This window comes from Sphingopyxis sp., assembly GCF_035998905.1.
Classification (GTDB): domain Bacteria; phylum Pseudomonadota; class Alphaproteobacteria; order Sphingomonadales; family Sphingomonadaceae; genus Sphingopyxis.
This window is the reverse complement of record NZ_DASYHG010000006.1, coordinates 110518-152404: the sequence shown is the minus strand read 5'-3', so window position 1 is coordinate 152404 and position 41887 is coordinate 110518. Positions and strand designations below refer to the sequence as shown.

The 41887-nt window shown below is 64.9% G+C and carries 42 protein-coding genes and 2 pseudogenes (1 of these 44 cut by a window edge); 23 read left to right on the top strand and 21 right to left on the bottom strand.

Features of this window, described 5'->3' with window-relative positions:
• Nucleotides 1-197: 197 nt before the first annotated feature.
• Together VGN62_RS01490 and VGN62_RS01485 are read right to left on the bottom strand one after the other, a co-directional pair.
• Entirely contained in the window at nt 198-1187 is a 990-nt protein-coding gene (locus VGN62_RS01490; RefSeq protein ID WP_327450451.1) for a 3'-5' exonuclease, read from the bottom strand.
• 135 nt (nt 1188-1322) lie between these two features.
• The gene (locus tag VGN62_RS01485) at nt 1323-2327 is read right to left on the bottom strand and encodes a GSU2403 family nucleotidyltransferase fold protein (RefSeq protein WP_327450449.1); all 1005 of its coding nucleotides are present in this window, start codon (nt 2325-2327) and stop codon (nt 1323-1325) included.
• 449 nt (nt 2328-2776) lie between these two features.
• Here VGN62_RS01485 and VGN62_RS01480 point away from each other — a divergent pair.
• The 10 genes and pseudogenes from VGN62_RS01480 to VGN62_RS01435 all read left to right on the top strand — a co-directional run bounded on the left by VGN62_RS01480 (nt 2777) and on the right by VGN62_RS01435 (nt 12523).
• Nucleotides 2777-4781, top strand: a pseudogene (locus tag VGN62_RS01480) (conjugal transfer protein TraG).
• A 3-nt stretch (nt 4782-4784) separates the two neighbouring features.
• The gene (locus VGN62_RS01475) at nt 4785-5186 is read left to right on the top strand and encodes a ribbon-helix-helix protein, CopG family (RefSeq protein WP_327450447.1); all 402 of its coding nucleotides are present in this window, start codon (nt 4785-4787) and stop codon (nt 5184-5186) included.
• An 18-nt stretch (nt 5187-5204) separates the two neighbouring features.
• Nucleotides 5205-7085: pseudogene (gene trbE, locus VGN62_RS01470) on the top strand (conjugal transfer protein TrbE); the annotation flags it as partial.
• Nucleotides 7085-7810 carry a P-type conjugative transfer protein TrbJ gene (gene trbJ, locus VGN62_RS01465; protein WP_327450445.1) on the top strand — a complete coding sequence of 242 codons (726 nt, stop codon included), beginning with the start codon at nt 7085-7087 and terminating at the stop codon, nt 7808-7810. The pseudogene trbE and the gene trbJ, both read left to right, overlap by 1 nt.
• Before the next feature lie 128 nt (nt 7811-7938).
• Complete coding sequence (gene trbL, locus VGN62_RS01460; RefSeq protein ID WP_327450443.1) at nt 7939-9240, top strand: P-type conjugative transfer protein TrbL; 1302 nt, start codon at nt 7939-7941, stop codon at nt 9238-9240.
• A gap of 3 nt (nt 9241-9243) precedes the next feature.
• Nucleotides 9244-10059, top strand: a complete 816-nt coding sequence (gene trbF / locus VGN62_RS01455) for a conjugal transfer protein TrbF (RefSeq protein WP_327450441.1) — start codon at nt 9244-9246, stop codon at nt 10057-10059.
• On the top strand, nt 10056-10874 hold the full coding sequence (gene trbG / locus VGN62_RS01450; RefSeq protein ID WP_327450439.1) for a P-type conjugative transfer protein TrbG: 819 nt from the start codon (nt 10056-10058) through the stop codon (nt 10872-10874). Before trbF ends, trbG begins: the two co-directional genes overlap by 4 nt.
• Nucleotides 10871-12097: a TrbI/VirB10 family protein gene (locus VGN62_RS01445; protein ID WP_327450437.1), complete on the top strand. Its 1227-nt coding sequence runs from the start codon at nt 10871-10873 to the stop codon at nt 12095-12097. The genes trbG and VGN62_RS01445 overlap by 4 nt, the downstream gene beginning before the upstream one ends.
• On the top strand, nt 12090-12305 hold the full coding sequence (locus VGN62_RS01440; protein ID WP_327450435.1) for a DUF2274 domain-containing protein: 216 nt from the start codon (nt 12090-12092) through the stop codon (nt 12303-12305). Before VGN62_RS01445 ends, VGN62_RS01440 begins: the two co-directional genes overlap by 8 nt.
• Nucleotides 12302-12523 (top strand): helix-turn-helix domain-containing protein, encoded by a 222-nt coding sequence (locus VGN62_RS01435; protein ID WP_327450433.1) that lies wholly within the window; start codon nt 12302-12304, stop codon nt 12521-12523. Before VGN62_RS01440 ends, VGN62_RS01435 begins: the two co-directional genes overlap by 4 nt.
• Before the next feature lie 226 nt (nt 12524-12749).
• Here the strand turns inward: VGN62_RS01435 and VGN62_RS01430 are convergent, their stop codons facing one another.
• Nucleotides 12750-13256 (bottom strand): FKBP-type peptidyl-prolyl cis-trans isomerase, encoded by a 507-nt coding sequence (locus tag VGN62_RS01430; protein ID WP_327450431.1) that lies wholly within the window; start codon nt 13254-13256, stop codon nt 12750-12752.
• A gap of 220 nt (nt 13257-13476) precedes the next feature.
• On the opposite strand from VGN62_RS01430, the gene VGN62_RS01425 reads away from it, so the two are divergent.
• From VGN62_RS01425 to VGN62_RS01400, 6 genes are all read left to right on the top strand, one after another.
• Complete coding sequence (locus VGN62_RS01425) at nt 13477-13650, top strand: DUF1328 domain-containing protein (RefSeq protein WP_082521313.1); 174 nt, start codon at nt 13477-13479, stop codon at nt 13648-13650.
• 351 nt (nt 13651-14001) lie between these two features.
• Complete coding sequence (locus VGN62_RS01420; RefSeq protein ID WP_327450429.1) at nt 14002-14238, top strand: hypothetical protein; 237 nt, start codon at nt 14002-14004, stop codon at nt 14236-14238.
• Between the two features lie 175 nt (nt 14239-14413).
• Nucleotides 14414-15361, top strand: a complete 948-nt coding sequence (locus VGN62_RS01415; RefSeq protein WP_327450427.1) for an alpha/beta hydrolase — start codon at nt 14414-14416, stop codon at nt 15359-15361.
• Nucleotides 15362-15496: 135 nt separating this feature from the next.
• A complete protein-coding gene (locus tag VGN62_RS01410) occupies nt 15497-16090 on the top strand; it encodes a hypothetical protein (RefSeq protein WP_327450425.1) in 594 nt (197 codons plus the stop codon).
• Nucleotides 16091-16226: 136 nt separating this feature from the next.
• Complete coding sequence (locus VGN62_RS01405) at nt 16227-16961, top strand: response regulator (RefSeq protein WP_327450424.1); 735 nt, start codon at nt 16227-16229, stop codon at nt 16959-16961.
• Complete coding sequence (locus VGN62_RS01400; RefSeq protein WP_327450423.1) at nt 16958-18304, top strand: ATP-binding protein; 1347 nt, start codon at nt 16958-16960, stop codon at nt 18302-18304. Before VGN62_RS01405 ends, VGN62_RS01400 begins: the two co-directional genes overlap by 4 nt.
• Here VGN62_RS01400 and VGN62_RS01395 read toward each other — a convergent pair.
• The 8 genes from VGN62_RS01395 to VGN62_RS01360 all read right to left on the bottom strand — a co-directional run bounded on the left by VGN62_RS01395 (nt 18295) and on the right by VGN62_RS01360 (nt 25029).
• Nucleotides 18295-19095 carry a thioesterase family protein gene (locus VGN62_RS01395; protein ID WP_327450421.1) on the bottom strand — a complete coding sequence of 267 codons (801 nt, stop codon included), beginning with the start codon at nt 19093-19095 and terminating at the stop codon, nt 18295-18297. The genes VGN62_RS01400 and VGN62_RS01395 overlap by 10 nt on opposite strands.
• Before the next feature lie 7 nt (nt 19096-19102).
• Entirely contained in the window at nt 19103-20275 is a 1173-nt protein-coding gene (locus tag VGN62_RS01390; RefSeq protein ID WP_327450419.1) for a saccharopine dehydrogenase family protein, read from the bottom strand.
• A 71-nt stretch (nt 20276-20346) separates the two neighbouring features.
• A complete protein-coding gene (locus tag VGN62_RS01385; RefSeq protein WP_327450417.1) occupies nt 20347-20859 on the bottom strand; it encodes a DoxX family protein in 513 nt (170 codons plus the stop codon).
• Nucleotides 20860-20931: 72 nt separating this feature from the next.
• Entirely contained in the window at nt 20932-22653 is a 1722-nt protein-coding gene (locus tag VGN62_RS01380) for a cellulase family glycosylhydrolase (protein ID WP_327450415.1), read from the bottom strand.
• A gap of 81 nt (nt 22654-22734) precedes the next feature.
• Nucleotides 22735-23289, bottom strand: coding sequence for a dCTP deaminase (gene dcd, locus VGN62_RS01375; protein ID WP_093512738.1), 555 nt, complete (start codon nt 23287-23289; stop codon nt 22735-22737).
• A gap of 38 nt (nt 23290-23327) precedes the next feature.
• Entirely contained in the window at nt 23328-23777 is a 450-nt protein-coding gene (locus VGN62_RS01370) for a cytidine deaminase (RefSeq protein ID WP_327450412.1), read from the bottom strand.
• Nucleotides 23774-24529 (bottom strand): glycoside hydrolase family 25 protein, encoded by a 756-nt coding sequence (locus VGN62_RS01365; RefSeq protein WP_327450410.1) that lies wholly within the window; start codon nt 24527-24529, stop codon nt 23774-23776. The genes VGN62_RS01370 and VGN62_RS01365 overlap by 4 nt, the downstream gene beginning before the upstream one ends.
• 2 nt (nt 24530-24531) lie before the next feature.
• Entirely contained in the window at nt 24532-25029 is a 498-nt protein-coding gene (locus tag VGN62_RS01360) for a UPF0262 family protein (protein ID WP_327450408.1), read from the bottom strand.
• Nucleotides 25030-25156: 127 nt separating this feature from the next.
• On the opposite strand from VGN62_RS01360, the gene VGN62_RS01355 reads away from it, so the two are divergent.
• Complete coding sequence (locus VGN62_RS01355; RefSeq protein ID WP_327450406.1) at nt 25157-26668, top strand: replicative DNA helicase; 1512 nt, start codon at nt 25157-25159, stop codon at nt 26666-26668.
• Between the two features lie 33 nt (nt 26669-26701).
• Here the strand turns inward: VGN62_RS01355 and VGN62_RS01350 are convergent, their stop codons facing one another.
• From VGN62_RS01350 to astD, 6 genes are all read right to left on the bottom strand, one after another.
• Nucleotides 26702-27505 carry a phosphoadenylyl-sulfate reductase gene (locus tag VGN62_RS01350; RefSeq protein ID WP_327450404.1) on the bottom strand — a complete coding sequence of 268 codons (804 nt, stop codon included), beginning with the start codon at nt 27503-27505 and terminating at the stop codon, nt 26702-26704.
• Nucleotides 27498-27911 (bottom strand): DUF934 domain-containing protein, encoded by a 414-nt coding sequence (locus tag VGN62_RS01345; protein WP_327450402.1) that lies wholly within the window; start codon nt 27909-27911, stop codon nt 27498-27500. The genes VGN62_RS01350 and VGN62_RS01345 overlap by 8 nt, the downstream gene beginning before the upstream one ends.
• Entirely contained in the window at nt 27904-29535 is a 1632-nt protein-coding gene (locus VGN62_RS01340) for a nitrite/sulfite reductase (RefSeq protein WP_327450400.1), read from the bottom strand. Before VGN62_RS01340 ends, VGN62_RS01345 begins: the two co-directional genes overlap by 8 nt.
• 1 nt (nt 29536) lies before the next feature.
• Entirely contained in the window at nt 29537-29833 is a 297-nt protein-coding gene (locus VGN62_RS01335) for a DUF2849 domain-containing protein (RefSeq protein WP_327450398.1), read from the bottom strand.
• Nucleotides 29830-30618, bottom strand: coding sequence for a uroporphyrinogen-III C-methyltransferase (cobA, locus tag VGN62_RS01330; protein WP_327450396.1), 789 nt, complete (start codon nt 30616-30618; stop codon nt 29830-29832). The genes VGN62_RS01335 and cobA overlap by 4 nt, the downstream gene beginning before the upstream one ends.
• 166 nt (nt 30619-30784) lie before the next feature.
• Nucleotides 30785-32230, bottom strand: a complete 1446-nt coding sequence (astD, locus tag VGN62_RS01325) for a succinylglutamate-semialdehyde dehydrogenase (RefSeq protein WP_327450394.1) — start codon at nt 32228-32230, stop codon at nt 30785-30787.
• 155 nt (nt 32231-32385) lie between these two features.
• Between astD and VGN62_RS01320 the strand changes: the two genes are divergently transcribed.
• The 3 genes from VGN62_RS01320 to VGN62_RS01310 all read left to right on the top strand — a co-directional run bounded on the left by VGN62_RS01320 (nt 32386) and on the right by VGN62_RS01310 (nt 35942).
• Entirely contained in the window at nt 32386-33279 is an 894-nt protein-coding gene (locus VGN62_RS01320) for an alpha/beta hydrolase (RefSeq protein ID WP_327450457.1), read from the top strand.
• Entirely contained in the window at nt 33276-34454 is a 1179-nt protein-coding gene (locus VGN62_RS01315) for a glycosyltransferase family 4 protein (RefSeq protein WP_327450392.1), read from the top strand. Before VGN62_RS01320 ends, VGN62_RS01315 begins: the two co-directional genes overlap by 4 nt.
• 84 nt (nt 34455-34538) lie before the next feature.
• Entirely contained in the window at nt 34539-35942 is a 1404-nt protein-coding gene (locus VGN62_RS01310; RefSeq protein ID WP_327450390.1) for an NAD(P)H-dependent flavin oxidoreductase, read from the top strand.
• Nucleotides 35943-35960: 18 nt separating this feature from the next.
• Here the strand turns inward: VGN62_RS01310 and VGN62_RS01305 are convergent, their stop codons facing one another.
• The gene (locus VGN62_RS01305; protein ID WP_327450388.1) at nt 35961-36959 is read right to left on the bottom strand and encodes a D-glycerate dehydrogenase; all 999 of its coding nucleotides are present in this window, start codon (nt 36957-36959) and stop codon (nt 35961-35963) included.
• 136 nt (nt 36960-37095) lie between these two features.
• Between VGN62_RS01305 and VGN62_RS01300 the strand changes: the two genes are divergently transcribed.
• Nucleotides 37096-37554 (top strand): SH3 domain-containing protein, encoded by a 459-nt coding sequence (locus tag VGN62_RS01300; RefSeq protein WP_327450386.1) that lies wholly within the window; start codon nt 37096-37098, stop codon nt 37552-37554.
• Nucleotides 37555-37576: 22 nt separating this feature from the next.
• On the opposite strand, the gene VGN62_RS01295 is transcribed toward VGN62_RS01300, so the two are convergent.
• The 3 genes from VGN62_RS01295 to VGN62_RS01285 form a co-directional block, all read right to left on the bottom strand.
• Nucleotides 37577-37978 carry a hypothetical protein gene (locus VGN62_RS01295; protein ID WP_327450384.1) on the bottom strand — a complete coding sequence of 134 codons (402 nt, stop codon included), beginning with the start codon at nt 37976-37978 and terminating at the stop codon, nt 37577-37579.
• A gap of 121 nt (nt 37979-38099) precedes the next feature.
• Nucleotides 38100-38564 (bottom strand): hypothetical protein, encoded by a 465-nt coding sequence (locus tag VGN62_RS01290; RefSeq protein WP_327450383.1) that lies wholly within the window; start codon nt 38562-38564, stop codon nt 38100-38102.
• 191 nt (nt 38565-38755) lie between these two features.
• Complete coding sequence (locus VGN62_RS01285; RefSeq protein WP_327450381.1) at nt 38756-39943, bottom strand: acetyl-CoA C-acyltransferase; 1188 nt, start codon at nt 39941-39943, stop codon at nt 38756-38758.
• Between the two features lie 160 nt (nt 39944-40103).
• Here VGN62_RS01285 and VGN62_RS01280 point away from each other — a divergent pair, with 160 nt between their 5' ends.
• Nucleotides 40104-41555: a coniferyl aldehyde dehydrogenase gene (locus VGN62_RS01280; protein ID WP_327450379.1), complete on the top strand. Its 1452-nt coding sequence runs from the start codon at nt 40104-40106 to the stop codon at nt 41553-41555.
• Between the two features lie 77 nt (nt 41556-41632).
• Nucleotides 41633-41887, top strand: the 5' end (the start) of a protein-coding gene (locus VGN62_RS01275) for a helix-turn-helix transcriptional regulator (RefSeq protein ID WP_327450377.1). Its footprint extends 348 nt past the window's final position; the window shows 255 of its 603 coding nt (coding positions 1-255); it begins with the start codon at nt 41633-41635; its stop codon lies beyond the right edge, outside the window.

Genomic DNA, 41887 nt, shown 5'->3' with positions numbered 1-41887 from the left:
CGCTGCGCGCGCCTCCGGTCGGGCTACGCCCGCCCTCCGCCGCACGCAGCGCAAGGCCATCTTCAACAAACCAACATCATATCCGAAAAGGGGTCCCTCTTCGACGCCGATCGGGGGTCCCTTTTGAACGCCGTTTGACATTGCAGTTTCGAAATGTGCATCCATCCCCCCGAAATTGTTCTGCTGTGGCCAACCGGTTAGGTCCGATCGGAGAACCTGTTGTATGCGTTCAATTCGCGAACCAGCAGTTCGACATCGCGCAGGTAGATTTCCTTATGCAGGAAAGCGATTTCCGCGTCCTTCAAACCATCCTCGATGTCGATATACCAAGCCCGAGGATTGGGGTTGTCGTCGCCGTTCCAGCGATAGCCACGGGCCTTGAGCACATCCTTCAAATCGAAAGGTGAGTTCTCCGCCCAGATCCGCCAGCTTGGTCGCCGCGCGTTTTCGAGAAGACGGCGCATCGCAAGGTCTCCACTTGCCGGAAGCGGGGCCGCCAGAAGCTCAATGGCCGCTCGGCAATCGTGCACGGCACGGTGACGATCGTAAAAAAAGCCCGCGCCGGCGGCCAAGTAAGCGAGCTTGGTACCCTCATGACCTTCCTCGACCCAATCAACTTGCGACATCGAGCAAGCCCATGGCTTCATCACAAAAACGTCGCTCAGCCGCTCCAGAAAGCGGCGGTCGAAGTTCGCATTATGTGCGACGATCAATGCGGCACCATTTGCGAAGGCGTGCACGGCGCCCGCGTCAATTCGCTGTCCGGCAACCATGGCATCGGTGATCCCTGTAAGGCGCGTAATCGCAGCAGGGATAGGTTCAGACGGCTCCTGAAATTGTTCAAAAGGAGGATGTAGTTCGCAAATCCTGCCATCGGCAGTATAAGTGAACGGTAGCATCGCAAGCTCAATGATCTCATGCTTCTGGGGATCGAGCCCCGTTGTTTCAACATCGACAAATAGCCCCAGCTTTGTAGGATTTCCATCGGAGCTTGCGATAATATTACGCGGCAGAAGCTTACGCAGAACACGATAGTTTCCGCTCGCCGACAAGGCTTCGGCCATCTCTTCGAGGTCGTGCATGTTTTTATTCATCCGCGCGATCATAACCGATGTCGCGTGAACAGCTACTCCAATCGCACCCAATTCCGACTTCAAACAATGGCAGGTTTCGCGAACGCCGATCATTGTTGCCTACGTCTCAGATCGGGCGCGATGCAGCCACGCTGATGCCTATCGCGAAATCTGATCTGGCATCGAAATAGCGACGAAGCGAGCGCATAGGTGCGTCGCCTTGGCTGAGGCCCTTGAAGGAACCCTATGCTACCAAGGTGATGCCGGTTCTCCCTTCCACTGAGCCTTCCAGCGATCGAAATGTGGAAGAAGCGCGGGAGGGAGGCTGGAGACAAATGACTTGTCCATCGGGTAGTGAGGCATTGTTTCCGCAACGGCGTCGAGCAGCAGCATGCCCTGCTTTTCATCCTTCGGCCGCTTGAGCGGATTCCGGCCAGCTTTCTCGGCCATCCAGAGCTTGTGCAACGCGAAATAACGTGGGTCGGGGGCGACGATACGTGCAGGCGCGTTGTCACGGGCGATGACGACATGATCGACTTGGCGTCCCAGCAGCAGCCATTCCTGCTCGGGGAGCGGGATCGGCCTGGGTTGATCCTTGCGAAACATCCCGTCGATCGTGCTGGGGGCCGCCAGGATCTCGACCTCATACGCCTTGGCATTACGGGCCTGAAACTGGCGCTCGGAATTGACGGTGTAGGTCCGATCGACAGCCTTCAGCATCATCCAGATCGACGATATCTCGTCAGCGGGGGGCTCGGCGGTCCACGCGAGGTCAAAGTCGAGCGTTTCTTCGGGAACGTCGCGGATCGCGCCGCCCGCCTCGATATGATAGGCGTGCATTGCGTTCGTGCCGACCACCATGAGGTGGCTGCCGAGAAGGCGGCGTCGATCGGCCTCGCGCAGGATTTTTCCAGCTTCCGGATCGAGCATGGGTAAATGGAGCGAACGATAGATGCGCGCACGCTCGGCGAGCATCGTTCGGCTGGTCTCTATGCGCGCTTTCACCTCTTCCTTGTCGCGCTTGTAGGCATTGAATTGCACCTGCTTCTCGTCGTCCAGCCGACCGAGGCTCTTCATATTGCCTTCCCGATCGGTGAGTTCATAGAGATAGGCGTTTCCGGACACCTCCTTGATCCGCAGATTATACGGCATTTCGGCGAGTGCGCGCTCGGCATCGCACCACACCTCATATTGCTGGCGTATGTTGATCAGGTTTCGCGCCTGTTCGTCGCTGAATGGGGTGACGGCTCTCATATTACCCTGCTTTTTCCGATATTCTCTATATGCAGGGTAAACCGCCATTTCACAAGAAATTACCCTGCATCGGCAAATTCATATCAAAAGCAGGGTAAATGCTCATTCGGCTCTTCATTCCGAAGGGCATAACGGAATGATGGTGCCGAGTTTTGTGACGGGCACCGCGGTCAACTATCATAACTTTGTTGTGTAGCGATGGGGACCGGAGCTACCGTATCGGATCATCGTCCATAGCCCGAGCGGCCGCTTTTTCGAGAATCGACTTGGTTGGCCGCAGGTTGAGCAGTGACAGGGCGTGTCAGTCCGCCAACCCTGATTCTGCATGAGATGGCCCTTCGCATTGCGTCGTGGTGCGTCGTCACGCGTCATAACCGTCATATGAGATTTCCACGACCCGGCTGATTTTTGGGCGGCCGACGCGATCTCTGCGTCGCTGGGAGATTCCCTTGACGCCTACCAAGCTCCTTGTCGGACAGATTTTCGTCGTTTTCGCGATCGTGATTGCGGGCGTTTGGGCCGCGACCCAATGGTGCGCGGCGATGCTCGGCTATCAGCCGCAGCTTGGACCGGCATGGTTCGTCCTGTTCGAGACGCCGGTCTATCGGCCGTGGGCGATATTTCCTTGGTGGTATCACTACGAAGCTTATGCGCCGGAGATTTTCGACAAGGCGGGGATGCTTGCGGGCGCGAGTGGTTTTCTGGGGTGCGGTGCCGCCATCGCCGGGTCGCTCTGGCGCGCGCGGCAGTCGCGCCATGTCACGACCTATGGTTCAGCACGCTGGGCAACAAAGCGCGAGATCGATCGCGCGGGCTTGTTCAACGACAGCGGAGTTTTTATTGGCCGCCAGCGCGGCCGATACCTTCGCCATGACGGCCCGGAGCATGTCATGGCCTTTGCCCCGACAAGGAGTGGCAAGGGTGTCGGGCTTGTCGTCCCGACGCTGCTGAGCTGGACCGGTTCGGCCATCATTCACGACATAAAGGGCGAAAATTGGCAGCTCACGGCCGGCTGGCGCGCACGCTTCAGCCATGTCCTGCTATTCAACCCGACCGACCCTGCTTCCGCCAAATACAATCCGCTGCTGGAGGTCCGGAAAGGCGCGAACGAGGTTCGCGATGTTCAGAATATCGCCGACATATTGGTCGATCCCGAAGGGGCGCTTGAACGGCGCAACCACTGGGAAAAAACCTCGCATTCGCTCCTGGTCGGCGCAATCCTCCACATCCTTTATGCGGAGCAAGAAAAGACGCTTGCCCGCGTCGCGACCTTCCTGTCCGATCCGCAGCGGCCGTTCGTCACCACGCTGCGCAGGATGATGATGACCAATCATCTCGGCACCAAAGAGGCGCCGCAGGTCCATCCCGTCGTCGCGTCCGCCGCGCGCGAGGTTTTGAACAAGTCGGAAAATGAGCGCAGCGGCGTGCTGTCGACAGCCATGTCGTTCCTTGGCCTCTATCGCGACCCCACCGTCGCAGCGGTCACGTCGCGCTGCGACTGGCGCATCGCCGATCTTGTCGAGGCCGATCATCCCGTCTCGCTCTACCTGGTCATTCCGCCGTCGGACATTTCGCGGACGAAGCCGCTTGTCCGCCTGGTTCTCAATCAGATCGGTCGGCGCCTCACGGAGAAGCTCGATGCAGCGCAAGCATGAGCTTCTGATGATGCTCGACGAGTTTCCGGCATTGGGGCGGCTCGACTTTTTCGAGACGAGCCTTGCCTTCATGGCCGGCTACGGCGTGCGCGCATTCCTGATCGCGCAGAGTCTCAATCAGGTCGATAAAGCCTACGGTGAGCATAATTCGATCCTCGATAACTGTCACGTCCGCGTCGTTTTCTCCACGAATGACGAGCGCACGGCAAAGCGGGTTTCCGATGCTCTCGGCGTGGCAACCGAGCAGCGCGCGATGCGAAACTATGCGGGCCACAGGCTCGCCCCTTGGCTGGCGCATGTCATGGTCAGCCGGCAGGAGACGGCGCGCCCGCTGTTGACTCAGGGCGAGGTAATGCAGCTTCCGCCCGCCGATGAGCTGGTTCTTCTGTCGGGCATGGCCCCAATCCGGGCGAAGAAGCTACAATATTACAAGGACGCCAATTTCCGCGCGCGGCTCCTGACACCGCCCGCGCTCTCGCTTGGTGACTATGCCGACCGGCCACCCAGCCGCCCCGATGACTGGACCGGGCTGGTCAGCGCGCCCGATAGCAGGCTCGGCAAAGCGGACGAGGAACCCGGCGCGGACGAGGACGGCGGCTTGCAGCAGCAGCGGCACCCTTCGATCGAAGAAAAGCCGCCGCAGGTCGAACCGGCGACGCAACTCGAATTGCCCGACCTTGAACGCGACGACCCCGACGCGGCGGCCGACAAGCGCGTCATGGACCGCGTTCGCGCGACGCTGGTTCGCGGTCATGCGATGAATCAATCGCAGTCCCAAGACCTGTTGCCGGGGCTGTAGGCGATGAAGGTCCGCCAGAATCTCTATATCGACAGCGATTTGAGCGACGCGCTCGACGCGCTGGTGATCCGGCGCGGCGGCAACAAGTCGCGCATCGTCAATGAGGCGCTTCGCGATTGGCTCGCGCGCCGTGCGAGCAAGGAGGTCGACGACCTTCTCAAAGTCCGGCTCGACCGCATATCGCGCGAGGTCGCCGCAGGCCGCCGCGACATGGAGGTGGTGCTTGAGGCGTTAGCGCTGTTCGTGCGCTATCAACTCACCGTCACCGCGCCGCTCCCCGAAGCTGACACAGCCGCGCTCGCCGTCGGCAATCAGCGCTTCGAGCGATTCATCGCCCAGCTTGGTCGCCAGATCGCGGGCGGCAAGCGCACGCTCGACACCAACATCATCGAGGCCCAGCCATGACCGACGCGCTTTCCGCAGATATCGCCGCGCCGCCATATGGTCGCCGTGCCGGACACGCCGATGTATCTCGACGGCCTTCTGGCCGACACGCCGCTGACCGGCGGCCTCGAACCGATGCTGGGCGACCAGCATATCCGGACGCTCACGATCCTGGGTTTCCCGAATCTGTCGCGACCCGGAATCCTCGACGCACTAAATCACGAAGAATTTTCATATCGTTGGGTCACGAGGTTCATAGCTCTCGATAAGACCGACGCGACGAAGGCGCTGACCAGGCTCCGCCGCCAATGGTTCAACAAGCGCAAGTCGGTGACGGCGATGCTGCGCGAGGTGATTTATAACCAGCCCGCGCAGCTTCTCGACAGCGACGCCGACAACAAGGTGGTCGATGCCGACCTGGCCTTGCAGGCGCTCGGCGGCGATCATGTTGCGTTCGGCTATCTCACCACGACGATCACCGTCGCCGACGACAGCCGCGCGCGCGTCGAGGAAAAAGTCAGGGCGGTCGAGCGGATCGTCAACGGTCTCGGCTTCACCTGCATCCGGGAAGGCGTCAATGCGGTGGAGGCATGGCTGTCGAGCCTGCCGGGCCAGACTTACGCCAACGTCCGGCACCCGATCGTCCACACGCTCAATCTCGCGCACCTGATGCCGCTGTCGTCGGTCTGGGCGGGACCGGCGCGCAATGTCCATCTGGACGGTCCGCCTTTGCTCTATGCCGAGACCAGCGGATCGACGCCGTTCCGGCTGTCGACGCATGTCGGCGACGTCGGCCATATGTTGATCGTCGGCCCGACCGGAGCCGGCAAGTCGGTTCTGCTGGCGCTGCTGGCCTTGCAGTTCAGACGCTTTGCGGACGCGCAGATCTATATCTTCGACAAGGGCTTTTCGGCGCGCGCCGCGGTGCTGGCGATGGGCGGCGCGCATCACACGCTTGGTCTCGGCGGCGAGGATAAGGGCGTGAAGGCGATTGCCTTCCAGCCGCTTCGTCACAACGATCGCGCCGACGAACGCGCGTGGGCCGCCGAGTGGATCGGCGCGCTGCTCGCGCATGAGAAAGTGCTGGTGACGCCCGAGGTCAAGGAGGCGGTCTGGTCGGCGCTGACCAATCTCGCGACCGCTCCGATCGAGGAACGGACGCTGACCGGCTTGTCGCTGCTGCTCCAATCCGCGCCGCTGCGATCGGCGCTGGCGCCGTACACGCTCGAAGGACCATTCGGACGGCTGCTCGACGCCGCCGAGGATGATCTCGCCATAGCCGATGTTCAGTGTTTCGAGACCGAGGCGCTGATGGGACAGGAGGGCGTCGTCGCTCCCGTGCTGACCTATCTGTTCCATCGGCTCGAAGAGAGGTTCACCGGGCGGCCGACGCTGCTCATTCTCGATGAAGCCTGGGTGTTCCTAGACCACCCACTGTTCGCGGCGCGCATCCGCGAATGGTTGAAGGTTCTGCGTAAGCGCAATGTCGCCGTGGTGTTCGCAACGCAATCGCTTGCCGATATTGCGGATTCCTCGATCGCACCCGCGATCATCGAGAGCTGCCCACAGCGCATATTGCTGCCGAACGATCGTGCGATCGAGCCGCAGAGCCAGGCGGCCTATGTCCGCTTCGGCCTCAACGCGCGGCAAATCGAACTCGTCAGCCGCGCGGTGCCGAAGCGGCAATATTATCTGCAATCGGCGCGCGGCAACCGGCTTTTCGAGCTGGGGCTGGGACCGCTCGCGCTGGCGCTGTGCGGCGCGTCCGATCCCGACACGCAGAAGCGCATCGATGCCATTCTCGCCGCGCAGGGCAACGAGGATTTCGCCGCGCATTTCCTGACCCAAGCCGGCCTCGACTGGGCGGCCGAGCTGCTTGGCCGCTTTCCTGCCGCTCACCCCCCTGAAGGAGAAAGATGATGAAGCGATATATTCTCGCCGCCTTGCTTGGAACCGGTGCGATCGGTGCCGGGGTGCTCGGGAGCGCGCCGGCATCGGCGCAGATGAGCGTGTTCGATACCTCGAACTATACGCAGAATCTGCTCACCGCCGCGCGCACGCTGCAGCAGATCAACAACCAGATCCAGTCGTTGCAGAACGAGGCCCAGATGCTCGTGAACCAGGGCAAGAATCTCGCGAAGATCGATTTCCCCGAGCTCGACCGGCTTCGCCAGAAGCTCGCCGAGATCGACAAGCTGATGGGACAGGCGCAGAGTATCGACTTCCGCGTCGACCAGTTGGACGAACGCTACCGCCAGCTTTTCCCCGACAGCGTCGATCGCGTCCTGAAGCGCGATCAACGTCTCGCGGCGGCGAAGCAGCGCCTCGACAATGAAATGGCGGCCTTCCGCCAGACGATGGAGGTGCAGAGCGGCATCGTCGAAAATGTGCGTGACGACGCCCAGGTACTCGCGGCAATCGTCGCCAAGAGCCAGGGCGCCGAGGGAAGCTTGCAGGCGCAACAGGCAACCAACCAGTTGCTCGCGCTCGCGACCAAGCAGCAGTTCCAACTTCAGAACCTGATGGCATCGCAGTTCCGCAAGGAATCGATCGAGGCCGCCGCGCGCGGGCAGAACGAGCGCGAGGCGCGGGCGCGAACGTCGCGCTTCCTTGGCGACGGCAAGGCCTACACGCCGCGCCAATGAGACTTGGGGCGGCGCTGCGCCCCTAGCTCCCCGGCGAGTGCCGCCCCGTCGCGGGGGCCTTGGTTCCGCTCCCCTCTCTCCGGGACCGGCCCCCGCGACCCCCTTCATCCGACGCAAGGAGTGCAACGGTGGAAGACCTGAATGTCATCGACCAGTTCATGGAGGCGTTCATCGCCTATATCGACAGCGGCTTCGGACTGCTTGGCGGTGACGTCGGGTTTCTCACCACCATTTTGATCGGCATCGACATCACGCTCGCCGGCCTGTTCTGGGCGCTTGGCGGCGAGGACGATGTCATCGGCAAGTTCCTCAAGAAGATTCTCTATGTCGGCGTGTTCGCGTTGATTCTGAACAGCTTCTCGACGCTGTCCGACATTATCTTCCGTTCGTTCGCCGGTTTGGGCCTGACCGCAGGTGGCAGCGCGATCACCGCTCAGGATCTGCTGATGCCGGGGCGGCTCGCGGGAACCGGATTCGAGGCGGCTGCGCCTTTGCTCGAGCAGGCCGCCGAACTTGTCGGCCCGATCGACTTCTTCAACAACTTCATCGAGATCGCCGTGCTGATGATCGCGTGGGTGATTGTCATCGTCGCCTTCTTCATTCTCGCGATCCAGCTTTTCATTACCATCCTCGAATTCAAGCTGACGTCGCTCGCCGGTTTCGTGCTGGTGCCCTTCGCCCTGTGGAACCGCACCTCCTTCCTCGCCGAACGCGTGCTCGGCAACGTCGTCTCGTCGGGCATCAAGGTCATGGTCCTCGCGGTGATCGTCGGGATAGGCTCCAACTATTTTGCCGACTTCACCAGCGCGATCACCGGCGACGAAGTGTCGATCGAGCAGGCGGTGTCGCTGATGCTCGCGAGCCTGGCTCTGTTTGGGCTCGCCATCTTCGGCCCCGGCATTGCATCGGGCCTCGTCGCGGGCGCTCCACAGCTTGGCGCCGGCTCGGCGGTTGCGACCACGGCGCTTGCGGCAGGCGGCCTCGCGATGGCCGGCGCCGGTGCGGTCGCGGCCGCGCGCGGCGCTGGAAGCGCCGGCCTCGGCGCGCTGCGCGCCGGCACATCGATAGGGAGCGCTGCGTCGACGGCCTACAAGCTCGGGCAGGAGACATCGGGTTCCAGCACCGTCGGCGCCGGCATCGGCGGCATGGCGAGCGCGGCTCGGGGCGCCGCATCCGACCGGATGCGCAACGCCTTTGGCCTTCGGGCCGCAGCAGCTCGCGGACAGCAGGCGGCATGGAGCGCCGGTAGCGGCGCGGGCGCAGCGAGCGCCGAGGCGGCCGCAGCGGCATCGGGTGCCATGCCCGCATGGGCCCAGAAGCTTCAATCGACGCAGGCCAGCCGTCACCGGCGCCAGATGGCGATCCACGCGATCCGTGACGGCGACAAGGGCGGCGTCGGCGCCAACCCCGACATCAAGGAAAGGGATTGATCCATGAGATTCAAACGAGCAGTGCAGCGTTATGGCCGGACGCCCGAGCCCGAGACGCCTTATCAACGCGCCGGGCAGCTTTGGGACGAGCGCATAGGCTCGGCGAGAGCGCAGGCGAAGAACTGGCGGCTGATGGCCTTCGGCGGACTCCTTCTGGCCACGGGCCTGTCAGCGGCGCTCATCTGGCAATCGATGCAGAGCCGCGTCATGCCTTACGTCGTTGAGGTCGACCGGCTCGGTGAAGCACGCGCCGTCGCGCCTGCCATCACGGACTATCGGCCGACCGATCCGCAGATCGCATGGCACCTTGGGCGTTTCATCGCCAATGTCCGCTCGCGTTCGCTCGATCCGGTCCTGATGCGCGAGAATTGGCTGTCGGCCTATGACTTCGCCACGACACGGGCATCGCTGTTTCTCGGGGAATATGCGCGCAGCTCCAATCCGTTCGCCGAGGTCGGACGCCGCACCGTCTCAGTGCAGGTGACGAGCGTGGTCCGCGCATCGGACACGAGCTTCCAGGTCAAATGGACCGAAAGCGAATATGAGCGCGGCAGTCTCGCCCAGCGCTCTCGCTGGACCGCGATGCTGACCGTGAAAGTGCAGCCACCGCGATCGGCCGATGTTGTTCGAAAGAACCCACTCGGTCTCTATGTCGATGCCATCGACTGGTCGCGCGAACTCGACACCGATGTTCTGAAACCGCGAGGTCGCTTTCCGGCACCGGAAGATCTGGTCGCACCTTCATCGGAGGCGGATTCGTCCGCCGATAAGCCGCTCGACCCCGAAACCCCGCCCGTCACCGAAGGGAATGAACCATGATCCGCGTCGTCATCCTGTCGGCGAGCCTTGTCGCGCTCGCTATTCCGGCTTCCGCCCAGCCGACCGCAAAGGTCACGGCCGCCAACAAGGCGGCGCTGCGTGAGCCTTCGAACGCCGGCTTCGTCGGCGCGATGCAGATCTATCCCTATAATGACGGGACCCTTTATCGCCTTTATGCAGCGCCCGGGCGCATCACCGACATTGCCTTGCAGTTGGGCGAGACCATCACCTCGGTCGCCGCTGGCGACACCGTGCGCTGGACGGTCGGCGACACGACGAGCGGCAGCGGCGCGAGCCAGCGAACCCATATCCTCGTGAAGCCCTTTTCGGCAGGGCTTCGGACCAACCTTGTCATCACGACCGACCGACGCGTCTATCATATCGAACTTGAAAGCCGGTCGAGCGGCGCGATGGCCGCGCTGTCATGGACCTATCCGCACGACGAGCTGATTGCACTGCGCCGGCAGCAGGACGCGGCCGCCGCGGCGGCGCCCATCGCGTCGGGTCTCGCGGTCGAAGGACTCAATTTCCATTACGCCATGAGCGGCGACAAGCCGGCATGGCGGCCGCTGCGCGCGTTCGACGATGGGCGGCAAACCTATATCGAATTTTCACCCTCAATCGCGGTCGGCGAAGCGCCGCCGCTGTTCGTCATTGGCGAGGACGGCGAGGCGAGCCTCGTCAATTACCGCGTTGCAGGCCGCTACTATGTCGTCGACCGGCTGTTCGGCGCCGCCGAACTGCGCCTCGGCGGCAAGAAACAGCAGGTCGTGCGGATTTCGAGCGCGCAGCCGAAGCGGAGGAAGGGCCAGTGACCGAGCCCGCCATTCCACCCGCAGGCAGCGCGCCTGCCAAGGCCGATCCCGAAACGCTGGTGTTACGTGCGGGGCCGGGTCGCGTGACGCGCTTTCGGCGCGGCGCTATCATCGCGATTGCGGCCGTCGGTTCGACCGCGATTGTCGGCGTTGCCTGGCTGGCGCTCAAACCCGCGACCTTGAACCTGGTCGCATCGGGCGACGACAAGCTGGTCGGCTCGAAGGCGCCGCCCGACGCGCTTGCCGGTGCGCCGGTTAGCTATGGCGACGTGCCGCCGCTCGGCCCGCCGCTTCCCGGCGACCTTGGCAAGCCGATCCTCGACCATCAACGCGAAATGGGAACGGCACCGATCGAGTCGGCCGACGAGGCAGCGCGGCGCGCGGCACAGGAGGCGGAAGCCGAACGCCAGCGCCTTGTCGCCGAGGAACGCGCTGCGCGGGAGTCCGGCGTCATGCTGCAAATCGCTGGCAACGCGACTGGCGCCCGCGCTGCCGCCGTCCCGGCGTCCGTCACCCCCGAATTGCCGTCGCCGATGATGGCGGCGGAGGCGCCCGATCCGGGCGGCCAGCAGCGCAAGAACGCGATCGTCGGTCGCACCAACGACAGCGCCGACGTGAACCCGCACACACTGACGGCGCCCGTCTCACCTTGGACCTTGCAGGCCGGGAGCGTGATTGCCGCGAGCCTGATTACCGGACTCAATTCCGACTTGCCGGGGATGGTGACGGCGCAGATCACCGAGAATGTCTATGATAGTGTGACGGGGCGGTCGCTGCTGATACCGCAAGGTTCGCGGCTGATCGGCAGTTACGACAGCGTCGTCGCGTTCGGGCAGAGCCGCGCGCTGGTGGTGTGGCAACGGATTATTCTGCCCGATGGATCGTCCATCCGCATCGACAATGTGCCAGCGACCGATACGCAAGGCTATGCGGGCCTATCCGATCGCATCGACCGCCACACCTGGCAGCTTTTGAAGGGCGTTGCGCTCTCGACTTTGCTTGGCGTCGGCACGGAATTGAGTTCCGGCAGCAATGAAAGCGACCTTGTTCGCGCGGTCCGCGAGGCTGCGCAGCAGAGCGGTGCACGCGCTGGCGACCAGCTTGTGACCAAGAGCCTCAATATCCAGCCAACCGTGCGCATCCGTCCCGGTTGGCCGCTTCGTGTTGTGGTTCACAAGGATATTGTCGTTGGGCGCATCTGGAGAGATGGTGGACATGGCTGACCTCAGATTGCCCAAGCTGGCCGAGCGAACCCCAGTCAGGATCACGTTCAACGCAATGCCGGGATTGGTCGAGGCGCTGAACGCCTATGCCGACGCCTACGAAGCTGCATACGGTCAGCGTGAATCTGTCCCAGACCTCATCCCCGCGATGCTTTCGGCCTTCATCGAAACCGATCGCCGCTTCAACCGAGCTAGGCGGAAATCATGAGCCGGGAGCGAAGCAGCCGAGAGCCTCAAATTCCGGCAGGGGGGCGCCCGCACGACGAACCCATATGCGTCCGCATAGCTGCTGCAGTGAAACTCACCGGCATTGGTCGATCGACACTCTACGAGCTCATTAAGGCCGGCGAACTTGAAACGGTAAAGGTCGGTCGATCGACTTTCATCCGATATGCCAGCCTCAAGCGCCTATTCGAGAAGAGCTAGAAGGCTGCTTTTCCTTCTCGATCATGACGGGTTCGAATCATGAATGATGGGAGACGACGGTCTATTGGATTCCCCGTTATAGCCCCGTTTCGATTCCCATTTTTTTACCTTCGACGAACGATGGTATGAGTGCGGGTATGGGCTACTACGAGGAAAATAATATCCATTATTAACATGTATTTAGAGTAATAGTGTGGCTCCCGCTACCCTCCAGGCTTCCCCAAAATCAGCCCGCAGGCGTGATGGCCAGCAACTCGACGGTGAACAACAGCGTCGCGCCGCCGGGGATCGGGCCCTTGCCGTCGGGGCCGTAGGCGAGCTGCCAGGGGATCGCGAGTTCGACCTTGTCGCCGACGCCCATCAGCGCGACGCCTTCCTGCCAGCCGTCGATCACGCGGTTGAGCGGGAAGGTCGTGGGCTCGCCGCGGCGGACCGAGCTGTCGAATTCGGCGCCGTCGGCAAAGGTGCCGACATAATGGACGGTGACCTCGTCGGTGGGGCCGGGGCGAGCGCCGCTGCCGTCGCCCGAGATGCGGCGCCAGCGCAGCCCGCTCGGCGTCACGCGCCAGCCGTCGGCGCCGTTCCGTTCGGCAAGCGCTGCCATCTGCTTGTTGAGGTAAGCGGTGCCCTGCGCCGGGGACGCGCCGGCATCCTGCGCGGCGGCGGCGGCGGCAGGCAGGCAAAAGGCAAAGGCGGCCGCGGCGAGCAGCCGGACGTGTGAAGACATGTGCATGAAAACTCCCTCGATCGTCCGTGCATAAACGCATCGCGTGCGCGATTGGCAAGCGCTTATCGGTCGGCGGCGCAGCCGGGCAGCAGGAACTTTTCCCTGCATCCGTCGTTTCGCTTTCGTACGCAACAATCAGAGACTTGAGGCGCGGCGATCGGTCGCTTCCCCTTCGAAAGCCGTTGGCTTTCGACGCCGGTTCCGCGCGCATTGAAGGAGATTCCAGATGTTCAAATGGGCCTTGATCTTCGCGGTGATCGCACTTGTCGCCGCAGTGCTCGGTTTTGGCGGTGTCGCGGGCGCCGCGGCGGGGATCGCCAAGATCCTGTTCTTCGTCGGCCTTGCGCTCGTCGTGCTGTTCCTGATCCTCGGGTCGGCCGCGGCGCGCAAGATCACGTAGAAAAAAGTTGGGCGCGGCGGGAACCATCCGCGATCCGCCGCGTTTCATTTACCTGCTTGATCGAAAGAAAGAGTGGATATGACTTCTGTCTTCGGACGAAGTCTAGGGAGCCCCGCCGCAGAAACGCGACGGGGCTTACTCGTTTCGGCCCCCTTTTGTAGGCCTTAAGGACCGCGGACGTGGCGATCCGGCATCCCCTGACTTCAGCACCCTGGCAAGCACGCGATCGGCCGCGCGTCGGCTGACCCGCCGCGCCTCCACGACGAATGCCCCGAGCCGGCTGGATCGATCGCAGCGTCCCGCACGTTGTTCGGCACGGGTAGGGAGATGTTCCAGCAAATGGAGAATGACATGCGCATGCTCAAAAAGGCGGCAATATCCCTTGCCGCTCTCTCGGTCGTCGCGGCCCCCGTCGCGGCTTCGGCCGCGTCGGCGGCGGGCGGTGCCAGCGCCGTTTCGGTGACCGATGGTGAAAACGGGCTCGAAGGCAATTCGAGCTGGCTGATCGGCCTCCTCGGCCTGCTCGTCGGTGTCGGCGCGATCATCCTGATCGCCGACGACGATGACGACGCCCCCGTCAGCCCGTAATATCCCGTGAGCAGGAGGGTGGCCGGACCCGTTCCGGGTTACCCTCCTGCTGCTTCTATCGCCCTGCCGCGCCGCCCGAACGGCCCGGCCGTTCGTCCGGGCGGCGCCCTTGCCAGCCTGCTGCCGATTGCGGATTGGCGGGATTTCCGGGATGGGCGATGGAGATTCGACAGGGATGACAGGGGGATATCGGACGGCAGCTGCGCTGGGCGTGGCACTGCTTTGGGGATGTAGCGGGGCGGTCTTAGGACAGGGCGACGGCGCGGCCATCGCTGCGCAGGTCGTGCAGGAGGGGCAGGGCAAGCCCTACGCCCTGCTGGGCAGCGAGGTATGGGACGTGCCCGATCCGGCCTCGGGGCGCGACTATCAGGTATTCGTCAGCCTGCCGCCATCCTATGCGAAGGAACCGCAGCGCGCCTATCCGGTGCTCTATGTCACCGATGCCGATTATGCCTTTCCGGTCGTGCGGCAGATTGCGCGGCGGCTCAACGTCGAGGGGCCGAAGGTGCAGGATTTCATCCTCGTCGGGCTATCCTATGCCAAGGACGACGATCCGGTACGGAGCCGGCGGCGCGACTATACGCCGACCGCCGATGGCCCGAGCGACACGCCCGCTGGCACGGTGCATGGCGGGGGTGCGGCTTATCAGGCCTATTTGCGCGATCAGGTCCTGCCCTTTGTCGCGCGCCGCTATCGCACCGACCCGCGGCAAAAGCTGTTTCTCGGCCATTCTTACGGCGCGCTGCTCGGCGCACAGATATTGTTCACCGAACCCGGATTGTTCAGCGGCTACATATTGGGAAGCCCGTCGCTGTGGTTCGGCAAGCGGCACATGTTTGCGATGGAAAAGGCTTATGCCGCCGCGCACCGCGACCTGCCTGCGAATGTCTATGTCTATACCGGTGAATATGAGGGCGTGCGTGCAGCCGATCCTCGCTTCAACAAGACGCTCGATATGGTCGGCGACAGCGAGGCATTGGTCGCAACGCTCAAGGCGCGCGGCTATCCGGGGCTGCAGATCCGCGGGGATGTGCTGAATGACGAGGATCATGTCTCGGTGGCGCCGCGGGGTTTCACCAAGGGGCTACTCCACCTGTTGCCGGTGCCGCTTGCCGCCAAATGAACGGCAGAGCGTTTCTGCGACAATTTGCGACAATTTTACGCCCGTCCGGCACGTCGGTGGGACAAATCGCACCTAGAAGGCTTTCATCGGGACCGGAACTTTCCCCCACGAAGGTCCCTTGAAGGAGTTCTTCAGGTGAACAAGAAGATCATATTTTCGACGCTGGGTGCCGCGTTGGTCGCCGTGCCCGTGCTCGCCGCCCCCGGCGGCGGCGCCAAGGGCGATGCCGACGGCAATGGCGTGCTGACCCGCGCCGAAGCGCAGGCCCATGCGACGCAGATGTTCGCGAAAATGGACGCGAACAAGGACGGCAAGCTCGACGCCGCCGATCGTGCCGCGCGGCACGCAAAGATGCAGGCGAAGATGTTCGAGCGCCTCGACGCGAACAAGGACGGCAGCATCAGCAAGGCCGAATGGGACCAGCATGGTGCCGATCGTGCGGCGAAACGCGCCGACAAGCGCGCCGATGCCGGCGAAGGCAAGCGTGACGGTATGCGCGGCCATCATGGCAAGCGCGGCGGTCATCGCGGCATGATGATGGGCAAGGCCGACACCGACGGCGACAAGGCGATCAGCCAGGCCGAATTCCAGACCGCGGCGCTCGCGCGCTTCGATGCGGCCGACGCGAACAAGGACGGTCAGGTGACCGCCGAGGAGCGTCAGGCGCAGCGTGGTGCATGGCGCGCCAAGCGCGGTGCCCCCCCGGCGGCGGCTCCGGCCGGCGAATAAGCCATTTGGCAGGGGCCGGCGGTTACAAGCAGGCCATCCCCCCCTCCCGGCATTGCCTTTGCGGCCGGTCCCTGTCAGCTATCGCCCACCGGTCCCCGCGGCCGGTGGGCGAACCAGTTTCTCACGTGGATATCCGATGACCGAAAGCGACACGCCGCGTATCCTGCTGATCGACGACGAACCGTCGATCCGCGAACCGCTGGGCGAATATCTGACCGCGCAGGGCTTTGCGGTGACCGACGCGGCGAGCGCCGCCGAGGCGCGTTCGGTGCTGCGCGCACAGACCGTCGACCTCGTCGTCAGCGATATCATGATGCCCGGCGAGGACGGCCTGTCGCTCACGCGCCACCTGCGCGAGACGAGCAACATTCCCGTGATCCTGCTGACCGCACGCGCCGAGGATACCGAACGGATCATCGGGCTGGAAATCGGCGCCGACGATTATGTCGTCAAACCCTTCAATCCCCGCGAGCTGGTCGCGCGCATCCGCACCGTGCTGCGCCGGACGCAGCAGGGCGGCCGCGCACTCGATCCCGGCGGCACCTGCTATGCCTTTGGCGATTGGGTGCTGCGCGAGGTCGAGCGGGTGCTCGTCGATGCCGAGGGCAATGAAGTGGCGTTGTCGTCGGGCGAATATCACCTGCTCCACGCGCTGGTACGCCATCCGCGGCAGGTGATGAGCCGCGACCGGCTGCTCGACCTGGTCCGCGGGCGCGAGGCCGACATCTTCGACCGCGCGATCGACAATCTGGTCAGCCGCCTGCGCAAGAAGATCGAGATCGACGCCGCGCATCCGCAGATCGTCAAGACCGTGTGGGGCGGGGGCTATACGCTCGCGTGCGAAGTCAAGCGCATCGGACCCGCCGCATGAAGCTGCGCCTGTGGCCCCGCAGCCTGATCGGACAGCTGGTCTTTGCGGTCGCAGTGGTGCTGTTCGTCGCGCAGGCGGTGAATTTCGCGCTGCTCGCGCGCGGGCAGAAACAGCAATCGCTCGCGCATGGCGGCGGCATGGCGGTCGCACGCATCATCGATGCGATGGACCGGCAGGAACGCGCGCAAACCGACGTCGAGGCACGGCGCACGGACCGGCGCCGATCGCGCCACGAACCGAAGGTCTGGATCGACACCGCGCCGCCGCCGGTGCCCAGCCGCTCGGTCGCGCTTCCCGACCTCGCGGGCTATGTCGGCAACCTGCTTGCGGAGGCGAATATATCGTCGCAAGGCGTGCAGGCATGGGCCCTGCCGCAGCCGCCGCGCATCGGGCGGACGCAATTGCCGGGGCGCACGGTGCTCGTGGTCGCCGAGATCGACGGGCGCTTTTACGGCGTGCGCAGCCGCATGCCGGGCGGCGGTAACCGCCTGCAAGGTTTCCTGATCTGGCAGACGCTGTCGCTCTATCTCCTGCTTCTGGTTCCCGTCATGCTGATTGCCTGGCGCGCCGCGCGGCCGCTGCGCGACCTGACGCGCGCGGCGCGCGCGAACCCCGCGCTTCGCGATGCGACGCCGCTCGATGAGGAAGGGCCGTCGGACGTCCGCGACCTGATCAGCGCCTTCAACGCCTATCGCGCGCGCATCGCGACGATGCTGTCGGACAAGGACCGGATGCTCGGCGCAGTCGGGCACGACCTGCGGACGCCGCTCGCAAGCCTGCGCGTGCGGGTCGAGGGGGTCGAGGACGACCGGCTGCGTGAAAAGATGGTCGCGAGCATCGACGAAATGACCGCGATGCTGAGTGACATATTGGCGCTCGCGCGCTCGGGGTCGGGAACCGAACCGCAGGAGCGCGTGCCGCTTCGCGAACTGATCGGCGAACTCGCCGCCGAATATGCCGAACGCGGCAAGGATGTGACCGCGGGCGGCGTCGCCGACGTCATGGTGCTGGTGCGCCCGATGCTGCTCAAACGCGCGCTGCGCAACCTCGCCGACAATGCGCTCGCTTATGGGCAGCGCGGCCGGCTTTCGGTGACGGCCGAGGCGGGGCGCGCGCGGGCCATCGTCTCCGACGACGGGCCGGGCCTGACCGACGAACAGATACGGACCCTCGTCGAACCCTTCGCGCGCGGCGAACAGTCGCGCAACCGCGCAACCGGCGGGGCGGGACTAGGGCTGTCGATCGCGCGCGAGATCGCCGAGGGCGAGGGCGGGGCGCTGATCCTCAACAATCGCGCCGGCGGGGGGCTCGATGCGGTGATCGCGCTCCCCGTTCAGGCGTAGATCGCGATCGCCTGACTGCCGCTCAGCACGGGTTCGCCGACGCGGTTCCACAGCATCATGTCCTGCACCGACAGGCCGTTGCGCGCATAGCCGGTCTTCGCCGACAGGAGCCACCAGCCGTCGTCGGTCGCGGGCGTGCCGGTGAGCATGTTCACCGTCCAGTTCATCGAGCTGATCGGCCCGAATTCGCTGAACAGCGCCATCGCGGCGGGCGGCAGCGCGTCGCCCATCGCAAGCAGCGCGACCGCGGGGTGACAGGCGGGTTCTTCGACGAAGCGCACCCACGTCAGATATTCGCCGACCTCGCTTTTCCACGCGAAGCGCGGGCCGGTGGTCGGGCGCATGTCGAAATGGCGCGTAAACGCCGGACGGGCGTGATGCTCGGGCACCGGCGCGAGCGTTTCGGGATCGGGCGCGTCGGGCATGGTTAGGCGATTGTGGTCGAGGTGGCTCTTGCGGTCGCCCGAAAAGGCGAAGACCGCGGCGGTGCCGAAGCCCTGATCGCTCGACACGCCGGCGTCGATGAACAGCGACGATTTCGACTGGCGCAGCACGCGCGTCTCGACCGTGCAATCGCCGCCGACGGGGCCGACGAAGCTGATCTGCGCATAGCGCAGCGGGGTTTCGGTGGGGTGGAGCGCCATCGTACCCGCGAGCGCGACCGCCGAGCTGATCCCGCCATAGGCGGTGCGGCCCTGCATCCATCCTTCGTCGATATGCGCCTTCGCCACGCCGTCTTCGGTACGCAGCGTCGAGAGCAGCGCGTCGAGCGCGCTGGGAGAGGTCGTCATTGGTTCTTTATTCCTCGATCCGGAAAGTCAGGCCGGCGTTCGCCGTCAGCCGTTCGATCAGCGCGTCGCCGAGCAATGCGCCCGGAGTCCACACGCCCCCTTCGCCCTTGCTTTCGAGCAGCGCGATGCCTGTTTCGGCGAGCATCTTCGACGTCGAGCCATAGCCGGGGTCGCGGTCGCCCTGGACGCTGGCGCGCACCGACGTGCCATCCTCATATTCGCCGATGAAGAGGATGTCGTAGAAACCATTCTCGCGCTGTTCCTTGCTCGGCCCTTCGCCGGGCTTGAGCTGCGCGTCGCCGAAGGGGTTCGCCTTTGCCATCGCTTCGGCCATCGCCTTTCCGGCGTCGCCGATCGTCGTCATCACCATTTCGTCGTAGACGAGGTCGGCGCCCCATTTATGGCCGAGCAGGAAATTGGTGCGGTGGACATTCTTGGTGTTGATCGGCGCCATCACGAAGGGCGCGGTCCATGTGCCCGTTGCGCTGTCATATTCGGGGATCAGTCCGGTCGGCTGTGACGGTCCCTCGAAGCCCGGGGTCAGCGCGAAGGAGGATTTGAGCAGCAGCGCGAGCGACGGCTTTTTCGCGATCGCTTTCAATGTTTCGGTGAGGCTGGCGACCGTGCCGCCCGATGCGCCGCCGGCCATCTTGCGGACGCGGCCCTTGACGCGCGGCGCGGGCTTGCCGTGGCGCTTCACCGCTTCGGCTTGCAGGAACAGCACGCCGAGATCGAAGGGGATCGAGTCGAAGCCGCAGCTGAAGGTGATGCGCGCACCCGACGCCTTTGCCGCGTCCTGATGCTCGTCGATCATCTCGCGCATCCAGCCGGATTCGCCGCAAAGATCGGCATAGGCGGTGCCGGCGCGGACGCAGGCGGCGACGAGTTCGCTGCCGTAAAGCTGGTACGGGCCGACGGTTGTGAGCACGACCTGCGTGCTCGCCGCCATCTTGTCGAGGCTTGCGGGGTCGCTCGCGTCGGCGACGATCAGCGGGGTTTCCTCGTCGGCGCCGATCAGGTCGCGCACCTCGGCGAGCTTGGCGAGGCTGCGCCCCGCCATCGCCCATTTGGGCGCATCCTTGCGGCCCTTGTACTGATGCGCGAGATATTCGGCGACGAGGCGTCCGGTGAAGCCGGTCGCGCCATAGACGATGATATCGAGATCGCGGTTCCCCGCCATGGCCATCCTCCCTTTACGTAAACGTCAAGGGGAGGCTAGCGCAGGCGGAGAAGCTTGCCAAGCACGAAGGCCTAGCGGCGCCAGAAGGGGCGTTTCGCGACTACATCGGGGGTTCCGGCTGCCTCGGCGCGGCCCTCGGCGCGCGCGGCGCGGAGTTCGGCTTCGGTCGCGTGCTGCTGTGCGCGGTGCGCGGCAAGTTCGTCGCGGCGGCGTGCACGCAGCGCGTCGTAGCTCCAGCGCGTGTGACCATAACCGAACAGGCAGAGCAAGCCGCCCGCGATCGCCAGATTCTTCATCGCTGCCATCGCCTGCACCGGGTCGGTGAACTCGCGGTGGAAGAAAAGGATCGTGGCGAGCACAAAGCCGGCGAGCAGGATCGAAACGAGGCGGACGGCGATGCCGAGCGCGATGCAGACGCCCGCGGCGAGTTCGAACAGCCCGACCGGGATGGCGAGCCCGCCGGGCAAGCCGGCGGCGGAAATCATCGCGCTGGTGTCGCTGACATGGATCAGCTTGTTGATTCCCGACACGACGAAAATCACCGCGATGAACAGGCGGCCGATGAAGACGGCGATCATGGACATGGGCATTCCTTTCCCTGGCGCGCCCCGTCCGCTTGTGCAGACAGGACGCGTGGGAAGGCGGTCGGGTTCCGGTCAGCGCGGCGTAAAGGTCAGCGACGCCACCTCGCAATCGCCGCAATCGAGGGCGCGGAGCGTCGCGGTGCCGGGGCCGGCGGGCAGGTCGATATCGGCAAGCCTGACCTCCTGCCATGCCGCGCCGGCGGGGATCGCGACGCCGCGCTCGTCGATGCCGATGCGGCCGCCCGTGGCCGAGCGGACGCGCGCGGTGACAGTCCAGCGGCCGGCCTTCGCGACGTCGGCGCTGTAGCGCATATACTCGCCGGTGACGAAGTCGCTGACATAGGGGGTGCCGTCTGCCTCGCGAGCGATGTCGACACCATCGTTGCGGTATGTCGTGCCGTTGTTCCACGGCGTGCGTTCGCCGCCGGTCGCGACATGATAGTTGGCGTCGACGCTATCGTGATAGGCGACGCCGGGCGCGCCGAGGTCGTAATCGGCCGCCGCGATGGTCAGCGGTTTTGCGTCCAGGGTGCGGGTGACAAAGGGCTTGTTGCTGGCGTCGTGCGGCTGGCGGAACATCGCGTCGATGACGTCGGGTTTCGGGATGTTCCGGTCGAAGCGGGTGTTTTCGGCGAGCTGCATCATCGCCGCGAACGCCTCGTCGGCGCCGGGCTTCGGTCCCTTTCCGGTCATCCACGCGACGATCCGCATCCAGCCATCGCCGGCGACGATTTCGAGCGGCTGGTTGAAGCCGATTTTCTTCAATGGCCAGAAATTCCAGCCGATCCCGTCGCCCTCGACGAGCGCGATCGCATCGCGATACCAGCCATTGCTGTTTTCGCCCGACTCGCCGAGCCAGATCGGACGGTTGGTGCGGGTGCGCAGCGCCTTGATCTCGGCGATGCTCGCGTCGTCGTTGCGGTTCCAGTATTTGTGGAAGCTCAGCACCATATTGGCGTCCCACACCGGCGGCAGGCCCTTGTAATTATTGCCCCAGCAATTGCCCTCGATGATCACGATATGCTTGCTGTCGACCTTGCGGATCGCGGCGGTGATCCGCTGTTGCAGGCTCCACACCGCCTTGTTCTCGGTCTCGTCGCAGCCATTGCCCTTGCCGGGGGTGGCGAAGCTCCAGTTCGGCTCGTTGATCAGATCATAGGCGCCGATCCACGGCTCGTCCTTGTAACGCGCGGCGAGCTTGCTCCACAGCGCGATAGTCTTGCGCTGATTCTCGTCGCTTTCCCACAGCGAGGGTTTCGCCGGATCGCGGTCGGAAATGGCGAGGTCGTTGCCCTGACCGCCCGGCGCGGCGTGGAGGTCGAGGATGAGGTAGATGCGGTTCGCCTTGCTCCATGCGAGCAGGCGGTCGATGCGCGCGAAACCTTCTTCATGCCATGTGTCCTGCCCGGCGACGGGTTCCTGGTCGACGGGCAGGGTGAGCTGGTCGAAATGGATCGGCAGGCGCACCGAGTTGAAGCCCCATTTCGCCATCGCGGCAATGTCGGCCTCGGTCGTGTGATTGTCGAGCCAGGCGCGATAGAATTGCGCGGTGCGCTCCTCGCCGACGAGTTCAACGAGCTTCGCGCGGATTTTATGCTGCTGCCCGACGTCGCCGAGTTTGAGCATATAGCCTTCCTGCAACATCCAGCCGCCGAGCCCCATGCCGCGCAGGATCACGGGTTTTCCCGATCCTTCGACGATCTGCGTACCGTCGACCTTCAGCCAGCCTTCGGCGTGGGCAGTGGTCGAGGAAAAGAGTGCGGCGAGCGCGAGCGCGGCTGTGCGGAGCTTCATGACCTCATCCCCATTTTGCTATATATGGGAACGTTATCAATTTTGGCGGTCAGGGCAAGTGTGTTGGGGCCCGTTGCGATATCAAAGCTTCGGCAGCGTTACGCCCTTTTGCCCCATATATTTGCCCGCACGGTCGGCGTAGCTCGTCTCGCACGGCTCGTTGCCCTGGAGGAAGAGGAACTGGCACGCGCCCTCGTTCGCGTAGATTTTGGCGGGCAGGGGGGTGGTGTTCGAAAATTCGAGCGTCACATGGCCCTCCCAGCCGGGTTCGAGCGGGGTGACGTTCACGATGATCCCGCAGCGCGCATAGGTCGACTTGCCGAGGCAGATCACGAGCACGTCGCGCGGGATGCGGAAATATTCGACCGTGCGCGCCAAGGCGAAACTGTTCGGCGGGATGATGCAGACGTCGGTTTCGCGGTCGACGAAATTCTTCGGATCGAAATCCTTGGGATCGACGATCGTCGAATCGACATTGGTGAAGATCTTGAACTCGGGCGCGACGCGCGCGTCATAGCCGTAGGAAGAGAGGCCGTAGCTGATGCAGCCATCGCGGCGCTGCGCCTCGACAAAGGGTTCGATCATGCCCTGCGTCTGGGCGGCTTCGCGAATCCAGCGGTCGGAAAGAATGGCCATGGTGTCTCTTGTCGGTCCTGTGGGGGTTGCGCAAGCGGTCAGTCGATGAGGCCGAGGTCCTTCGGCCCGAAAGCCGCGGGAAGCAGCTCGCTGAGCTTGTAGGATTTGACTGCGCTGCCGTCGCCCGACGCGCAGTGGACGAGGATGTCGGTCTTCGACCGCTCGGCGGCTTCGTTCAATATCTGGCGGCAGCGGCCGCACGGGTTGACCGGATCGGTGCCGATCAGCGCGTCGCCGTCGCGGCGGCCGCCGACGATCGCGACCTCGGCGAGCTCGCCGATCCAGCCCTCGTTGGCGATCTTGGCGACCGCCGCGGTCTCGGCGCAGAGGGTGAGGCCGTAGCTGGCATTTTCGACATTGGCGCCGGTGACCACATCGCCGTTTTTGAGGAGCAGCGCGGCGCCGACGTGAAAGCCCGAATAGGGGGCGTAGGCGCGGCGCGCGGCGTCGCGTGCAGCGTCGATAAGGGCGTCGCGGGTGTCGGTCATCGCATCTCTCCTTGCGGGCGCAGCACGTTCCAGCCGACGGTGCCGCTGGCGCCCGACAGGCGGACATAATCATTCGCCTGCCACATTGCCCAGGGGTGCGCGCCATAATCGGGTTCGAAAAAGTCGCGGCGCAGCCAGGTGGTGCGCGCGATGCCCTCGGTCACCCGGTAATCGCTTTCGAACGCCGGGCCGGGGGCGATCAGGCTGCGCTTGCCCATATGCGCCTCGATCTGCGCGAGGAAGGTCGCGAGTTCGGACAGGAGCAATGCGCGCGTCGGCCGGTCGGGGCAGCGGTCGTCATAGTCGAGCCACACGACTGCGGGCAGCGCATCGGCGCGGCGGGGCACATGGCGGATGAAGTTCGCCGCCTGGTCGGTCGCGAGCTGGCAGAGGCTGTAGCGGTGGATCGCGCCCGCCTGCACCCCGGCTTCGCGCGCGGCGGTCATGTTGCGGGTGAATTGCGGGTCGATGCCCGCCGAGCCGTCGGTCGCCATGATGTAGGCGAAGTCGGCGCCTGCGGCCTTGATCGACCCCCAATGGACATCGCCATTGCCGGCGTCGATCGTGACGCCCTGCGTCGGATAGAGCGCGCGATCGGGAATCCAGCGCGCTGCCCACCAGAGCGCAAGGCCCGCCGCGAGAAGGAGCAGGGCGATCGCGGCGCCGATCCGGCGCAGCGTGCGCGCGATCGCGGCGCGCCACGCGCTGGCGGTTTTCGCCGCCTTTCCGCCCCTGATTGCCCCCGTCGCCATCGTCAGCCCTTGATGTGCAGCACGCAAATAAGTGTGAACAGCCTTCGCGCGGTGTCGAAATCGACCGCGATCTTGCCGTCGAGCCGGTCCATCAGCATCTCGGCGGCCTCATTGTGCAGCCCGCGCCGCGCCATGTCGACCGTCTCGATCTGCTGCGCGGTCGAGGTTTTGATCGCCTGATAGTATGAGTCGCAAATCGCGAAATAGTCGCGGATCGGCCGGCGGAAACGGCCGAGCCCGAGGATGATCGCTTCGAGCGGCGAACCATCTTCGCGTGATATTTCAAAGATCAACCGGCCTTCCTCGACACGCAGCATCAAGCGGTAAGGCCCGGCATAGCCGTCGGGGTGGCCGCGTTGCGGGACGAACTTGTTGTCCTCGATCAGGTCGAAGATCGCGACGCGGCGCTCCTGCTCGACGTCGGGGTTGCGCCAGACGATCGACCCTTCGTCGAGTTCGACTGAAATGATCCGCTGTTTGGAAGGGTCTGCGTCGCTCATGCTGCCTGTGCTTCTACTTGGGCTGCGACGAAGGGCAAGCCGACTTATTCACAGCATTCCACAGTTATGGTACGCTCCCCGGCATCGCCTGTTGCGCCGCCCGGAGCGGTACCGCATGAGGGTCGCCATGCCTGAGCTAGCCCTGATTCCGACCCCGGCCAACACCGGGGATGAGCGCCAATTACCCCGCAATATCGAGGCCGAGGCCGCGTTTCTGGGTGCGATCCTGATCGACAACCGAGTCGTCGAAGATTTGCCGGTGGCGCTCAACCCGGAACATTTCTTCGAGCCGCTGCATGGCCGCATCTTCCAGCAGACGATGGCGCTGATCGAGCGCAACAGCATCGCGACCCCGGTAACGCTGAAACCCTATTTCGAGGCCGACGAGGCGATGAAGGCGGTCGGCGGGGTCGGTTACCTCGCGCAGCTCACCGGCAGCGGCGCCGGCCTGATCGGTGCGCGCGACTTTGCGCGGCAGATTTTCGACCTTGCGCTTCTCCGCGAGCTGGCGGGGGTCGGGCGGTCGCTCGTCGACAATGCGCTCGACACCAGCGAGCGCGTCGACCCGCAGGCGCAGATCGAGGAAGCCGAGACCGCGCTCTACCGCGTCGCGGGCGGCGAGGCCGAGATGGGGTCGGTCAAGAATTTCAGCCAGGCGAGCCTTGTGGCGTTGCAGGCGGCCGAGCGCGCGCTCAATTCGGGCGGTCATCTGTCGGGGATCACGACGGGCATTTCGAGCATGAACGCCAAGATCGGCGGCATGCACAATTCGGACTTGATGATCCTCGCGGGGCGTCCGGGCATGGGCAAGACGTCGCTTGCGACGAACATCGCCTATAACGCCGCCGAACGTTTCCGCCGCGACGAGGATGACGGCATTCCGCCCGAAAAGAATATGGGCGCGAAGGTCGCCTTCTTCAGCCTCGAAATGTCCGCCGACCAGCTCGCGACGCGCGTGCTCGCCGAACAGTCGGGGGTGTCGGGCGAGGCGCTGCGTATGGGCAAGATCAGCAAGGAGCAGTTCCAGCAACTGAGCCGCGCGGCGCAGGCGCTTCAGACCTTGCCTCTGTTCATCGACGATACGCCCGGCCTGACGATCGCGGGGTTGCGCACCCGCGCACGGCGCCTGCAGCGACGTCATGGCATCGGCTTCATCATCGTCGACTATCTGCAATTGTTGCAGGGCTCGTCGAAGAGCGGCGATAACCGCGTGCAGGAAATTTCCGAAATTTCGCGTGGTTTGAAGACGCTGGCGAAGGAACTTCATGTGCCGGTGATGGCGCTGTCGCAGCTCAGCCGTCAGGTCGAAAGCCGCGAGGACAAGCGCCCGCAGCTCTCCGACCTTCGTGAATCGGGCTCGATCGAACAGGACGCCGACATGGTGCTCTTCGTGTTCCGCGAGGATTATTATGTCGCGGCGCGCGAACCAAAGCGCCCCGTCGAGGGCGACGATGTGAAGATCCACGCGCAGCACGAGGAATGGGCGGCCGAAATGGAGCGCGTCTTCGGCCTTGCCGAAGTCATCGTCGCGAAATCGCGTCACGGTTCGACCGGCAAGGTGCGCCTGCACTTCGAGGCGAAGACGACGAAGTTCAGCGACCTCGCCGACGACAGCATGGCGTTCGAGGATTATGAGTAACCTCTAGCGGTCGCCCGCTGCCGGGGTCTGTCTCTAGAAAGCCGGGTCGTTCGCCGGATCGTCACCCAGCGGCGTCACTTCGCTGTGGATGCCGCATTCGGTCTTGTCCCAGCCGCGCCAGCGGCCCGAACGCGGGTCTTCGCCCGGCTTGACCTTCGACGTGCACGGCGAGCAGCCGATCGAGGGATAGCCTTCGGCCTCGAGCGGGTGGCGCGGCAGGTCGTGCGCCTCGAAATAGGCGTCGAGCTGTTCGCGCGTCCAGTTGGCGAGCGGGTTGAACTTGAGGCGGCCGGTGGTGCCGTCGAGTTCGAAACGCGCGAGGCCCTGCCGCGTCGACGACTGGAAACCCTTACGGCCAGTGATCGAGGTATCGAAATCGGCGAGCGCCTTTTCGAGTGGCTTCACCTTGCGGATTTCGCAGCAGCCGTCGGGGTCGTACGACCAACGGAGTTCGGTCGCATCCTTCGCCGCCAGATCCTCGGGATCGGGCGTCAGGTTGACGATGTTGAGCTTCAGCTTCGCCGCGAGAGTGTCGCGATAGGCAAGCGTTTCGGGGAAATGCTTGCCGGTGTCGAGGAATAGCACCGGCATGTCGGGCGCCGCCTGCGTCACGAGGTGGAGCAGCACCGCGCTTTCGGCGCCGAAGCTCGACACGATTCCGGTTTCGCCGAGCAATCCCGCGCCGATGACACTCGCGACGACCTCGGCCGCGTCCTGGCCGCGGAAGAGGTTGTTGAGGCGGATGACGTCGGCCTGCGTGAAGCGCGGCGCGACGTCGATCCGGTCGCGGGTGCGGTCCTCGCTGCCTTTGGGGGGAGAGGCCGCCACGTCAGCCATGCCTCAGCTTCCAGATCGGCACCGCGCCGTCGGCGGCGCCCTGATAATGTTCGGGCCAGCGCGACAGCGCCGCCTCGACATCGGCCGGGTTCAACGCCTTTTCGGCCGCGAAGCTGTCGAAGCCGCAGCGCTTCATATAGGCGATCTGGTCGACGAGGACATCGCCCTGCGCGCGTAGTTCGCCCGTATAACCCGCTTCGCGCAGGATGCGCGCCGACGAATAGCCGCGGCCGTCGCGAAACTTCGGGAAGGCAACCTCGATCAGCGCAAGCCGGTCGAGATGCGGGATCAGTGCGCGCGCGTCCTCATCGGGCTCGAGCCGCACTGCGGTTGCGTTCGATTGCTGGAGGAAGGCGTCGAGCGTGACGCAGGGCTCCTCGCCGTCGCTATGCAGATGTTCAACCATAGATCGCCTCCTTGAAGGGGGCCATGCCGACGCGGCGGAAGGTATCGACGAAGCGCTCGCCCTCGGTGCGTTCGCTGAGATATTTGTCGGTGACGCGCTCAATCGCGTCGACGACGCCATCCTCGTCGAAGCCGGGGCCGGTGATCGTGCCGAGCGACACGTCCTCCGCGCCCGATCCGCCGAGCAGGAGCTGGTAATTCTCGGTGCCTTTGCGGTCGACGCCGAGGATGCCGATGTGGCCGGCATGGTGATGCCCGCACGCGTTGATGCAGCCCGAAATCTTGAGCTTGAGTTCGCCCAGTTCCTTCTGGCGGCCGAGGTCCGAAAAGCGCGTCGCGATCTTCTGCGCGACCGGGATCGAGCGCGCATTGGCGAGACTGCAATAGTCGAGCCCTGGGCAGGCGATGATATCGCTGATCAGGTCGAGGTTCGGCGTCGCGAGACCCGCGGCGTCGAGCGCCTGCCAGATGGCGTAGAGGTCGGCCTTGCGGACGTGCGGCAGCACGATGTTTTGCGCGTGGGTGACGCGCAGTTCGTCGTGGCTGTACTTCTCGGCGAGGTCGGCCATCACGTCGATTTGCGCCGACGACGCGTCGCCGGGGATGCCGCCGACGGGTTTCAGGCTGATGTTGACGATCGCATGGCCCGGTACCTTGTGTGCGGCGACATTCTGGTCGACCCACACCGCGAAATCGGGATCGCTGCGGTCGATGGCATCGGCCGCAGAGGCGTCGAGCGGCGGCGAGGCGAATTGCTTGGCGATGCGGTCGAACTCGGCCTTCGGCGGGTCGATGCCGAGCGACTTCACATGCGCGAATTCTTCCTCGACCTGGCGGCGATATTCGTCGGCGCCGAGCTCGTGGATCAGTATCTTGATGCGCGCCTTGTAGATATTGTCGCGGCGGCCGTAGCGGTTGTAGACACGCAGGCACGCTTCGGCGTAGCTCAGCATATCCTCAAGCGGCACAAAATCCTTGATCAGCGGCGCGATCATCGGCGTGCGGCCCATGCCGCCGCCGACGTAGAAGGCGGCGCCGTGCTGCCCGTCCTTCTCGACGATCTGGATGCCGATGTCGTGAAGGCGCATCGCGGCGCGGTCTTCGTCGGCTGCGATCACCGCGATCTTGAACTTGCGCGGCAAATAGCTGAATTCGGGGTGGAAGCTCGACCATTGGCGGAGCAGCTCGGCCCAGGGACGCGGATCGGTGATCTCGTCGGCGGCGGCACCGGCCCACTGGTCCGAGCTGATGTTGCGGATGCAATTGCCGCTCGTCTGGATCGCGTGCATCTCGACCGAGGCAAGATCCTCAAGGATCGCGGGGGCGTCCTCCAGCTTGATCCAGTTATACTGGATATTCTGGCGCGTGGTGAAATGGCCGTAATCGCGGTCATATTTGCGCGCGATATGCGCGAGCATGTGCATCTGGCGGCTGTCGAGCGTGCCATAGGGCACCGCGACGCGCAGCATATAGGCGTGGAGCTGGAGGTAGAGTCCGTTCATCAGCCGCAGCGGCTTGAACTGGTCCTCGGTGATCTCGCCCGCGAGGCGGCGCTTCACCTGATCCGAAAATTCCGCGACGCGGGCGGCGACCATCGCATGGTCATATTCGTCATATTTATACATATCAGATCACCCAGTCGCCGGCCGCAGGATCGGCGGGTTTCAATGTCAGGTCGGGGCGCACGGTCGGGCCGAGCGCACGGATGCGGTCCTTGATATGCGCAGGGCGCGGGCCGTCCGCCGTCTGCTCGCCCGCGATGATATAGGGAGCGTTGACGCGGCGCGCGCCTTCCTCGGCGGCGAGGATCGCCTCACCGGCCTCGCCGACGTCGGCGGCGTCCTCGATGTGCAGCGACCAGTCGGCCCCGGTCCACCAGGTGACAAATCCTGTTTTCAGGTCATTGCCCGTGAGCAGCTTCATGTGAAATCCTTTATGTGAGCGGCGACGCCCGGCGTGCCGAGGCAGTCGAGCGCGTCGGCGCGCGCCGCGACCTTGCCGACGACGATCAGCGCGGGGCTTTGGACTTTCTCGCGTGCGACGAGGTCGCCGAGATCGGTGAGCAGGGTGCGGAGGACGCGCGCGTCGGCGGTCGTTCCGCGCTCGACGACGGCGACCGGGAGGTCCGGCGAGACGCCGTCTGCGATCAGCTTGTCGGCGATGGCGGTGGCGGTCGCGAGGCCCATGTAGATGACGAGGGTGCGGCCATGCCCCGCAAGCCCCGACCAGTCCTGATCGGTCAGGTCCTTGCACTGCCCGGCGACGAAGCTGACCGCGCTCGCATCCTCGCGGTGAGTGAGGGGCAGGCCCGCTTGCGCCGCACATCCTGCCGCCGCCGTGATGCCGGGGACGACTTCGCACGCGACGCCCGCTTCGCGCGCTGCGTCGAGTTCTTCGCCGCCGCGGCCGAAGATGAACGGATCGCCGCCTTTCAGGCGCACGACCTGCTTCCCCGAAAGCGCCTCGCGCACGAGCAGTTCGTTGATCAGTTCCTGCTTCATCGTGTGGCGGCTGCGCTGCTTCGCGACGCTGATCCGCTCGACATGCGGCGGGATCAGCGCAAGCACGCCGTCGCCGACGAGCCCGTCATGGACGACGAGATCGGCCGATTCCAGCAGCCGCGCGGCGCGCAGCGTCAGCAGGTCGGGATCGCCGGGGCCGGCGCCGACGAGCCAGAGCTTGCCCGCATGAGGGAGAGTCTTTTCCATGCACGGTAAATGATGGCGCAGGCCTTGATTGGCAAAGCAGCCTTTATTGACGCTGGTGAAGGTAAAATTGCCTCCACCACTGTCGTCACCCCGGACTTGATCCGGGGTCCATCACTTTCGCCGCCGGAATGGATGCCGGATCAAGTCCGGCATGACGAAAATGGGCTTAAAGATACTTCTTCGTCACGAGCTGCGAGCCCTCGGGATCGCGCAGGCCTACGCCGATCGACGCACGCATCGCGTCGCTTTCGGAGCTTGCGACCGGATAGGCGCAGTAATCGGCAGCGTAAAAGGCGCTCGGCCGGTGGTTGCCCGACAGGCCGATGCCGCCGAAGGGCGCGGCCGACGAGGCGCCGTTGGTCGGGCGGTTCCAGTTGATCACCCCGGCACGGGCATTGGCCCAGAATTGGTCGTAAAGCTGCGGCGTGCCGCCGATCAGCGACGCCGACAGGCCGAATGCGGTGTTGTTCGCCTCGGCGATCGCGGCCTCGAACGTGCTCACGCGGATGACCTGGAGCAGCGGGCCGAACAGCTCGATATCGGGGCGTTCGGGCATCGCGGTGACGTCGATGATGCCGGGCGTCAGGAAGGGGCGGCCCGCGACCGGGCGCGTCATGTGGCGGATCACCTGACCACCGTTCGACATCAGGATCAGGAAGCTTTCGGTCAGCCCGTCGGCCGCTTCATTGTCGATCACCGGCCCCATATAGGGCGCGGGGTCGGCGTGCGGGTGATCGACGATGAGCCGGTTCGCAAGGTCGCGGACCTCCTCGATCAGCTTGTCGGCGAGGGTGTCGCGGACGATCAGGCGGCGGGCGTTGCTGCACCGTTGCCCGGCGCTGAGGAAGGCCGACTGGACGACGAGCACCGCGGCGGTGCGGATGTCGGCGGTGTCCCACACGACGATCGGGTTGTTGCCGCCCATTTCGAGCGCGAGCATCTTGCCCGGCTGGCCCGCGAACTGGCGGTTGAGCGCGAGCCCGGTGCGCGCCGATCCGGTGAAGAGCAGCCCGTCGATGCCTTCGTGGCCCGCGAGCGCCTTGCCCGTTTCGGGGCCGCCGATGACGAGGCGGAGCACCTCTTCGGGTACGCCAGCGCTGTGAAACAATTCGACGAGCCTGGCACCCACCGCGGGGGTCTTTTCCGACGGTTTGAAGACGACCGAATTGCCGGCGATCAGCGCCGGGACGATATGGCCGTTCGGCAGGTGCGCAGGGAAATTATAGGGTCCCAGCACCGCGAGCGCGCCGTGCGGTTTGTGGCGCACCGCGTTGCGCAGCCCCATCGCGCCTTCGATCCGCCGGTTCGGGGTACGCTCGGCATAGGCGGTGACCGAAATATTGACCTTGTTCGCGACCGATTCGACCTCGGTGCGCGCTTCCCACAGCGGCTTCCCGGTCTCGCGCGCGATCAGATCGGCCAGCGCTTCGCCCTCGGCCTTCACCCGGTCGACGAAGCGGCGCAGCGTTTCGGTGCGGAAGGTGACGGCTTTCGATGCCCATTCGGGCCAGGCGCGGCGGGCGATCTCGACCTCGGCATCGACGTCGCTGACCGGCCCGCGCCACAGCTCTTCGCCGGTTGCGGGTTCGAAGGAAATCAGGGGTTCGCTCATGGTCGTCCGCGTCTTATCGGCGAAAGCGGGCAGGGGCAACCTGCGCCGCGCCGGGACCACGGATCGCTTGCGCCGCGCGGCGTCGTTGGCGATAGACAGCGGCGAGTCCCGCGTGCGGGACGTGATCGAGATATCAAGCAAGGGGACCCGCCATTCTGGCCAAGCAGGACAGCCGCCGCGACTGGTCGGACCAATATTGGTGGTCGTCCGACGGCGTCCGGCTGCACGCGCGCGTCTATGCGGGGCCCGACGGGAGTGAAGGTGCGCCGCCGATCCTGTGCATGCCCGGCCTCGCGCGCAATGCCCGCGATTTCGAGGCGCTGGCGCCGCATGTCGCGCAATATCGCAAGGTCATCGTGATCGAGTTTCGCGGGCGCGGCGACAGCGCCTATGCCAAGGATCCGATGACCTATGTCCCGCTGACCTATGTGCAGGACGTCGTTGCGATGCTCGACGAGTTGGGGATCGGCCGCTTTGCGGCGGTCGGCACCTCGCTCGGCGGGCTGGTCGCAATGCTGATGGCGGCGACGCTGCCGGGCCGGCTGGTCGGCGCTGTGCTCAACGACGTCGGACCCGAGCTTCAGACCGCAGGACTCGAGCGGATCCGCGATTATATCGGCGCAGGGGGCAGCCAGCCGACATGGATGCACGCCGCGCGCGCCTTTGCCGAACTCAACGGCGCGGTCTATCCGGGCTATGGCATCCACGACTGGCTGCGGCTGACCAAGCGCACGCATAGGCTGACCCCCGAGGGACGCATCGTCACCGATTATGACAAGCAGATCGCGGCGCCGCTGCGCGTGCCGAACGGTGGCGATGCCGGGGTCGACCTGTGGCCCGCATATCGTGCGCTCGGCGACGTGCCGCTGCTGATCCTGCGCGGCGCGCTTTCGGATATTCTCGCGCATACGGCGGGGGAGAAGATGGCGGCCGAACTGCCGCGCGCGCGGCTGGTCGAGGTGCCGGGGGTCGGCCATGCGCCGACGATGGACGAACCCGAAGCGCGCGCCGCGATCGACGCGTGGGTCGCGGAGCTTCCGCAAGCGTGAGCGCCGACGAGCCCGAGACGCCCTGGCCGATCCGCATCCTGCACCTCCATTCGAGTTTCTCGCTCGGCGGCAAGGAGGCGCGCGCGGTCCGGCTGATGAATCTGATGGGCGACCGGGCACATCACACGATCCTGTCGGCGATGCCTGAAGCGCTCGGCGCGCGCGATGCGATCGATCCCGGGATCGTCGTCGATTTCCCGAAGGATGCGCCGCCGCTCCACGGCAAGCCGTCGCTGGGTCGTTATCGCGATCTCGCCGACTATATGACGCGGTTCGAACTCGTGCTCAGCTATAATTGGGGCGCGATGGACGGGGTGATGGCGCGCCGGGTCCATGTTTCGCGCCTGTGGCACAGCATGCCCTCGCTGATCCATCACGAGGACGGCTTCAACGAGGACGAAAGTGTTCGGCGTAGCTGGAAGCGCAACCTCTTCCGGCGCGTCGGGCTGCGCACCGCGCAGTCGGTGATCGTGCCGTCGACGCTGCTCCAGCGGATCGCGACCGCGGAATGGGGGGCGGGCGATCGCACCCACCTGATCCGGAACGGAATTGACGTCGCGGCCTATGCGAATGGCCCCTCGGTACCGATCCCGGGCTTCGAACGCCGCGAAGGCGAGGTGGTGATCGGTACCGTCGCCGGGCTGCGCAAGGTCAAGGATCTGCCGCGGCTCGTTCGCGCCGTCGCAACCCTGCCGCCGAATGTCCGGCTGGTGATCGTCGGCGAGGGCCCCGAACGCGAAGCGATCCGCGCCGAAGCGGCTGCGTGCGGCCTCGCCGATCGCCTTGTGATGCCCGGTTTCATGGCCGAACCCGCGCGCTGGATCGGCCATTTCGATATGCTCGCGCTCTCGTCGCTGAGCGAACAGGCGCCGATCGCGGTGATCGAGGCGATGGCGGCGGGGCTTCCGGTGGTGAGCCCCGCGGTCGGCGATGTCGCGGCGATGCTGTCCGACGCGAACCGGCCATTCGTGGCGCCCGACGAAGCCGCCTTCCGCGCAGCGCTGGCGCAGATGGCCGAAAGCGCCGCCCTGCGGGCCGAGGTCGGAACCACCAACCGGCGTGTCGCCGTGGAACGGTTCGACGAATCAAATATGGTCGCCGCTTATGAAAAGCTCTATGCTCGCGCGCTTGAAGGTTATGGGCCGTTTAGCGGCGGATGGGTCGGCTTCGATTGACAAGCGAGGCTAATTTCCGCTTACGCAAGCGGTAATGGGGGCCGGTTCGCAGGCGCGAAGCGGCGGAGAGAGAGAAGGTCTAGAGTGTTCAAAGGTTTGAAGCCCATCCTTTATGGCGGGCGTGAAGTCTGGCCGCTGGTCGAGGGTGGCAAGGGCGTGTCGGCGACCAACCATATGTCGAGCGGCGCCTGGGCTGCTGCGGGCGGCATCGGCACCGTGTCGGCGGTGAACGCCGACAGTTACGACGCCGAAGGCAAGATCATCCCGCAAATCTATCGCGCGCTGACACGCAAGGAACGCCACGAAGAGCTGATCCAGTACGGCATCGAGGGCGCGGTCGCGCAGGTCAAGCGGGCGTATGACGTGTCGGGCGGCAAGGGCGCGATCAACATCAACGTGCTCTGGGAAATGGGCGGCGCGCAGCAGATCCTCGAAGGTGTGCTCGAACGCACCAAGGGGCTCGTCGCGGGCGTCACCTGCGGCGCGGGCATGCCGTATAAATTGAGCGAAATTGCCGCGCGCCACAACGTCCTCTACCTGCCGATCATCAGCTCGGCGCGCGCCTTTCGTGCGCTGTGGAAGCGCGCTTACAGCAAGGTCCCGCATCTGCTGGGCGCGGTGGTGTACGAAGATCCGTGGTTGGCCGGCGGCCATAATGGCCTGTCGAACGCCGAAGATCCGCTGGTGCCGCAGGATCCCTATCCGCGCGTCGCCGCGGTGCGCGAAACGATGCGCGCCGAGGGGATCGCCGACGAGGTGCCGATCGTGATGGCGGGCGGCGTCTGGTACCTGCGCGACTGGGAAAACTGGATCGACAATCCCGAACTCGGCCAGATCGTCTTCCAGTACGGCACGCGCCCGCTGCTGACCGAGGAAAGCCCGATCCCGCAGCAGTGGAAGGATCGCCTCCGCACGCTCGACGACGGCGACGTGCTGCTCCACCGCTTTTCGCCGACGGGTTTTTACTCGAGCGCGGTGCGCAACCCGTTCCTGCGCGATCTCGAAGCGCGTTCGGATCGCCAGATCCCCTATTCGAAGCAGGAAGCCGGCGATCATATCGTCCAGCTCGACGTCGGGGTGAAGGGCAAGAATTTCTGGGTCACCCCGCACGACCGCGCGCGCGCGCGCGACTGGTTCGCCGAAGGCTATACCGAGGCGCTGAAGACCCCCGACAACACGGTGGTGTTCGTGACCGAGACCGACAAGGGCGTGATCCGCAAGGATCAGGCCGACTGCATGGGCTGCCTGTCGCATTGCGGTTTTTCGTCGTGGAAAGACCATGACGATTATTCGACCGGCTACCTCGCCGATCCGCGGAGCTTCTGCATCCAGAAGACGCTGCAGGACATCGCGCATGGCGGTGATGTCGAACAGAATCTGATGTTCGCGGGGCATGCCGCGTTCAACTTCAAGACCGACCCCTTTTACTCGAACAATTTCACCCCGACGGTGAAGCAACTCGTCGACCGGATTTTGACGGGGGATTGATCGCGTTGGGGGTTGGGCTCAGGCCCAACCCTCCAGCACCTGATCGGGCGGGCGGTGGCCGTCGCACCAGGCGCGGATGTTCGCGATGACCTTTTCGCCCGACGCTTCGCGGCCCTCGATCGTTGCCGAGCCGAGGTGCGGCAGCAGCACCACATTGTCGAGCGCGAGCAGCGCGGGGTCGACCGCGGGTTCGTGCGTATAGACGTCGAGCCCGGCGCCCGCGATGCGGCCGGTCTGGAGCGCCGCGACCAGCGCCTTTTCGTCGACGATCTCGCCGCGCGCGGTGTTGATCAGATACGCCGTTGGCTTCATCGCGGCGATGCGCGCCGAATTGACCATCTCGTGCGTCTCGCTGGTGTGCGGGCAGTGGATCGTCACGACGTCGCTGATGCGCAGCAGCGTGTCGACGCTCGCGTGATAGCTTGCGCCCAATTCTTCCTCGATCGCCTCGGGCAGGCGGCGGCGGTTGTGATAGTGGATCGACAGCCCAAAGGCGCGCGCACGGCGCGCGACCGCAAGGCCGATGCGTCCCATGCCGACGATGCCGAGCAATTTGCCGCCGACGCGGTGCCCGAGCATCGCGCTCGGCGCCCAGCCGGCCCATTGGCCCGAGCGCATCAGTTTCTCGCCCTCGGCCAGCCGGCGCGGGACGCTGAGGATCAGCGCCATCGTCATGTCGGCGGTGTCCTCGGTAAAGACGCCCGGGGTGTTCGACACCATGATGCCCTTTGCGCGCGCTGCGGCGAGGTCGATATGGTCGACCCCGGCGCCGAAATTGGCGATCAGCTTGAGCCGGTCCCCCGCCGCCGCAAGCACATCGGCGTCGATCTGGTCGGTCACCGTCGGCACGAAGACATCGCAGTCGGCGACCGCGGCCTTCAATTGCTCGGTCGAAAAAGCCTCGTCGCGCGCCGACAGCGACACGTCGAACAATTCGGCCATCCGCCCCTCGACATGCGGCATCAATTGGCGGGTGACGATGACGCGCGGGCGTTTCGGACGGGATGAATCGGGCATGGCCGCCGATAGAGCGCGCCGCGGCACGGCGGTCAAGAGCGCGGGCGCGGAAAGAAGCGCGAAAAGCTGGGGATGAACGCAGCCTTTTGCGCGGTGAGCGGTTGAAATGCGGATATGAGTTTGACAAGGCAGAGTGATGACCAGCCGCCAGATATTAGCCGCCGCCGTGTTGATGGCCACCGTGGGACCGGCCGCAGCCCAATCCGATGTCGCATTGCCTTACTGGGCGTCGATCAACGTCGACGAGGCGCGGATGCGCAAGGGGCCGTCGCCCGATGTCCCGGTGATCTGGGAATATCGGCGCAAGGACCTGCCGGTAAAGGTCGTCGCGCGCTTCGAGACCTGGCGCAAGATAGAGGATCCCGACGGGACGCAGGGCTGGATGGCGGCGCGGCTTTTGAGCCGCACACGCACGGCCATCGTCACCGGCGAAATTCGCCCGATGCGCGAGGATGCCAGCGTATCGGCGGCCGTCGCCTATCGCGCCGAACCCGGCGTCGTCGGGCGGATCACCGACTGCAAGAACGGCTGGTGCCTGTTCGACGTCAAGGGCCGCAAGGGCTGGGTCCAGACCGACCATATCTGGGGAGACTGACGCCGCCCCAGCGTCGGAGTGGCTATTTCTTCTTTGGCGTGACCGTCACCACGGTGCCATCATCGGCGGTCGCCGTAAAGCTGCCGTCGGCGCCGCGCTTGCTCACCGCCCAACACATGCCCGGCGTGTCGCCCTCGGGGTCAAAGCAATCCTTGCCGTCATGGCTCGCGTAGAGGCCTTTGACCTCTTTGCCTTTGGGGTCGGTGTCCACATAGGTGCCGTCAGCGTTGATCGTCGTGGTCGCCATCGTTCCGTCGGCCATTTTGACGTCATAGGTGCCGGGCTGCGTTCCCGAGTCGGCGGCAGGCGCAGCCTCCGCGGCAGGTTCTGCGGCAGGTTCTGCGGCAACTTCCTTTTTCTCTTCAGCCTTTTGCGAGCAGGCCGCCAGCAGCGAAATCGCCGCAATCAACGCAAGCTTTTTCATGACTATCTCTCCCCATCACAGAGGAGCGAAGGCTAGGCTGATCGGGGAAGCGCGGCAAAAGAAAAGGGCGCATGAAAAAGCGCCGGACGTTTCCGCCCGGCGCGTCTTCGATCCTTGGCGTTTAGCGCCAGCGGAAGTGGTTGCGATAGACCTTCACCACCCGGCCGTTGCGCTCGTTGACGAGCAGCAGGTCGTTATAGTGGCGGACATAGGTCAGGTTGCGACCGGCCCGCGGAACGCCCCAGCGGCTGTCCCAGGCCGGGCGATAGCTGGGGGCATAATAGTTCGGGCGGAGCGTCGCGCCAACGCGGAACTGCTGATAGCGGAACGGCGCGCGATAGTTCGAATAGCGGCGATCCTGACGCCAATCGCGCTGGCTTTCGCGCAGGTCCTGACGTGCGTCGCGGACGTCGCGATGGGCATCGCGGACATCGCCGCGGTCGCCGTAACGCTGGGCGTTGCGCAGGTCCCGCTGTTCCTCGCGCAGTTCCTTGCGGTCGTTGCGGATCTCGCGGGTCTGTGCCTGCGCCATGGCGGGGACCATCATCGCGGCGATCAGGCCGGCGGTGAGAAATTTGCTCTTCATTATGCCATTCCTTTCAATCGGTCAGGGGGAGGGGATCTGCCCGATGACGAGGATGGAATAGGCGAACCCGTTTGAACGGATGCGGAATGCCCCGTTTATTTTCAGGACATTAGTGTCGCAATTTGTCGCCGCAGAACGACGAAACGGCGCCGTCTTGCGACGGCGCCGTGCAACTTTTCCGGTTTTGGGCCTTAAACCAGCTCGACGGCGACCGCGGTCGCTTCACCGCCGCCGATGCAGAGGCTGGCGATGCCGCGCGTCTTGCCGTGGCGCTGGAGCGCCGCGATCAGCGTCGTGATGATGCGCGTGCCGCTGGCGCCGATCGGGTGGCCGAGCGCGGTCGCGCCGCCGTGGACGTTGATCTTCTCATGCGGGATGCCGAGGTCGTGCATCGCGAACATCGCGACGCAGGCAAAGGCTTCGTTGACTTCGAACAGGTCGACGTCGGCGATGCTCCAGCCGGCCTTGGCGAGCACCTTGTTGATCGCGCCGACGGGGGCGACGGTGAAATCCTTGGGCTCCTGCGCGTGCGCGGCATGCGCGACGAGCTGCGCGACGGCCTTCGCGCCCTTGGCGTCGGCGACCGACTGGCGGCTCAGCACCACCGCGGCCGCGCCGTCCGAAATCGACGAGCTGGTCGCGGCCGTGATCGTGCCGTCCTTCGCAAAAGCGGGCTTCAGCGTCGGGATCTTGTCGGGCATCGCCTTGCTCGGGGCTTCGTCGGTGTCGACGACGACATCGCCCTTGCGGCCCGAAATCGTGACCGGCGCGATTTCATTGGCGAAGGCGCCGTCGGCGATCGCGCTCTTTGCGCGGCTCAGCGATTCGAGCGTATAGTCGTCCTGCGACTGGCGGCTGAGCTGGTACGCGTCGGCGGTGTCCTGCGCAAAGGTGCCCATTGCGCGGCCGGCCTCATAGGCGTCTTCGAGGCCGTCGAGGAACATATGGTCATAGGCGGTGTCGTGGCCGATGCGCGCACCCGAACGATGCTTCTTGAGCAGGTACGGCGCGTTGGTCATCGATTCCATGCCGCCCGCGACGATCAGGTCGACGCTGCCTGCAGCGAGCGCTTCGGCGCCCATGATCACGGTCTGCATGCCCGAACCGCACACCTTGTTGACGGTCGTGGCCTGCACCGACTTGGGCAGGCCCGCCTTGATCGCGGCCTGGCGCGCGGGTGCCTGGCCGAGGCCGGCGGGAAGCACGCAGCCCATGTAGATGCGCTCGATATCGTCGCCCGAAACGCCGGCCCGCTCGACCGCCGCCTTCACCGCAGTCGCACCGAGATCGGTCGCGCTCGCGTCCGACAGGCTGCCCTGCATGCTGCCCATCGGCGTGCGGGCGTAGGAGAGGAAAACGACGGGATCGGTGGCGGTCATATCGAGAGACTCCGTAGGGGAAACATACGTCGGCGGGTCGCTTAGCGCCTTTGCTGCACTTGCGAAAGGGGCAGGGACGAGATGGGTGGCCGGTTTCATCTTGCAACCCGCCGCGCGGCGTGAAAAAACGGCCGCCGCAAAATATGAGGGGAGACGGGTCATGGCGACGGCGATCAAGGATGTTGCGGGCGAAACCGCGCGGATGCACGAGATACTCGCGGCGCAGAAGGCGAGCTTTACCGCGGCGATGCCCGAAAGCCTTGCGGTGCGCACCGACCGCATCGACCGCGCGATCGCGCTGCTCGTCGACAATGCCGAGGATTTCGCCAAGGCGGTGAGTGAGGATTTCGGCCATCGCAGCCGCGAGCAGACGCTGATGACCGACATCATGCCGTCCGTCAGCGCGCTCAAACATGCGAAAAAGCATATGGCGGCTTGGTCGAAGGGCGAGAAGCGCAAGCCGACCTTCCCGCTCGGGCTGCTCGGTGCGAAGGCCGAGGTCGTCTATCAGCCGAAGGGCGTCGTCGGCGTCGTGAGCCCGTGGAATTTCCCCGTCGGCATGGTCTTCGTGCCGATGGCGGGCATCCTAGCGGCGGGCAACCGTGCGATGATCAAGCCTTCGGAATTCACCGAAAATGTCTCGGCGCTGATGGCGCGGCTCGTGCCCGATTATTTCGACGAGAGCGAGATGGCGGTGTTCACCGGCGATGCCGAGGTCGGGGTCGCCTTCTCGAAACTCGCCTTCGACCATATGATCTTCACGGGCGCCACCAGTGTCGGCAAGCATATCATGCGCGCCGCCGCCGATAACCTCGTCCCCGTCACGCTCGAGCTCGGCGGCAAGTCGCCGACCTTCATCGGGCGCAGCGCGAACAAGGACCTCGTCGGCCAGCGCGTCGCGCTCGGCAAGATGATGAACGCGGGCCAGATTTGCCTCGCGCCCGACTACCTCCTTGTCGCCGAGGATCAGGAAGGCGAGGTGATCGACAGCGTCACGAAGGGCGCGGCGGCGCTCTATCCCACGCTGCTCGCCAACGACGACTATACGTCGGTGGTGAACACGCGCAATTACGACCGGCTGCAGTCCTATCTCGCCGACGCGCGCGAGAAGGGCGCCGAGGTGATCGAGGTCAATCCGGGGGGCGAGGATTTCGCGAGTTCGAACGGCCACAAGATGCCGCTCCATATCGTGCGTAACCCGACCGACGACATGAAGGTGATGCAGGATGAAATCTTCGGCCCGATCCTGCCGGTGAAGACGTACAAGACTATCGACGACGCGATCGATTATGTGAACGGCAATGACCGCCCGCTCGGCCTCTATTATTTCGGGCAGGACAAGAGCGAGGAGGACCGCGTGCTGACGCGGACGATCTCGGGCGGCGTGACGGTTAATGACGTGCTGTTCCACAATGCCATGGAGGATCTGCCTTTCGGCGGGGTTGGCCCGTCGGGGATGGGCAATTATCATGGCGTTGACGGTTTCCGTACCTTCAGCCACGCGCGCGCCGTCTATCGCCAGCCGAAGCTCGACGTCGCGGGTCTCGCGGGCTTCAAGCCGCCCTATGGCAAGGCAACCGCGAAGACGCTGGCGAAAGAGCTCAAGAAATAGCTCGCGCAGGACGCGCCGCGATCGACTGGACCGGACATCTTGCGATCGACGATTTCGTCGCGTGCTGGACCGGGTCGGTGGGTGATTCGGTGCCGCACCGGCATTTCGCCGCGCAGGCGGTGTTTGCGCCGGCGCCCGCTGTGGTCCGCTATGGCGACGGGCGGGTCTCCGAAGGGCGCTGCCTGCTCATCGAGCCGAATGTCGCGCACCGGCTGGAAGCCTGTGAGCAGGCGGAGATATTTTTCGTCGAACCGACCGGACGCGCGCAGCCGTCGCCGCCCTTGCGTGACCGCATATGCGCCGCGCTTCCGCCGGGCCTGATCGGGCCGGGC

What these genes read in the sequence shown, in the direction of transcription:
- trbF (WP_327450441.1), top strand. Translation starts at nt 9,244, where the DNA reads ATGAGATTCAAACGAGCAGTGCAGCGTTATGGCCGGACGCCCGAGCCC.
- VGN62_RS01340 (WP_327450400.1), bottom strand. Translation starts at nt 29,535, where the DNA reads ATGTATAAATATGACGAATATGACCATGCGATGGTCGCCGCCCGCGTC.
- VGN62_RS01335 (WP_327450398.1), bottom strand. Translation starts at nt 29,833, where the DNA reads ATGAAGCTGCTCACGGGCAATGACCTGAAAACAGGATTTGTCACCTGG.
- VGN62_RS01390 (WP_327450419.1), bottom strand. Translation starts at nt 20,275, where the DNA reads ATGGCGGGGAACCGCGATCTCGATATCATCGTCTATGGCGCGACCGGC.
- VGN62_RS01285 (WP_327450381.1), bottom strand. Translation starts at nt 39,943, where the DNA reads ATGACCGCCACCGATCCCGTCGTTTTCCTCTCCTACGCCCGCACGCCG.
- VGN62_RS01295 (WP_327450384.1), bottom strand. Translation starts at nt 37,978, where the DNA reads ATGAAAAAGCTTGCGTTGATTGCGGCGATTTCGCTGCTGGCGGCCTGC.
- VGN62_RS01370 (WP_327450412.1), bottom strand. Translation starts at nt 23,777, where the DNA reads ATGACCGACACCCGCGACGCCCTTATCGACGCTGCACGCGACGCCGCG.
- VGN62_RS01385 (WP_327450417.1), bottom strand. Translation starts at nt 20,859, where the DNA reads ATGTCCATGATCGCCGTCTTCATCGGCCGCCTGTTCATCGCGGTGATT.
- VGN62_RS01440 (WP_327450435.1), top strand. Translation starts at nt 12,090, where the DNA reads ATGGCTGACCTCAGATTGCCCAAGCTGGCCGAGCGAACCCCAGTCAGG.
- dcd (WP_093512738.1), bottom strand. Translation starts at nt 23,289, where the DNA reads ATGGCCATTCTTTCCGACCGCTGGATTCGCGAAGCCGCCCAGACGCAG.
- cobA (WP_327450396.1), bottom strand. Translation starts at nt 30,618, where the DNA reads ATGGAAAAGACTCTCCCTCATGCGGGCAAGCTCTGGCTCGTCGGCGCC.
- VGN62_RS01425 (WP_082521313.1), top strand. Translation starts at nt 13,477, where the DNA reads ATGTTCAAATGGGCCTTGATCTTCGCGGTGATCGCACTTGTCGCCGCA.
- VGN62_RS01380 (WP_327450415.1), bottom strand. Translation starts at nt 22,653, where the DNA reads ATGAAGCTCCGCACAGCCGCGCTCGCGCTCGCCGCACTCTTTTCCTCG.
- VGN62_RS01475 (WP_327450447.1), top strand. Translation starts at nt 4,785, where the DNA reads ATGAAGGTCCGCCAGAATCTCTATATCGACAGCGATTTGAGCGACGCG.
- VGN62_RS01290 (WP_327450383.1), bottom strand. Translation starts at nt 38,564, where the DNA reads ATGAAGAGCAAATTTCTCACCGCCGGCCTGATCGCCGCGATGATGGTC.
- VGN62_RS01350 (WP_327450404.1), bottom strand. Translation starts at nt 27,505, where the DNA reads ATGGCTGACGTGGCGGCCTCTCCCCCCAAAGGCAGCGAGGACCGCACC.
- VGN62_RS01420 (WP_327450429.1), top strand. Translation starts at nt 14,002, where the DNA reads ATGCGCATGCTCAAAAAGGCGGCAATATCCCTTGCCGCTCTCTCGGTC.
- astD (WP_327450394.1), bottom strand. Translation starts at nt 32,230, where the DNA reads ATGAGCGAACCCCTGATTTCCTTCGAACCCGCAACCGGCGAAGAGCTG.
- VGN62_RS01485 (WP_327450449.1), bottom strand. Translation starts at nt 2,327, where the DNA reads ATGAGAGCCGTCACCCCATTCAGCGACGAACAGGCGCGAAACCTGATC.
- VGN62_RS01405 (WP_327450424.1), top strand. Translation starts at nt 16,227, where the DNA reads ATGACCGAAAGCGACACGCCGCGTATCCTGCTGATCGACGACGAACCG.
- VGN62_RS01415 (WP_327450427.1), top strand. Translation starts at nt 14,414, where the DNA reads ATGACAGGGGGATATCGGACGGCAGCTGCGCTGGGCGTGGCACTGCTT.
- VGN62_RS01345 (WP_327450402.1), bottom strand. Translation starts at nt 27,911, where the DNA reads ATGGTTGAACATCTGCATAGCGACGGCGAGGAGCCCTGCGTCACGCTC.
- VGN62_RS01280 (WP_327450379.1), top strand. Translation starts at nt 40,104, where the DNA reads ATGGCGACGGCGATCAAGGATGTTGCGGGCGAAACCGCGCGGATGCAC.
- VGN62_RS01360 (WP_327450408.1), bottom strand. Translation starts at nt 25,029, where the DNA reads ATGAGCGACGCAGACCCTTCCAAACAGCGGATCATTTCAGTCGAACTC.
- VGN62_RS01400 (WP_327450423.1), top strand. Translation starts at nt 16,958, where the DNA reads ATGAAGCTGCGCCTGTGGCCCCGCAGCCTGATCGGACAGCTGGTCTTT.
- VGN62_RS01305 (WP_327450388.1), bottom strand. Translation starts at nt 36,959, where the DNA reads ATGCCCGATTCATCCCGTCCGAAACGCCCGCGCGTCATCGTCACCCGC.
- VGN62_RS01490 (WP_327450451.1), bottom strand. Translation starts at nt 1,187, where the DNA reads ATGATCGGCGTTCGCGAAACCTGCCATTGTTTGAAGTCGGAATTGGGT.
- VGN62_RS01355 (WP_327450406.1), top strand. Translation starts at nt 25,157, where the DNA reads ATGCCTGAGCTAGCCCTGATTCCGACCCCGGCCAACACCGGGGATGAG.
- trbJ (WP_327450445.1), top strand. Translation starts at nt 7,085, where the DNA reads ATGAAGCGATATATTCTCGCCGCCTTGCTTGGAACCGGTGCGATCGGT.
- VGN62_RS01300 (WP_327450386.1), top strand. Translation starts at nt 37,096, where the DNA reads ATGACCAGCCGCCAGATATTAGCCGCCGCCGTGTTGATGGCCACCGTG.
- VGN62_RS01395 (WP_327450421.1), bottom strand. Translation starts at nt 19,095, where the DNA reads ATGACGACCTCTCCCAGCGCGCTCGACGCGCTGCTCTCGACGCTGCGT.
- VGN62_RS01430 (WP_327450431.1), bottom strand. Translation starts at nt 13,256, where the DNA reads ATGCACATGTCTTCACACGTCCGGCTGCTCGCCGCGGCCGCCTTTGCC.
- VGN62_RS01435 (WP_327450433.1), top strand. Translation starts at nt 12,302, where the DNA reads ATGAGCCGGGAGCGAAGCAGCCGAGAGCCTCAAATTCCGGCAGGGGGG.
- trbG (WP_327450439.1), top strand. Translation starts at nt 10,056, where the DNA reads ATGATCCGCGTCGTCATCCTGTCGGCGAGCCTTGTCGCGCTCGCTATT.
- VGN62_RS01365 (WP_327450410.1), bottom strand. Translation starts at nt 24,529, where the DNA reads ATGGCGACGGGGGCAATCAGGGGCGGAAAGGCGGCGAAAACCGCCAGC.